Below are 56,514 nucleotides of genomic sequence, written 5' to 3'. Positions count from 1 at the left end.
TGCGGCCGATGTAGGGGATGTTGGTCGGCGTGCTGGGGCGCAGGCCGGCCCAGTAGTTCGGCTCGGACAGGTCGGCCACGCCGGGGAACAGCTCTTCATAGCGCTTGACCAGGGCCGCGCAGCGCACCTTGGCGGTGGCGCCGTCCAGGCCGGTGTCATAGCCCGCCATTTCGGCCGTGCCGGCGATGCGGATGTGGTCGCCCAGGCGCGAGATGGCGATCTTTCGCGTATCGTCCAGCAGGCTGACGACACTGGCCGCCTCGGGCTTCTTCAAGCGCAAGGTGGCCGAGTAGCCCTTGGCGGGGTAGATGTCGAGATCGACGCCGATCGGGCGCAGCAGCGGCGCCGTGAATGAGCCCATCGCGGCCACGAACTGGTGGCCGCGAACCGTGCTGCGGGCGCCGGTGCGCTGGCATCCGACGTGCACGCCGGCGATCTCGCCACCGGCCAGATCGAAGCCGAGGATGTCGTGCTCGTACATGAACTTCACGCCACGCTCGCGGCACTTCTCGGCCAGCTTCTGTGTGAAGACCTTCGCATCGCCCGATTCGTCGCTGGGCGTGTAGGTGCCGCCGTGGATGTTCGGGCCGAATGCCGACAGCGACGGTTCGACCTTCAGCACGTCTTCGCGGCTCAGCACGCGGCGGTCCACGCCGTGCTGTCGCATCAGCTCGGCACCGGCAGCGCCGGCTTCGAAGTCTTTCGCCGAGGAGAAGAAGTGCAGGATGCCGCGTTCGAGGCGGTTGTATTCGATGCCCGTCTTGTCGACCAGGCCCTTCAGCGACTCATGGCTGTAGGCGCCCAGCGCGACCAGCTGTTGCACGTTGCGCGCGAAGGCGGCGTCGCTGCACTGCAGCAGGAACTTCACACCCCAGCGCCACTGGTACGGGTCCAGCCGGGGGCGGAACAACAGCGGGGAATCATCGCGCAGCAGCCACTTCATCACCTTCAGCGGGGCGCCGGCGTTGGCCCAAGGCTCGCAGAAGCTGACAGAGATCTGTGCGCCGTTGGCAAAGCTGGTTTCCAGCGCCGCGTCGGGCTGACGGTCGATCACCGTGACGTCATGGCCCTCTTCGGTGAGGTACCAAGCGGTGGAAATGCCGACGATACCGGCGCCGAGAACGATGACCTTCATGTCGTGGGGACTGCGTGGATGCGGGATGGACGCGATTCTCGGCAGTCAGCCACTCAAAATGAAGCTGTACTCATGAAATTCACGCTTCATTAGTCTTGCTGATGAATATCGGGCCGGCTGCGAGCGTGCGTTTCGATGGCCTAACTATCAAAGTCAGTGGCTCGTCGGCGTCGTTCGTGAGGCCTTGCCATGAAGTAGTTCCACCCCTCGTGGCGCAGGCGAAACGGCCCGAAGAAGGCGCGTGCAAATGCCGCAACTGCACCCCTTTACCCCCTGAAATGGAGGTAACGAAATTCTTCAACGCGTCGAAACTGAGAGCAACAACACCGGAGGCCTCGATGTCCAAAGCCGCTCAACCCAGCCTGCTGCGCCGCCTGATCGGTCGTCGTACGGCGTCTGTGCCGGACGTGGACCCGGCCGACATGGGCACGGCGATGGGGCTCGATTTCTGCCTCGACGAACCGCCGGCCGATGTGGTGGCCGCCACCACCTTGGCCCAATCGGGCCGGGCCAGTCTGGCCCAGGTGGGCTGGTTGCGGCGCCTGGGCGCCAGCTGACAGCGCTTCAGCAACAGCGCCGCGTCAGCGCGGCGCGCGAGGTGGGCCTCAACGCACGAGCAGCACCGGCGTCTCGCAGTGCGCCATGACCTTGGTGGTCACCGAGCCCATCACCAGCTTGCCCAGCGAGCCGTGCCCGTGTGAGCCCATCACCAGCAGGTCGAACTTGCCCTTGTTGGCCACGGCGGCGATGTTGTCTGCTGCATGGCCGATCTTCGCCACGAAGTTGGCGTTCAGCTTTTGCTTCGCGAAGAACTGGCGGATCGGCTTGAATACCTTCTCGGCCTCGGCCTCGTAGTAGGCGGTCAGCACCGCCTTGTCAACCGCCGACGCAGCGCGCGGCGGCACGGCCATCACTGAGTGCACGACGGTGTAGTCGTGATGATCTCCCAGCCATTCGTCGTGCGCGGCCAGGTAGGCCAGCATGCGCTTGGTGTAGGGGCTGCCATCCACGGCGACCAGGATCTTCATGCCTTGCTCCTCATAGTCTGGCTCGCAGTGTCGCACTCGCCTGCGTGGCAGGCTTGCGTTGCATCAATCGGGCCGGGGCAGGTCGATCGCGAACAGGGGGTCGAATCCCTCTTGCTCACCCTTGCTGAAGTAGCCGCGCGGGTTGGCGAACACTTCGCAGCGCTGTTCGCGGCCGGCCAGGTATCGGCTGGGGCAGTGCAGGTGGCCGTGCAGCCACACATCGGCGTGGTCGAACAGTTCGTCCAGCGCGTTGCAGAAGCCGGCCGTGCCGGGCGTCAAGCCGTAGCGCGGGTCGGCGCTGGCGAGGCTGGGGGCGTAGTGGGTGACGACCACGGTGGTGCCATTGAAGGCTTGGGCCAACGCACCACGCAGCCATTGCTGGCATTCGAGCGCCACCTGCCGCCACTGCTCGGCCAGCATCGGCTCGCCGAATTGCGTGGCGGTGAAGTGCTTCAGGTAAAAGTTCGCGGCGCGGTAGGCCTTCTCTCGCGCTTGCAGTTGCTGGGTGACCGTGCCTTTGCTGGCCGCCAGTGCATCGAAGTCGCTCCACAGCGTCGTGCCGACGAAGCGGATGCCGTCGATCACACGCACCTCACGTTCCAGCCAGATGATGCCCAGCCGCTCGCAGGTCTCGCGCAGCCGCGCGTGCGCATCCGCGAAGTCCAGCCCGTCGTACTCATGGTTGCCCGGCAGGTAGATGACCTGCTTCCATGGGGCGTCGGGCTGGCCCGGCGCAAAGCGGCCGAGGCCAAAGTCGGTGTCGGTCAGGCGAGAGCTGGCCTGGTACGAGCCGATGTCGCCGGCCAGCACCAGGGTGTCGGCCCCGGGGGCGGCAGGCAGCATGAAATCGGGATACCGCTCGAGGTGCAGATCAGAGGCAAGTTGCAGACGCATAGCCCCTGATGATCCCAAATCACGCGGGCGGGGTGTGGTGGCGACGCGTCAGAGGCTGAGAGTTTTCGGCGGTGCCGAAAGGGGGTTGGGGGATTCAAGACGGGCATGGGCGAAAGACTCCCAGCCTCTCAGCCCGCCTCGCGCAGAAAGGGCAAGGCGAGCGACAACATGGCCTCGGGAGCCTCTTCGGGGATGTAGTGGCCGCTGTCGATCGCCTGGCCGCGCACGTCAGCGGCGACCTGCCGCCATTCGGCCAGCGGATCGAAGCAACGCTGGACGATGCCGCGCGCGCCCCACAGCACCATCATGGGCATCGGCAGGCGCAGACCGCGGTCTCGGTCGGCCTGGTCGTGTTCAAGGTCGATGGTGGCCGCAGCGCGGTAGTCTTCGCACAAGGCATGCGCCGCCCCGGGCTGCTGCAGGCAGCGGGTGTATTCGTCGAGGGCACGCGGGTCGAACGGGGTTGCGATCCCTGCGGAGGCCGGGGTGGCAGACGCCGCCTGCTGCTCACCCGCGCGGCGCGCACCCATCAGCTCGCGCACATAGGCGCCAGGGTCGGCCTCGATCAGGCGTTCGGGCATCGGTGCGCGCTGGATCAGGAAGAACCAGTGCCAGTAAGCGCGCGCGAAGGCCTCGGTGGTCTGGCGGTACATCGCCAGCGTCGGTGCAATGTCGAGCAGCACCAGCCGCCGAACCGCCTGGGGGTGGTCTGCCGCCAGCCGGTGCGTGACACGGGCGCCACGGTCATGGGCCAGAACCGAAAACCGGTCGAAGCCCAGCGCCTGCATCACCCGCAGCATGTCCAGCGCCATCGCGCGCTTGCTGTAGTTCGCATGGTCTGCATCGCCTGGTGGCTTGGACGAATCGCCGTAGCCGCGCAAGTCCGCCAGCACCACGGTGAAGTGCTCGGCGAGCCGCCCTGCCGCGCGGTGCCAGATCACCTGCGTTTGCGGGTGGCCGTGCAGCACCAGCAGCGGTGGTCCTTCGCCGCCGATCCGCGTGTGGATCTCGATGCCTTCGGCGGTGTGGATTCGCTGGGCGCGAAAGCCGGGGAAGAAGTCGCTGCTGCTCATCCGCGGTGCCTTTCATCGTGCGGTGGCGAAGTCGCCGATGCTACGACGGGCCGTGCGGAAAGGTCTTCCGCGGCGCACGGCAGACGTGCCGGCGGCGCAGGCCTACACTGCACGCTGGCGGCATTTCGGTGCCGCCAGCGTTCTCAGGGCGGGGTGGAATTCCCCACCGGCGGTGATGGCGGGGCAACCCGCACGAGCCCGCGAGCGCCTGGGCACCTCCCGGTGTCCAGGGTCAGCAGACCTCGGTGAGATCCCGGGGCCGACGGTCACAGTCCGGATGAAAGAGAACTGCTGCGGCCGACACCGCCTGCTGCCATGCAGGGCCACGGTGTCGGCCGCGCGTTCGTGCGCCCTGATTCTGGCCAACGTCTATGCAAGGACTCACCATGAATCAGCTCATTGCCTCTTCCAAGCTCCAAGCGCTGAGCCGCCCGATGCGGCCGGCGGCGCGCATTGCCACGATCAGTGCGTCGTGGCACCGCGACATCGTTCAACGTGCACGAGATGCCTTCACCGCCGAGCTGGCGCGCGAGGGTTGGCCGCCGGGCGGCGTCGAGACCTTCGATGTCCCCGGTGTGTTCGAGATACCGCTGCTGGCCCGGCGCCTGGCGCAGACCGGCCGCTACGAGGCCATCGCCGCATTTGGCTTTGTCGTCAACGGTGGCATCTACCGGCACGACTTCGTGTCGACGGCGGTGATCGATGGGCTCATGCGCGTGCAACTCGACACCGGCGTGCCGGTGCTTTCAGCGGTGCTGACGCCGCACCACTTCCATGAGCACGAAGAGCATCGGCGCTACTTCAGCGAGCACTTCGTCGTCAAAGGCACCGAAGCGGCCCAGGCGGCGTTGAAGATCGTCGCGCTGCATCGAGACCTGGACACGCTCGAACGCGTCGACGCGCTCGTCTGATCCAGCCTCGATCCCCGGGGCGCCTAGCCGCCTCGGGCCTGTCAGGCCGCGCGCAGGCAATCGACGATCTTCATCCGTGACGCGCGCCACGCCGGGATGAAGCCGCCGACAAATCCCATGAACAGCGAGAAGGCCAGCGTCTGCGCCACGATGCCGGGTGTGAGCTGGAACTGGAAGGCCAACTCGGCGAAGGTCTGAAAATTGGTGGTCGAGATGCGGAACACCTGCATCGCGCTCGCCGCCGCGAGGCCGAGCACGCCGCCCACCACGCTCAGTAGCAGACTTTCCGTGAGGAAGGCGATCAGCACGGCGCTGCGGCGAAAGCCCAACGCGCGCAAGGTGCCGATCTCGCCGGTCCGCTGCGCGACCGCCGCGAACATCGTGATCATCGCGCCCACGATCGCGCCGATCGAGAAGATCACCGACAGCACGGTGCCGAGGATGCGAATGAATTTCGCCAGGCCCTCGCTCTGTTCCTCATAGAAACGGATCTCCGGCTTCGCGTCCACCTGCAGCCGCGGATCGGCTGCGATGGCGGCCTGCGTGCGTTCGAAACTGCTGGCGTCGGCCAGCCTGAACACCACGGTGGAATAGGCGCTGCGGCGGAACGACTGCATCATCAGGTCGGCATCGCCCCAGATCTCGGAATCGAATGCGGTGCGGGCCGCATCGAAGCTGCCAACGATCAGCCAGTCGCGCCCTCCAAAGCGCAGCGTCTGGCCCACCTGGCAGCCCTCGAAGCCCGTGGCCACCGACCGGCCCACCACCACCTCGGCCGTACCGGGGCGAAACCAGCGCCCCTCGGCCAAGCGCACCTGAGGCCGCAGCGACGGCCCGGCGGTGCCCATGCCGCGCATCGTGATGTTGCTCGGCTTGCCGGTACCCGCCTTCGGCAGCGAGTTGAGCACCACGGTTTCTTTCGACAGCAGGCGTTCACCGCTGCGGCCGGTGGCGATGCCGGGCAGCGATTCGAGGATGCCCGCCTGCAGGCGATCGACCCCGCTGTTGATCTCTGCGCCAGCGCCCTTGCGCAGCACCAGCACGTTGTCGGGCTGGCCGGTGGCCACCAGCGTAGCGCGGATGCCTTCGCTCATCATCAGCACGGTGGCGAAGGTGTAGACGACCAGCGCCATGCCGGCGGCGGTGAGGAAGGTCGTCACCCGGCGCACCCAGAGGTTGCGGGCGATGTAGTGGAGCGGCACCACGGTCATCATCGCGGCCTCATCCGATGTGCCTCAGGCCCTGGACGATGTCGATGCGGCTCATGCGCCAGGCGGGCCACGCGGCCGCCACCAGCCCCACAAAGGCCGCTGCGCCGGCTTGCATGGCCACCGTCGACGCCTGCACCTGGAACACCGGCAGGAACGAGCCCAACGCACCGGCGATGGCCCCCACCGCGGGGAAGGTGGCGGCCAGGCCGAGGCCGCCGCCGATCAGTGCGATGAGCAGACTCTCGCCGAACAGCAGGCGCACCACGAAGCCGGGCGAGAAGCCCAGCGCCTTGAGCGTGGCGTACTCGGCCATGCGCTCGCGCGCCGTCATCGTCATCGTGTTGGCCATCACCACCATGATGATGACGATGATGATGTAGCTCACCGCCTCGATCGCCGCGAGGATGGCTTCGCTCATCGACACGAAGCTCAGCTGGAAGGCCGCCTCGGTTTCGGTCAAGGTCTCGGCCGAGGAGTTCTTGAACAGCGCATCCACCCGCTGCGAGATCAACGCGGCGTTGTGCGGCTCGTCGATGCCGAGCACATACACACCGACGAAGTCGGCCCGGGGGCCGAACCTCTTGCGCATCACCTCGTTGATGTACTGCCAGTGAAACAGCATCTGAGATTCATCGGTCTTGGCCTCGGCGCCATCCCAGATGCCGCGCAGCGTGAAGCTCCAGTCGCCTGAGTAGATGGTGCCGCGGATGGGGATCTGGTCGCCCACCTTCCAGCCATAGGTGCTGGCCAGCTTGCGGCCTACGATGGCACCGCGCCGGTCGCGCAGGAAGGCCTGCTTCTCGTCTTCAGACAGCCGGTACTCGGGGTACAGCTTCAGGTAGCTGGCGGGCTCGACCGCGAACTGCGGAAAGAAGTTGCGCTCGGTCTGGTACACGCCACCGAACCAGTTGGCCCAAGAGATGGTGGTGACGCCGTCGACCGCGCGCAGGCGCTGCGAGTAGCTCAGCGGCAGTGGGAAGGTGAGCGATACCGCGCTGCGTGTCACCAGCCGCGTGCTGGAGCTGGCCGCCACACCGGCGTACCAGGCATCGACCAGCGTGCGCAGCAGGCCGAAGGCGCACACGGCCACCACCAGCCCGACGATCGTCAGCCCGGTTCGCAGCCGGTGCCTGAAGGCGTTGCGCAGCAGCAGCTTGAGCAGGAACATGAGGCGGGGTCAGCGTTCGCCGGCCCAGTCGATCACGCGGCGGAAATGCTCGGCGACCTGCTCGTGGGTCCAGTCGTCCGAGGCGTCGCCGATCACCACCTCGACCATCGAATGGCCAGGCCAGATCGATTCGACGGCGCGCGATCCCATCCAGAAGCCATGCTCCCGGGCCACCCGCAGCATCGCCGCCCGAACGCGAGCCGGCTCGCCTTGCAGGTGCACCTGGAACGAGTTGGTCTCCGGCGGTGTCGGGGCAACGCGCAGGCCGTCCAGCGGTGCCAGCGCGACGGCCAGTTGCCGGGCACGCTGGTGGTAGCCCGCCATGCGGGGCCATTGGGTACGCAGCCCGATGGCCGCCGAGAGCGCATACGGAAAGGCGGTGTAGAGGTTGCTGGCCAGCCGGCTGGTCCACAACGACGCCTGCTCAATGAACGGCGCGGGGCCCGCCAGCATGCAGCCCGCAAGGCCGCCGAGGCCCTTGTAAAACGAGACATAGACCGAGTCCGCCAGCGCCGCGATGTCGCGCAGCTCGCGTCCGTAGCCGGCGGCGGATTCCCACAGCCTCGCGCCGTCGAAGTGCAATGGCACCCGCTCGCGCCGGCACCAGGCGCTGATCGCCTGCAGCTCGGCCCAGGGCGGCAACCGGAAGCCACCGCGACGCAATGGCAGCTCCACCATCACGAGTGCGGGCTTCTCGACCAGCGCCTCGAGCTCGGTCACCGTGAAGGGGCGGTCGTTGGCGCCCAGGCGCACACCCCGCAGGCCCAGCACCAGTTCGTAGGCCTGGCTCTCGTCCAGCTCGATGTGCGACTGGCGGTGCAGCGCCACGGCCGCGCCGGGCTGCCCGCCGGCCCACACCCGCATCGCGGCCAACTGGGCGGCCATGCCCTTGTGGACGAAGACGGCGGCCGGCAGGCCCAGCAGGTCAGCCACTTCGCGCTCCAGGCCCTGGACCAACTCGCCTTCGCCGTACAGATCGAGCCCGCCCTCGGCTTCGGGGGCCTGCGCCAGTTCCAGCAGCGCCTGCTTCATCGAACGGCGCGGTCGATGCCCGCTCAGCCAGGCGTTGCAGCGGTCGCGCAGGGCGAGATCGGCCAAGGTGGTGGAAGGCGTTGGGGGCAAGTCGGTCTCCGTGCGAGGGGTGTGCGGTTCGGGCCAGGTCAGGCGGGCAGTTCGTCGACCAGCACGCCTTTTTCAAGGTGCACCAGCCGGTGGGCGCGGGCCGCGGCCTTGGGGTCGTGCGTGACCATCACGATCGTCTTGCCCAACTCGCGCACCAGCCGGTCCATCAGGTGCAGCACCTCTTCGCCGGTGCTGCGGTCCAGGTCGCCGGTGGGTTCATCGGCCACGATCAGCCGCGGGTCGGTCACCAGCGCGCGGGCGATGGCGACACGCTGCTGCTGGCCACCCGAGAGCTCGTTCGGGCGGTGATCGGCACGGTCGGCCAGGCCCACGGTGGCGAGCAGGGCCTGCACCCGTTGGGCGCGCTCGCGCGGCGACAGATCTGTGAGCAGCAGCGGCAGTTCGACGTTCTCGAACGCCGTCAACACCGGCAGCAGGTTGTAGAACTGAAAAATGAAGCCGACATTGGCGGCGCGCCAGTCGGCCAACTGGCCTTCGCTCAGCGTGGCGATGTCGACCCCACCGATCTCGATGGTGCCACCGCTGGGCTGGTCGATGCCGGCGATCAAGTTCAGCAGCGTGCTCTTGCCCGAGCCCGAGGGGCCCATCAGCGCCACGAACTCACCGGGCCACACATCGAGCTGGATGTTCTCCAGCACGGGGATGTCCATGTCACCGCGTCGGTAGGCCTTGCGCAGCGAACGGATGCGGATCAGCGGGGCGGTGCCGGCGTGCCCAGGGCGGGCGGGGGCGTCGGCACTCATCTCGGGGGCCACGTCGGGCTTCACTTGGCCACCACGGTCACCGAGGCCCCGGCCTTCAGCGCCTCGGCCGGCGACAGCACGATGCGTTCGCCCCGCTGCAGCCCGCCGCTGGTGACTTCGAGGGCATCACCCAGCGTGCGGCCGGTGGCGACCTGGACGACCTCGAGCTTGTCGCCGGCCCCGATGCGAAACACCACCCGCTGACCATCGCGCTCCACCACCGACTTCGGGTTCACCGCCAGCACCGGCTTCTGCTCGGCATCGTTCGGCGCCTGGGACAGGAAGTTCACCTTGGCGCTCATCTCCGGCAGGATGCGCGGGTCGAGCTTTTCGAAGCGGATCTTGGTCATCACCGTGGCCTTGGCCCGGTCCACGGTGGGCACCACCCGGGCGACGCTGCCGCGAAAGCGTACCTCCGGCAGCGCATCCAGGCTGATCTCCACCGGCTGATCGGGCTTCACCTTGCCGACGCTCGATTCGGAGACGTCGGCCTCCACCTCCAGCGTGGACAGGTCGGCCATCGTCACCACGGCGCCCGAGGTGCCCGAGGCGTTGGAGAACAGCGTGATGAGGTCGCCCACGTTGGCGTTCTTGACCAGCACCACGCCATCGAAGGGCGCGCGGATGTCGGTGGAATCGCGGTTGACCTGCTGCACCTTCACCTGGGCCTGGGCCTGGCCGATGGCCGCCTTGGCGGTTTGCAATGCGGCCTGCGCCGCGGCGGTGTTGGCGGCGGTGGTGCGTGCCCGGGTCTGCGCCGCCTCCACCGCCTGCGTCGAAATGAAGCCCTGGGCCACGAGGCCCATGGCGCGCTTGAGCTCGTCGTCGGCGTTGAGTTGCTGCGCCTGGGCCAGCTTCAGATTGGCCTCGGCCTGCCTCATCGCGGCTTCGCTCTGGCGGACAGCGGCTTCGCTGACGCCGAGCGTGGCTTGAACATCGGCGGCATCAAGCCGGGCCAGCAGATCGCCCTTCTTGACCAGACTGCCTTCGCGCACATTCAACTCCACCAGGCGGCCGGTGGCCTTGGACGACACCGCAGCCCGCCGCTGGGCCACCACATAGCCCGAGGCTGCGAGCTGGCTGTACTGCTGCGAGGGGTAGGCCGTCTGCACGGTGGCGGCTTGCACCTCGACCTTGCGTGGCGCCCATACCGCGAAGCCGATGCCGGCCAGCACCACGGCCCCTACCACCCAGGGCCATCGGCGACGCCGGCGCCCGCCGGTCTGGCGATTGATTTTCGGCAATCCGAGCGGGATGGGCGGTGGGGTGTCTGCCATGGGTGTGAATGCGTGGGCGGTACTCGCGGGGTTCTGTCGCTAACGCCTGGAGTGGGCGTGGAGAGGGCGTGGAGTGTCAAGGCGGCCGGTGCGTTAGAGAGTGTCCGAGCCGAGCAATCGTTCGGCGTCTTGCACATGCGGACCTTGGCGGTCGGCAAGCTGCCTCGTGTTGACGCAGTGCCTGGTCGCCCAGCACGTCGCGGTCAGCCACCATCTCCTCCAGTTGGCGCGTCATCGATGCGTAGGCCGTGTACCAACACCAACGCAAGCTCAGCGGGATGATCTTCAGCAGACGGCGCAACTGCCGACACGACCCCTCGCGAGGGTGAGTTCTGGAGATGGACGGCCAGCGTCGGCATCCTGCCATTCTCCATGTTGGCGTTATCGCGACAAAGCCGGCTTCAGCGCAGCCAGCAGGCGCAGGATGCCCGCTCGATCCTCACCGTGGCGGCATAACGCGCCAATCGGGTCCATATCGAGGTTGTGTTCGAAGCGCAACTGAACGAGCTCTCCGGCCATGATCAACGGGCGGACTACGCTGGCCGGAACCAGCGCCAGCAGGGGCTGTGCACGCAGCATCGCCCAGAGGATGGTTGGGATTCGGCTGCTGACTTGACACATGGGCGGAGGCTCGCCATCCGCGAAGAGTGAATCGAGCCTGGCGCTTGCGGGCGAGCCGCCTGGCATCGCCAGCCAGACTTGGGCCCGAAGGTCTTCGATCTCCAGCCTGCGACGCTTCGCCAAGGCATGGCCTCGCCCGGCCACGATGATGAAGCGGTCCGGCAGCAAGGGTACGAAGTTCCAGCCCTGCGGGATCTGGGCGGGTGTGCGGCACAGCGCAACGTCGATCTCCTGCCGGGCCACCAGTTGGTCGAGCTGCGCAGGCTCTGCCTCTATCAGCTGGACCAGCAGCTCGGGGTGTTTGCGCGCGAGTGCCGGCAGTACCGGCGCCAGCAGCCCGCCCACCGCGCCGGCAATGGCCCCGACGCGCATCACGTGCTGTGCGTTCGCCTGCAGCGAGGCGGCCTGTTGCGCCGCATCGTCGATGGCGCCCAGCACGCGGCGCGCAGTGGGCAGCAGTTCGCGCCCCAGCGCGGTCAGGCGCATGCCTCGCGCGTGGCGCTCGAACAGTGGTGCGCCGATCAGTGACTCCAGGTCGGCCAGCAACCCCGTCAAGGCCGGTTGTGCGATGCCAATAGCGTCAGCCGCCTTGCGCACGCTGCCGAGCTCGGCGACGCGGGCGAAGCCCAGCCAGTGGCGCATGCGGGCACGAGTCAGCAATCGCTGTCGAAGGGTGTCAGCAGTCGGTTTCAATCGATTCGATTTTTCGATCGGTGAAGCTTCGAATGTATTGGAATCCGATCGCTGACGTGGCGACACTTTCTGCAAGACGTTCGGCCACGCTGTCGGCGGCGATGCACTGGAGACAATGACATGAAGACGCTCGATCGAGCCGGCGCTATGGGGCGCGGTGTGGTGGTGGACCTCGTGGGTACGCTGGCCCATGCCTGACCCGACCCACCGATCACCCTGGTCGCGCCGAATTCGGCCGTCAGCGCCGATGCCGACCTGGCGTGTGGCTTCGCGGAACCACTCCGGGCGGGTCAAGGTTTTCCACCTCGAGCGGCTGCGGGAACACCGGGCCGTCCTCGCTCATACCTGCGGTGTGCCGGCGCAGGGCTTCGACTGCGCCGCTGTCCATCACGAAGCTGTATGAACGCCCCACACCATGGGCATGTCGGGGCCGCTCGAAGCGCCAATTTTGCTCGGCGCCCGTTGTGGGCGCGGGAACCGGTTCATGACCATCTGGAAGGAACGCTGTATGCGTGGGGCCGGAATGAACACGGGCAGTGTGCAAAGAGTGATTCGCAATACTTGGTCGAGCCTTCTGTAATATCCGAAGTCCCCAATGTCCAACACGCATGTTCGAACGGTAGAACTGCCGGCGCACTGGATTGTTTCGGCCGCGTTTGGACTTGGGGTCGCGCCGACTCGGGGATATTGGGAAGGGACTCAGCCATTGGCATGAAAGTGCCTCTGTCGGGCGACGATGAAGCCGGAAGGCTCTTTGCGAATCTGGGCGCGGACCGCAACTTCAGGCCGGGGATGGTCTGGCCGATGCCGATCATTGTCGAGATTGCCATAGGCGCAGAGAACTTCTTTGCTCTCGATATAGCGGGTCGTGTATGGGTGTGGGGTGGTCCCGCATGCCGTGGAGGTGCGAGAAGCGGTCGCCAGTTTCATCCTGCGGCACCTCAATGTGTCGCGTCTTTGCCACGTATTCAAAGAATCGTGGCCAATCCGCTCAGCACCGTTGTGTATGCAATCGACATTGAAGGCGAGTTGTGGGGCTGGGGTATATCTCAGCACAGCGAGCTCGGAGATTCAAACGGCAGGTTTGTGGGCGAGCCAAAACTGCTGGGGGTCCATGATGTGGCGGGCCTGGCCGCGGGCGCGACCTTTGCGCTCGCAGTGACACAGGATGGACGTCTCATCTTTTTGGGTGAGCGCCTGGGCGAGGAAACGAGCCGAGCGGCCATTGACCTGGCGATTTCCGGACTGGCACGTGAGCCCTTTAGCCGTGTCTGGTGTGGCGCAGACTGCGCCATCGTGAGGACCGTGGGGGGCAAGACCTTTGCGTCGCCGGGTTTCTACTTATTTTCGTCCCGATACGGAGGAGCTGGCATATTCCGTCGACTTCCGGTATTGGATCGATATGAGGATTTTGTCTTGGGGGACAGCCATGGATTCGGAATTGACGAATCGGGCTCCATATCGGAGATCTTTGTTTCCGGATCTTGCAATGATTCGTTGTTCTCGACACGGAGTCATTCTCGAGTCACCGCCGACAATGTTCGCCCCATTGCGGCCGCCAACTGGCATACGTTTGGACTCAAGAGAGTCGATCATTCCTTCATTGGGCATGATCATGTTGGATTTCAGACGGCGCCGTAGCATGAGGGTGAAACTCAAAGGTTTCTGGCGGAGCAAGTTTTAGGGTGGTGTTCGGCGGCGGTTACAGGAAGTTGGGCGTTGGGTTGGGGCCGACGCACAGGGTGTTCATTGGTGCGCAGATTCAATAGGGAGGCGAGTTCGTAGGCATGAGATGTCGACGCATGAATTTCGAGACGTCACGTGGTTGATGGTGTGACTTCCGCGCTCTGAATTGCTACTCAACCCATATCAAGGGACAAGCCGAAATGAGAAATTCTTGTGCAACGGCGCATTGGATCGGACAAGCAGGTGCTTTTCTGCTTGCTCTGGCTTCCGCGCTACCTGTCGAAGCCGCCGACCGCACTGCCGGCGTCCAGCGCGAACAAGCCTTGTTCTTGGGCGTCCGTGCGCCGGTTGCCGGTCTTGATCCGGGGGCCGAACTCGGCGTCGTCGCGGAAGCATTGGAGGCGCTCGGCAGGGGAGGGTATGTCGTCGTGTTCAGACATGGTGCGTCGATGTCTGATGAGAAGGACGAAATCCCGCTGGTGTTGAGCGATTGCAGTAAGCAGCGCAACCTGAGCGACTGGGGGCGGGACACCATGCAGGGATTGGGTGGGTTCCTTGCGGAGCGCAACGTCAGGTTTTCGGTGGCCTATTCGAGTGCAATGTGCCGTGCGGTTGACACCGCGCGGCGGCTGACTTCGGCGGGGGTCGTGCCTGTGATGGGAATCACCATGGCAGGCGGTATGGCAGGGGGCATGTCCGGCGACACTCAAGCCGATGCCGAAGGTGCCCAGACCCTGCGATCGCTGGTCTCGACCGTGCCTGCAAAAGGCACAAACACACTGGTGGTCACACACGCTCCCAATCTGGTCGCGGCGTTTGGTGCTGACCTGTCTGGAGTGCCAGAAGGCGGCGCGGTGGTGTTCGAGCCTCACCCATCGGGCGATTCCACCTACTCGGTTCGTTGGCGTCTGCCCCTTTGGGCCGTGGCCAACTATGCCCGCCATTTGCGTGGCATGACGGCGCCGTGATGCGAGCCTGTTCACAGGGCTGAGGTCGTCCTCAGCGCGGTGTCCGGCCCTCCGGGGCCGCCTGCGGCGAAGTCGTACTGAGATGGTTTCGCCAGTGAGCGATCTGGGACGCGACATAGGCTTTGTATCCGTCTGGCGTCAGACGGGCACCGCTGGCCAGGGTCGCGCCATTGGCCTCCTGCTTGGCCACAAAGTTCCGGTCTGCCACCACGGTGCGAAGCATCTCGTTCAGTCGCTCGAGTTCTGTCTTGTCGATGCCACGAGGGGCCACCAGACCAAACCACACGGACATGTCGGTCCCCGACAGCCCCAGTTCGGCGAGGGTGGGCAGCGCATTGAGCGGGTGGGCCGTCAAACGCGACGGGCTCGTGATGCCGTAGACGGACAGCGATTGCCCGAGTTGGGATCTTGCGCTGTTGGTGGCATCGCATAGGAGATCGACGCGCCCTGCCAAGAGATCGACCATCGCAGGCGCGTTTCCGTCGTAACTGCGCTGTGTGAATCGTCTGCCAAGCGCCCGTTGCAGAAGCAGGCCACACAGATGCGAGGCCGAACCGTCCCCTGCGTGCGCCAAGGACAGGCCCGGCGCCGAACGCAGATGCTCGACATGGGCGGGCAAGCCCGGTCGGCCCAATACCGCCATCGGGATCGCCTCAATCATGCCGACGTACGCAAAGTCCTCAAGGGTGTCATACGGCAGGGGCGCGTGAACCGAGGGTGCGACGCTATGCGCAATGTTCTGAAGCAGCAGTACCGTCGCACCTGGCGGCGCCTTTGCCACGGTCAACGCGCCGAAAGAGCCCCCCTGGCCGGGCACGTTTTCCACCTGAAAGATCTTGTCCGGCGCATGGCTGGCTGCTGCCGCAACAAAGTCGCGAGCCAGCGTGTCGGCGGGGCCGCCGCGAGCAAACGGCACCACGAGTGTGACGACGGCGGCCTCAGCATGGCCAAAGCGAAGCGGCAGCGCCAAGCTTGTGGCCAGCAACAGTGAGAATCCGGCTCGAAGAATATTCACGCCACCCCCTTGGAAAACCCTGGCCCAGCAGAACTCGGCAAATTGTCGGCGGGTATCCCGCGGTACTCTGGTTAGCTGGCTTAGCGCTCAAATTTGCCGGTTTCTCCGATGATTGACAGATCCGCAAAGTCCAGGCCGCTGTGGTCGTTTGGGCCGTAGCTGAGCTCGATGCCGCCCAGGTCAAGCCTCTTTATTCCCTCCAGCGACGATCGCAATCCCGCACGATCTATATGGGGAGCCGCGCGCCTGAGCCCCTCGACCAAAACCTTGGCCGCAATCATTCCTTCCAGAAATGACGGTGATACGTCACCCGCACCGTTGGCTTTCGCCAACTCGCGCGCCTCCCGAACCACACCAGATGCGATCGACCGCTCATACGGATACACCTGGCTGACAATGGTCCCTCTTGAGTGAGCGCCCAACATCTTGATAAAGCCTGAGGAGGCATTATTCGAGAGCGTAACGATCTGCACCCGAGATCCTGCTTCCCGCAGCCTTTGGGCGGCGTCGGCAATGACAGCCCCGTTCGCCAAAAATAGCGCCGCTTGCGTATTGGCCGCAATAATCTTGTCCACTGCGCTTCTCATGTCGGGCTTGTTGCGATCAAACGTCACATGAACCGCGGGTCGTTTGCCGACCGCCTCAAAGCCAGCGAGAGCGCCACGAACTGCATCGGCGCCGAAGGAGTCATCAACTTGAACGATGGCGATGCGCGCGACACCCACCAGACTCAGGTGTCGAACAGCGCGTTCCGCCTCCTTTTGGTATGTCGCGCGCACATTGAATAGCCACGGATGGACTGGCTGATGAAAGGTCATGGCCCCTGTTGACGGCCCGACCAGCGGAGTCTTGTATTCCAACAGCAGCGGCAGAATGGCTTGTGTATGTGGTGTGCCGCGAGTCAAAAACAGCGACACTACGCCCTGGGAGATCAGCTCTTTGGCGTTTTGTGCCGCCAACTCCGGATTGAACTTGTCGTCCAGCGAGATCAGTTCAATCTCTCTGCCATCTATTCCCCCGCTGCGATTCACGCTGTCAAAGACAGCCTTGGCTCCTGCAGTGGCCTCGCGCACTCCAGGAGCGATCGGCCCCGAAAAATCGGCGGTCTGTCCAATCTTGATGGGTGCGGCCTTCAAGCCGGCTGCGGCCAAGAATATCAATGCGAACGAGACAATGAAGCGCTTGTCAAACAATGCCATATCGAGATTGGATAGATGTCAATGGAAGGGTCTCACGCTTCGGCTGACAAAGTTGCGGTGAATCGAGGGGAAAGGAATCAATGGCTGCGCACTCGGCGAACCAGCGAAAACCGCGAAGCGCTGGAAACCGTCAGCCTGCGGCCATTCAATCCTGACGCGGCCGAGCTTGCCAGTTGGCTATCGCGATGGAAATTTGACTCTGCACCTGGCGATGAACTCTTGAAGCCCGTCGTTGAGCTCTTTCGGATCCTCGAACTCCATGTATGTGACGTCGCATAGATCTTGCAGATCTTGCAGAAGTGTCGTTTTGATCGGTGCACGCTTGGAGACTAGAAAGAGAATCGGACTGCAGGTGCCCCTGAAGATGTGATAGCTCAATTCAAATGCGCTACTTTCACTCATGCCCGTGCGGATGTTGATGAATCCGTCTGCCTTTGATAACAGCGACAAGCGGTGATTGCGAAAGCCGCATGGTGAAAATTTCTGCCCAGTCTCGACTTCGAACGAAGATCTGAAAGTGGCCGCACTCTGGGCTTTGACACCCGTGAGGAGTTCCAATCGACGAGGGTGTCCGCTCAGCTCTACCAATTGATTGAGTACGTCTGCGACGACACTCTGGTCATGGTCTTTCGATTCGGTGAACGGCTGACGCACGAACAACCTGACCGGGCCGGTCTGAGCACTGATTTCGCTCATGGCAAAAGTTACCTCGCTTCGGAAAGGCGCAAGGCCTATTGGCGGCATCCCAGGCGGTCTTCACCGCGGGACGACAACCCGTGTTATCTCGACCGCCTATTTCCGGTGACACCGGTAGTCCGAATCGGAAGGCTCCTTCACCGTACCTTATGAAAAGCCGTCGTGACGCCAGACGACTGCGGCGATTGCTTGCCGTATGTCCTGAGTGCGTGAATGGAGGCCTCTGCCATCATTCGCTGGACCACTGCGGCCGAGCGCATTCTTGTAGTAATCCCAATCGACGCCCTGGTTATAGGCGGTGTTTGCGGCGAGGGTTTGTTTTCCCTTTTGCTCTTCGTTGCCCCAAACATGGTCACTGTCGACGAACAGTGTTTCGTCCTCCAGTCTTCCCCTCACGTCCACGACATATTTTTTGCCGCGGCTCAAGTTTTGCAGTTTGAATTGGGTTCCGTCGGCTTGGGCGCTCTGGATCAAGTCCGAAGCCGTGAACGTGTCGGCGGAGGACACCTGAGCGGTTGCGGCTTCACTCTTCAGGCGCGAGAGGGCGCGTTGAATCGCGGGGTGATCGGCGGCGGCGGCCTGGACGGTGATCGATGCGAGCGAAGCCACAACGGCCAGGGCGGCCTCATGAATTGATGTGAACTTGGTCATCGGTGTCTCTCAGCGGGAGTTGCCTTTGAATGCCCAAGGGTCGGCTATCGCCTGCGAGGTGCTTCGGAGTTCATGTGAACCAATAGCCTGTGCCTGAGCGTCACTCTCCCACTCGGCGGTATCCGGCGGCCATCCCCAAGCGAAGCTGCCAACGAACGTTCGAAAACCAAAGTTTCATGACGTAACAACTACTCGTCCGCCGCGGCGGCCTGACGGGTTGCCGCGGCTGGGCACCCAACCAATGCATTCATGCTTCGTGCTGCCCACCGGCGGTTGGGGCGTCAGTTCAGCCCCTATAAGTTCGCGGCTGGTGATCAACGGCGTTCGTCGATCGGTACGACAGTGGCAACCCACCCGGTATGGCTTTGCCTCGGCTTTTCGCGGTGCGGGCCATTCACTTGGGATGGGGAGTGGCTGTGTTGCATCGAAACAAGTGTGTATCGAGGTAACTTGGCGCTACGACCTGGGGATGGGCTGTCTCCGTTGGCGAATGGGAGAGTGGGGCCACTCCCGACGTGATCGCCGGCGAGTTGGCCATGAACGGCGGGCGTTCGCGCGCTGTGAGGCCGCCAGTAGAGTCGATCGCGGGTCGGGTGGACTGTCGACATGCCTGCTGGCGGCACTGCAATACCTCAGCCAAGTCCATGCGCTCGGCGACGAGGATGGGGTGCGCCACTTCCGGCCGCATCCGTGGGGTTGGTGTCGGAGCGTCGACAGACGGACATGCAGGTCCGCCAGAGAGCCAGTCAGGTTGCTCATCCAGTTCTGTCGCGATACGTGGAAGTGGGAGTGGAGTGTCAAGATGTCCGATCGGTCAGACATAGGTCAGGCTGTGGCAGTGGGCGGCGTTCGATGGCTCGGTGAGCTGCTTCGACGACGTTGTTGTTGAGGTTCCAGGAGACGAGGGATGGATCGACGATGGAATGCAGCGCAGGTGGTTCAAGCTGTGCGACGGGATGCGCGATGGAGTCGGCGATGAACGGTGAGCCGCTCACCCTGTATGGCGCCCCCGGGTCCGGGGCGGTCGCGGTCGAGGCTGCGATGCAGTTGCTGGGCATCGACTACGTGCTGATCGAAGGCGCCACCTGGGCCGATGCCGAGGCGCGGACACGGGTGGCCCCGGTCAACCCGATGCGGCAGATTCCCACGCTCATGCTGCCCGGTGGGCAGGCGATGACCGAGAGCGCCGCCATCCTGATCTACCTGGCCGATCTGCACCCCTCGTCGGGCCTGGCGCCTCGGCTGGATGACCCGCTGCGGCCCATTTTCCTGCGCTGGATGCTGTACGTGTCGTCGGCCATCTACGCCTTGCACTGGATCAAGCCGGATGTGCGCCGGGTCGGCGTGCCGCTGGCGCTGCGCGACACGGTGGTCGATGCGGTGCATGAGCGCATCGCTTTCTGCTGGTCGGTCATGGACCAGCAACTGGCACCGCAAGGCCCCTACCTGCTGGGCGAGCAGTTGACGGTGCTCGACCTGTACGTGAACGTGGTGTCACGCTTCGGCCCCTGGCGCGAGGCCTTTGTCGAGGCCGCCCCGCGCATGGCCCCGCGCGTGGCGCGCGTCGATGCCGACCCTCGCCTGGCGCCGCTGTGGCACCATCGTTTCAGTTTTGAGTGAGACGAGAGGCTGATCGTGGCGTGGCGTCGGGTGGAGTTGCCGGCAGAAGTGCCGGGTTCGCTGTGGTTGGGTTCGATGCCCGGCCGTTGGGAGCCGTGGCCGGAGTCGCTGGCCCAGGCGGAACGTGTGGGGCTGGTGCTCACCGTCTGCCTCACCGAGCCGGAAGAGGTGGCCGACCTGTCGCCTTCGTACCGCCAGGCAGTCGATGCGGCCCAGTGGCCCGGGCGCTGGCTGAACCTGCCGATCCGAAACCTGGATGTGCCCGACGATGTCGAGCGGCTGCGCGACACGGTCGAGGCCGTGGCAGCCACCTTGCGGCAAGGCGGTGCGGTGCTGCTGCATTGCGCCGCCGGCATCGGCCGCACCGGCACGGCGGCCGCTTGTTCGCTGAAGCACCTGGGGCTGGACGCCGCCGAAGCGTTGCGACGCGTCGAGGTGGCCGGCTCCAACCCTCAAACGGCGCTGCAGTCCGGCCTGGTGAACCGCTTTTGACTGGCCGGGCCCCGACCATCTGATTTGGCCCGGAAGTATCGCGAGCGCACGGTTGGCCTTCAACGGTTCACCACCTCGGTGACCGCAGAGCGTGGTATCGAAGAGGGCGGAATTCGGCTTCTCGCGCCTGGCAACGCGCGTCCGATGTTTCAAGGCTTATGAGGTGTCAACGCCAGCTTCTGGTGCAGAGCGGCAACCACGCCCGCCGCTCGGCGGGAACTGGCCGGATGGAACCACCACATCTCGTACAGCGGTAGCGTCTCACGCAGGCGCAACGGCGCCACCTGCTTGCGCAAGTCTCCGATCAGCAATGCGACGTGTGGCACCACCGCCAGCAAATCGGTGTGGGCCACGAGATTCAGCATGCTGGTGAAGTCAGGGCACTTTGCGGCCACTCGCGGTGCCATCATGCGGCGAACTGCGAATGCCTCAGACAGTACGTCGACCGGGCCGCGAACGCTCGGCCCTACGGCGGCCCATTCCGCAGCTTGCAGTGCGGCGAGCGTCTGCGCGCCGGCGAGAGGATGATTTCGGCGCGAGTAAACCAAGGGCTGAAGCTGGTACAGCGATTGGCACTCCAAGCCGCTTGGGTCGTACCGTCGCGGCCGCGGTGATATGACGAGGTCGAACTCCCGCTTCCGCAGGCCTGAAAGGAGTCGCCCTTCGTCCACACTCGAAAGCTCCAAGGTGCGACGTGGATGGCCCTGACACCAGACACCGTACAGCGCTGGCGCACAGACCACGGCAGCAGAAGGAGTCAGCCCGACGCGCAGCACCTCTGGGTTCGACCGGCGGGTGGTCGCTGCAGCCAGTGCCTCCACCCGATTGGCAAGCGATACGCCTTCCGATGCGACTTGCAGGGCCAGTTCAGTAGGAACGCATCGTCGACCGGATCGCATCAGCAAAGGAGCGTCGAAGTGCTCCTGGAGCTTCCTCATCCCGTGGCTGATGGCAGGCTGAGACACGCCGCTCGCCTGTGCCGCCGCGGCAAAGGAACCATGCTCGATGACCAGGGCGAGGTACTCCAGGTAGCGCAGATGCATAAGTGTCTCTTATGTATTTGACGCCATTCTGTCTTGCCGCCGTCGCATGAATCGTGGAAGCTGCGTCGGCCTAAGCATTCCGAGATGAAGCTCCATGACGCAGTTGCCCGTCCACACAGTTCAGGAATATTTGAACCATCTGCAAGCTGGCGATAGCACCAGCTTGATTGCTACGTTCGAGGACGACGGCGTCGTTCACTCGCCCTTCCTGGGCACGATGCCAGCGAGCGAGTTCTTCAATAAGCTCGCGCAGGTTTCCAGCAAGAGCGTCATCACGCTCATCGATTTGTTCGTCTCGGTGCAGCCTTCCCGAGTTGTGCGAGTAGCAGCGTACTTCCGCTACGACTGGACGTTGAATGACGGAAGGACCGTGGACTTCACTTGCGTGGACGTATTCAGCTTTCGGCCGGGAAGCTCTCGGATCCACGACATGCAGATCGTCTATGACACTCACCCGCTGCGTGAGGAGGTGGGCGACAAGTACGCGCCGGATCGCTGACAGAGCACAGCGAGGCGGGCTCGCCAGTCACTGCCGCTGATAGGCGGCTGTCGAGCACTTGTCCGGATGCAGGCTTCGGCCCTTTGCGGGGCGTGTCCACATCACAAGGCCGAAGCGGCTGATCACGACCGAACGAGGAGGCCGGTCGCGAGTGGTCGACAAGTTGCTCGCGGATCGCGAAGAGCGAGCCCGGTCACGGGCCCGCCCTTGTCGCCAGCTGGGCCCGGCGGGTGGGGCGGTGTTGTCAGGCCGACGCAGGAAACACCGGCCAGCTGTCGACGGGCTTGCCGTTGTCCACCACGACGATCGCGCCGAATTGCAGGAACACGGCTTCGCTCTGCTTCGGCCGCAGGAACAGCCAATCGCCCACCGCCAGCGGCACTGACGGGGAAGCCACCATCACCTGCTGGTTCGACGAAGGTCCGTACAAGCCGCTGGGCGAGACGCCCGGCGGTGACACCGGCTCGGCCAGCCAATGCCCGCCGTGGATCGCGAGCGCTTGGCGCTGGTTCACGTCCCACCACCGGGCGAGGCTCGACACCGCCTGGGCGCCAAAAGGCAGGCGGAACTCGTCCATCACCTTCAGCACCGGGGTCGCGATGAACGAGGCCGGCTGCAGGGCTGCCAGCGAGGGTTTGTCGAAGTCGAACGGCTTCACCGCGGCCGAGCCCACCGACAGCTCGTTGGGCGAGTGCTGGTCGTCATGCAGGTGGAAGGTGGGTGAGCCGGCGGCGTTCAGCGTCCAGCCGTCGCTGGCGCCCAGCCGCTGGCGCGCCAGGGCCAGCATCGTGTCGTAGCGGCGATGGGTTTCGGCCTGCGCGCTGGCTCGGTTGCTGCCCACGTCCGGCACCGCCGCCACGTGGGCGTCGTAGCCCATGAAGCCGGCGAACTGCAGCAATGGCTCGTTCCGGATCATGTCGAGCATCTGCGCCAGCACGGCTTCACTTTCGACACCGCCGCGGTGCAGGCCCACGTCGATCTCGATGTTCACCCGCAGCGCCTGGCCACGAGATTTGGCCAGCGTGCGGTAATCGGCCAGCCTTTGCGGCGTGTCGATCAGCCACTGGATCTGGCGCGGCGCGTCGAAGCCGTCGCCTCCTGGCTGCTCCAGGGCCCAGCGAGCGGCCGATGCGGGCAGGGGCTTGCCCAGCAGCACGTCGGTGCGCGGGCGCTCCTTGGCGATCAGCGCGAGTTGCGGCGCATTGAAGAGCATCGCGCGTGTCGTGTTCCAGGCGCTGCTTGCTTCGTCGATCAGGCCCAGGGCCGGCAGCGACTTCACCACCACCCGCAGGGGCAACTTGGCGTGCGCCGTCTGCCGGATTTGCGCCAGGTTGGCGCGCAGACGCTGGCGGTCGACCACCAGCATCGGCATCGCAGGCAGGCCGGCCAGACCCGCCGCCAGTTGGGTGAAGTAGCTGTCGTGTGCGCCGCCCTGGTCGGAGGGACGGGACAGGGCGGCGGCCACGGCGGCGACGGCGCCTCCGATCAGCAGTCGACGTCGTTTCACGCCCATGGTGTCAGGCCTCTGCGAAAAGCTGTTTCAGGTAGGGGTTCAGCATGCGGTCGGTCGGGTCGAGCTCACGGCGCAACTGCTGGAAGTCGTTCCAGCGCGGGTAGAGCGCACGCAGCTCGGCGGCGGTGCGATCGTGCAGCTTGCCCCAATGCGGGCGACCGGCATGTTTGCGGTAGACCGGGCCGATCTCCTTGACCAGATATTCCCATGGCTCATCGTGCGCGGCGTGCACCGCGATCGAGCAACTGTCGCGGCCATGGAAAGGCGATAGCCAGGCATCGTCGGCGGCGATGTAGCGGAACTCGATCGGGAAGAAGACGTCGTTGCGCTTTTCCAGCGTGGCGAGCACCTCGCGCAGGCAGGCCACGCCCTGGTCGCGCGGCACATGGCATTCGCTTTCGTTGAAGCGGGTGGGCCGCTGCGTCGACAGCAGCTTCCACGACCAATCGGTGGCCTCTTCGGTCATGGTCGGGTCGATGGCCTTCTGGGCCACCCAGCGGCGCAGCGAAGGCCATCGGCCCAGCCAGTCTCGCAAGCGCTTCAGGTCGCGCAGCACATCCTCGTCCGGCGCGGGGGGCCGGGCCTTGGGCGCGTCGCTCACCTCGTCGTGGGTGATGGCGGCGCCGTAGCCGGTGTGGGGCAGCAGGTAGCACTCGAACTGCCGGTGCTTGGCGGCGAGCGCGGGTGCCGCCTGCAACAGCTCTTCGGTGGGCATCAGCCAGACACGGCGGTGCAGCACATGGCGTGGCCGCACCCTTAGCGTGACTTCGCTGAGCACCCCCAGCGCGCCGAGCGACACCTGGGCGGCAGCGAACACGTCGGGCCGCTGCGTTCGGCTGCAGACCATGCGGTCGCCGCGCGGCGTGAGCAAGGTCAGTTGCACCGCTTCGGCGTGCACGGCGGGCAGCTTCGCGCCGGTGCCGTGGGTCGCGGTGGAGATCGCACCAGCGAGCGTCTGCACGTCGATGTCCGGCAGGTTGTGCAGGGCGAGCCCCACGCCATCCAGCGCGCGCGACACCGCCGCCAGCCGGGTGCCGGCACCGAACGTGGCCGTGCCCGCGGCCGCATCGTGCGCGCGCAGGCCCGACATGCGGTCGAGCGAGAGCAAGGTGCCATCGGTGGGCACGAGCCGGGTGAAAGAATGGCCGGCGCCCACGCAACGCAGGGGCGCTGCCGCCTGCCGGATGAGGGCGAGGCACTCTTCATCGTTGCCGGGCACCTGCCAACTCGCCGGCTGGCAACTCTGCAGGCCGGACCAGTTTCGCCACGCCGGGGTGGCTCGTGTCGGGGCGGCACCGCCAGGGGTCGAGGCGGCGTCGGCCGCCAGGCTGGGCAGCGGCTTCAGCGCTGCCGCCACGCTGGCGGCGCCGATGCCTTTGAGGACGGTGCGTCGGCTCATGGTGTCACCCCTCTCAGATGGGCCACCAGCGTGGCGAAGTCTTCATCGGTACATTCGGGGCACCAGCCCATGGGCGGCATGCTGCCCTTGCCCTGTTTCACGCTGGCCACCAAGGCCGCGATGCCCCCCGCCTCGCGTGGCGACCAGGCGGCCCGGTCACCGCGCGGCGGGGCCCCTGTGCCGGCTACGTCGTGGCAATTGGCGCAGGCGCGCTCGTAGACGGCGGCCAGGCGTGCGTCGGCCAAGTGGGCCAACCGGGCCCCTTGCACACCGGGGGCCCCTTGGGGCAGTGGCGCTGCCTGGGCGTCGGGGGCGTGCTGGGCCGCGGCCGAGCCCGGCATGGCCTGCGCCGAAGGGGATGAAGAAGGAGGCGAAGAAGGGCTGGGGTCGCCGGATGGGCTGCAGGCGGTCAGCAGCGCGAAGGGGGCCACCGCCGCGAAAAGCGCGGTGCGCAGGCGTCGACAGAAAAACATAGTTATAACTATCGTATGGCCGTGCCTAGAATTCCACCCGGGGACAACCCTGAATCACCCATGCCCCGACCACCCTCGCCCCACGCCCCACGCCCCGCGGCCAAGCCCGTGGCGGCCGCCAAGAAGACCCCCGCCGAAGCGGCAGCCCCGGATCTGCGCCCCAAGGCGGTTCCGCGCCAGGGGCGGGCGCTCGAAACGTATGAGCGCATCCTGGGCGTGGCGGCAGACCTGCTGGGCGAGGTGGGGGTGGAGCGGTGGTCCACCAACCTGGTCTGTGAGCGCGCCGGCATCACCCCCCCGGCGCTGTACCGCTACTTCCCCAACAAGTACGCTCTGCTGCACGAGCTGGGCGAGCGCCTGATGGCCGTGCAGAACCAGCTGCTGGAGGCCTGGGCCACGCCACGGAACCTGGCTTTGCCGCGCGCCGATCTGGAAGCGAGCGTGCTGGAGCTGTTTGCGCAGACGGTGGAAGTGACCACCGCGGCGCCCGCTGGCGTGTGGATCACCCGGGCATTGCGCGCGGTGCCTGCGCTGCAGGAGGTGCGCATCGCCTCGCACCGCCATGTCACCGGGCTGATCGAGCGCGCCTTCATGGCGGCCCACCCGCAGGCCGAGCGTGCCGATGTGCAGGTCTTCGCGCGTCTGGCGATCGAGGCGGCCTATGCGACGCAGGAGATGCTGTTCGACGACCCTGATCTCGAGCCGATGGTCGTCGGCCGGATGCTGGCGTCGATGATCGCCGGCGAGGCGATCCGCCTGCGCCGGGCCTGAGCGTTCCGCCGATGCGGGGCTGGCCGTTGTGGCCCCTGACGCATCAGACCGCGGCGCTGCGAAACCCCCAGAACCCGTCGTTTCGATCCGCCGGCATGGCCCGATCGGCGGGCACCGTGCGCCGGCGTGCTGCCGTGGCGAAAGACGCGCCGATCAACTGCGGCATCGCCGCGGTGGGCGACAGGGTTGGAGCGTCCGCTTCGTCGGTGTTCGCTGCGGTGCTGGCCGCGTCGGAGTGCGCTGCGTCGCCACGCACCCATTCCCACACCTCGCCCCAGATGAAGCCGCTGGCCCCTTGCTGGGCCGCTTGCCACTCGCTGGCCGTGGGCAGACGCCGGCCGGCCCAACGGCACCAGGCTTGCGCTTCGTGAGCGCTCAGGTGCACGGCGGGCATGGCCAGATCCAGCCGCACCCACTGGCCGAATCGGGCCCGGCGCAGTGGCTCCCCGTCTTGCGGCTCGGCCAGATGGCGTGGCCGAACCAGGCCCGTGCGCTTGCGCCAGTCCCATCCCTCTGCCGTCCAGAACTCGCGCTCGGCATAACCGCCCGCCTCGACAAACGGCAGGTAGCGGGCCCAGGTCACCGGTGTGGCGTCGATCGATGCGAGGGGATCCGGCGTGGGTTCGGCCGGCGTGGGGTTCGGGTCGTCGGCTGCTTGGCCGGGGTCGATGCCCAAGGTCTGGGCGATCGCCAGCCAGTCTTCATGCAGCTTCTCTTCAGCCGCCAGCACCCGCTCGAACAGCGCCAGCGCGGCGGGCCGGCGGCTGGCCGCCGGGAGCAGGGCGAGCGTCTGCTCGCGGGTTCGGCGCGCCCAATCGAGCAACACCGCCGTGGACGGCAGCGGTTGGTTCCACCGCGCCGGGTGGTTAATGCGCCGATCGTCGAACCACGCATCGGCCTTGGGGAGCAAGGCCACGCCGGCCCTCGGCCCCTCTGCGTCGAACGAGCCGGCCATGAGACCAGGGTGCCGGCTGGTCCACCAGCCTTCGAACCAGGCCAGGTGGCCCAGGTCCCACAGCGGCGGGCTCAGCTCGGGCAGGTAGCGCGGCAAGGCGTTCGCGCCGATCGCGGCCTGCAGCTGGCGAAACAGGGCCAGGGTGTGCTCGCGGCGGGCGCGCAGCGCGGCGGCCAGCGTGGCGGCCGTCCAGGGGGTGGCGGTGTCGTGGGTCATCGTCGACTCGGGCGGGGCGCGAATTATCGCGGGCCGCTGCGGTGGGCTGCCGTAAGCTCGCAGCATGGAAGCCACGAAGAACATCCCCCGCCTCACCTCGCTGTCTCACGGCGGCGGCTGCGGCTGCAAGATCGCGCCGGGCGTGCTGTCAGACATTCTGCGCGGCACGGCGGGCATGCCCGTGCCGCCCGAATTGCTGGTCGGCATCGAAACCTCGGACGACGCGGCCGTCTGGAAGCTCAACGATGAGCAGGCCCTGATCGCCACCACCGATTTCTTCATGCCGATCGTCGACGACCCGTTCGACTTCGGACGCATCGCGGCCACCAACGCCATCTCGGATGTCTACGCGATGGGCGGCTCGCCCATCATGGCGCTGGCCATCGTCGGCATGCCGGTCAACGTGCTGGGCACCGAGGTGATCGGCCGCATTCTGGCGGGCGGCCAGGCGGTCTGCCGCGCGGCGGGCATTCCGATCGCCGGCGGGCACACCATCGATTCCGTCGAGCCGATCTATGGGCTGGTCGCTCTGGGGTTGGTGCACCCGAGCCGCGTCCAGCGCAATGCCGGGGCGCAACTGGGCGATGTGCTGGTGCTGGGCAAGCCGCTGGGCGTGGGCGTGCTCTCGGCCGCCCTGAAGAAAGAGAAGCTCGATGCCGCGGGCTACCAACAGATGCTGGCCACCACCACCCAGCTGAACACGCCGGGGCCGCGCCTGGCCGCGCTGCCGGGTGTGCACGCGATCACCGATGTCACCGGTTTCGGGTTGGCCGGGCATGCGTTGGAAATGGCGCGTGGCGCGGGCCGCAGGGTCGAGCTGTCGTGGGCGCAGGTTCCCTTGTTGCCGGGCGTGCGCGAGCTGGCGGCCCAAGGCCTGATCACCGGGGCCAGTGGCCGCAACTGGGCGGCCTATGGCCACGAGGTGGGCTTGGGTGATTCGTTGGACTTGACCGACCGGGCGCTGCTGACCGACCCGCAGACCAGCGGCGGCCTGTTGGTGGCTTGCGCACCCGACGTGGTGGACGCCGTGCTCGCCGTCTTCAGCGAGCAGGGGTTTGCCCACGCGGCGCCGGTCGGCCGGGTGGTGGACGGCGCGGCGGGGCTCAGCGTGATCTGAGAGTAAGCGGGCAGCGAGGTGCCCTTGCGCCGTCTGGCCCGAATTGGGAGTGGGGCGGGGCGGTAATCGGGCGATCGGTCGCTAGAGGCTGGGCCAGACTGCGAGGGGCAGGAGGTCACCATGTCCGATCACGCCCACCCCTATCGCCAATTGCCGTCGAAGGCCTACTGGAAATCGGCGGTCGCCGACCGGGCGCCGGAGCAGCCCTTTGAAGGCCTCTGGGCGCCGCGATTCCCCATCTCGGCGACCACGCGGTTCTCGACCTCCGGCTCCTGCTTCGCACAGCGCATCAGCCGATGGTTGCGTGCCAACGGCTACTCGTGGGTGGACACCGAGCCCGCCCCGCCGGGCCTGACGCCTGAACAGGTCGAGGCCGGCGGTTGGGGCGTCTTTTCGTTCCGCACGGCCAACATCTACACCGTGGCTCAGCTTGAGCAGTGGATCAGCTGGGCCCTCGGTGACGCGGTGCCGCCCGATGAGGTGTGGGAGAACGATGGCCGATTCTTCGACCCGTTCAGGCCGACCATTCCCGAGCAGGGCTATGCGACCGCACAAGAGGTGCTGGAGGCGCGGCGCCACACCCTGGATTGCATTCGATCCGCTCTGCCGCAGATCGATGTCTTTGTGTTCACCCTCGGGCTCACGGAAGGGTGGGAGCACGCAGACGGCTACGCCTACCCGATGTGCCCGGGTACGGTCCAGGGCCGTTTTGATCCGCTGCGGCACCGGTTCGTCAACTACAGCAGCAACGAGATTGCCAGACGCCTGTCGGCCACGATGGATCGCTTGCGCCAGGTGCGCGCCGACATGCGGTTCCTGCTGACAGTCTCCCCCGTTCCGCTGACGGCCACGGCCTCGGGCGAGCATGTGCTGACGGCCACCACCTACTCCAAGTCGGTGCTCCGCGCCGTCGCCGGAGAGCTGGTGGCGCAGCGAGACGACACCGACTACTTTCCTTCGTACGAGTTGATTGCGGGCTTTCAGAGCGGCGGGCGTTACTACGAGTCCAACCTGCGTTCGGTGCGCACGACGGGGGTGGAGTTCGTCATGCGGCACTTCGCGGCCGGCCTCGGCCTGCAGGTTACTCCGGCCGCGACACGGTCGAACGCTGCAGCGCCCGGCGCCGCTGTCGCGGCGGCTGCGGTCGATGCGACCGACCCCGACGATGCCGGCGAAGTCAGTTGCGAAGAAGCAAAGCTGGAGGCCTTCGCGCTGGCGCCGTCCACCGGAACCCAGAACATGGTCGACCATGTCCACCTGTGCCTGCTGGGCGACAGCCACATGACGTTTCTTGCCCGCGCTTTGCGCAGGCGGGGGGTGCCGCACATTGGCAACATGATCATGCGAGGGTCAGCCTGGTACAAGAACCTCTTCCATCTTGACAAGGATGACCTCTTCGTTCCTCTTGAAGACGCCAGATCCAGGCGAATCTGGAGCGGCATGTTGCCGTTCTTCCAGCCCGGCCACCCTGTGGCGGCAACCGAGCGCGTCGTCATCTCGAACATCGGGCTTCACACCCATATGGCAGCTCGCCCCTTTGCGGAATGGGTGGAAGGTACGTTCACGGATGGCAACGTCGACACCGAGAAGGCCTTGGCGTACTACCGACGGCTCAATCGGGAGCGGCTACGAATTGTTGGCGAGGTCAAGGCGAGGGGATTCCGTGTCATTGTTCTGACCGATCCGCCGATGCAGTCGCGCAATGCCCAGATGCGGCCCTTTCTGGCGAGCATTGAGGCTTACGAGGCTCTGGCCTGCCACGTGCTTAATTCGCTGGGCTGTGAGACCTACTCGGTGCGCGAATTGATGAACGTCAACGGCTTCGATGGTTCCGAAGCACGCTTCTATCGCCCCGAGCCAGACGGTCGAGGCGGCGTTGACTGGATCCACGGCAGCGAGGCGTGGTACGACGGTGTCGTTGCTGCCTTGCTGCCCGCGATCGGCTGGACGCTACCTGACGCCCTCGCGGCCTGATCGTTCGGGGTCTTCGCGCACGACAGAAGGGATCCTTCCCGTGGTGCGAGCAAGCTTCAGCCGGCCTGTTTGACGGGCACGGGCTCGGGCACGGGCGCGGCGGCGGCCAGGCCGTTGACGAAGTGCTCGCGCATCAGCTGCGCGGCTTGGGCCGGGTCACGTGCCTCCAGCGCCTGCATCACCGCGCGGTGCTCGGCCAGTGATTCGGCGATGCGCCCCTGCTTGAACAGCGAGTGGTGGCGGTTGAGCTTCATCACCTTGCGCAGGTCGCCCACGATCTGGTTGCGCCAACGGTTGCCGGCAATGGCGAGCAGCCGAAGGTGGAACTGTTCGTTGGCAGCGAAGAAGGCATCGCGTTGACGCGTTTGCTTCTCGAGCTTGTCGTGCAGGGCACGCAACTCGGCGATCTCGGCCTCGGTGGCACGCTCGGCCACTTCGGCCGCGGCGTCGGATTCGAGCAGCCCGAGCAAACGGTAGACCTGGTGCACGTCGGCCGTCGACATCTCGGTGACATAGGCGCCACGGCGCACCTTCATCGTCACCAACCCCTCGACGGCCAGCACCTTCAAGGCTTCGCGCAGCGGCGTGCGGCTGATGCCGTAATCCTGCGCGAGCTTCAGTTCGTCGATCCAGCTGCCGGGCTCGAGCTCGCGGTTGAAGATCTGCTCGCGCAGCCGCTCGGCCACCTGTTGGTACAGGGCGCGTGGAGCGAGCAAGGTGTCGGCGGTGGGCACGGCGGGCGAGGCGAACGGTGGCGGTGTGAAGGGCTCGGGCCGGGCTGGCCGCCAACCCTGATCGACACGCCACGGCGAGGGCGTGGGCGTGAAGAGGGGAGGGCGCTGGGTGGAGAGTCAGCTCGGCGTCAAACTTGAATTCATAATTATGCATAACGTATCATGCAAGGCAAGCACGCGCTCGCGCCGCCCGGCGAGCCGGGCCGGCAGACCGGATCCAGGGTGGCTCGCCGCTCCACCGGTCGAAGGTCACGGATGGTCGATGGCCAGTAGTCGCCGCCGCCAATGCGTGCAGCCCAGGAGAACCCATGAGTGATTCGAACGAGTTCAGCCCCGCCACGCTGGCACAGTGGGCCAAGGCCGCGGCCAAGTCGGCGCCCCAAGGGGATGTGCAGGCGCTGAACTGGGTGACCCCCGAGGCCATCACCGTCAAGCCGCTGTACACCGCCGAGGACACCGCAGGCCTGCCCTACGCCAACACCCTGCCGGGCTTCGAGCCGTTCATCCGTGGGCCGCAGGCCACCATGTACGCGGTGCGCCCGTGGACGATCCGTCAGTACGCCGGTTTCTCCACCGCCGAAGAATCCAACGCCTTCTACCGCAAGGCGCTCGCCGCCGGCGCCCAGGGTGTGAGCGTGGCCTTCGACCTGGCCACCCACCGTGGTTACGACTCCGATCACCCGCGCGTCACGGGTGACGTGGGCAAGGCCGGCGTGGCGATCGATTCGGTCGAAGACATGAAGACCTTGTTCGACGGCATCCCGCTGGACAAGGTCAGCGTGTCGATGACGATGAACGGCGCCGTGCTGCCCGTGCTGGCCGGCTACGTGGTGGCGGCGGAAGAGCAGGGGGTGTCGCAGGACAAGCTCTCGGGGACGATCCAGAACGACATCCTCAAGGAGTTCATGGTCCGCAACACCTACATCTTCCCGCCCGAGCCGAGCATGCGGATCATCGGCGACATCATCGAGTACACGGCCAAGAACATGCCGAAGTTCAACTCGATCTCGATCTCCGGCTATCACATGCAGGAGGCGGGGGCCAATCAGGCGCTCGAGTTGGCGTTCACGCTGGCCGATGGCAAGGAGTATGTGAAGACCGCGCTCGCCAAGGGCCTGGATGTCGATGAATTCGCCGGGCGCCTGAGCTTCTTCTGGGCCATCGGGATGAACTTCTATCTCGAGATCGCCAAGATGCGCGCCGCGCGCCTGCTGTGGTGCCGCATCATGAAAGGCTTCGGCGCCAAGAACCCCAAGAGCCTGATGCTGCGCACCCACTGCCAGACCTCGGGTTGGTCGCTGACCGAGCAAGACCCGTACAACAACGTCGTCCGCACCACCATCGAGGCGATGGCGGCTGTGTTCGGCGGCACGCAGTCGCTGCACACCAATTCGTTCGACGAGGCGATCGCTCTGCCCACCGAGTTCTCGGCCCGCATCGCCCGCAACACCCAGCTGATCATCCAGGAAGAGACCCACATCACCAACGTGGTCGACCCGTGGGCGGGCAGCTACATGATGGAGACGCTCACCCAGGAGATGGCCGACAAGGCGTGGGCCATCATCGAAGAGGTCGAAGCGATGGGGGGCATGACCAAGGCGGTGGACTCGGGCTGGGCCAAGCTCAAGATCGAGGCGAGTGCGGCCGAGAAGCAGGCACGCATCGATTCGGGCAAGGACGTCATCGTCGGCGTCAACAAGTACAAGCTGGCCAAGGAAGACCCGGTCGACATCCTTGAAGTCGACAACGTGCGGGTGCGTGAACAGCAGGTGGCGCGTTTGCATCAGATCAAGGCGACACGCGATACGCCCAAGGTGCAAGGCGCTCTTGCGGCGCTCACGCGGGCGGCCCAATCGGGGCAGGGCAATCTGCTGGATCTGAGCATCCAGGCCATCCGCCTGCGCGCCACCGTGGGCGAGGTGAGTGATGCGCTGGAAGTGGTTTTCGGCCGTCATCGGGCCGACATTCAAAAGGTGACCGGTGTGTACGCTGCCGCCTATGACTCCGCCGAAGGTTGGGAAAAACTGCAGGGTGAGATCGCAGCGTTCGCCGATGCCGCGGGCCGCCGCCCTCGGGTGATGATCGCCAAGCTGGGGCAGGACGGCCACGACCGCGGTGCCAAGGTGGTGGCCACCGCTTTCGCCGACCTGGGCTTCGATGTCGACATGGGCCCGCTCTTCCAGACGCCGGAAGAGTGCGCGCGCCAGGCGATCGAAAACGATGTGCATGCGGTGGGCATCTCCACACTCGCCGCGGGCCACAAGACCCTGGTGCCGGCCATCATTGCCGAGCTGAAGAAGCAGGGCGCCGAAGACATCATCGTGTTCGTCGGTGGCGTGATTCCGCAGCAGGACTACGGCTTCCTCTACGACGCCGGGGTCAAGGGCATCTATGGCCCGGGCACGCCCATCCCGGTGAGCGCGAAGGATGTGCTCGAACAGATCCGTGCCGCGCAGGGCGCGGCCTGATACCGGGCTTATCGACGTAAGCTGTCCCGATGCCCGTTTCCCACCTGAACAGCCGGCCCGATCTGGCGCTGGCCCCTGCACGCGACGATGATTTCGAGGCGCTGCTGGCGCTTCGCTTGGCGGCGATGCGCGAAAGCCTCGAACGCGTCGGTCGGTTCGACCCGCAGCGCGCGCGCGAGCGCCTGTCGCGGGGCTACCAGCCCGCTCACACCCGCCACATCCTGCGCGACGGCGAGCTGATCGGCTTCGTGGTCGTCGTTCCCCGAGACGAAGGCTGGCTGCTGGACCACCTGTACGTGCACCCGAGTGCGCAAGGCGAAGGTGTGGGCTCGTGGGTGCTGGCCCAGGTGCTGGCCGAGGCCGACGCAGCGCACAAGTCCGTCTCGGTGACGGCCCTGAAGCACAGCGACGCCAACCGCTTCTACCAGCGCCATGGCTTCGAGCTGCAGGCCGAAGGCGAGTGGGATTGGTACTACCTGCGAGCGGCGAAAGAATGACCTCCCCCCGCAGCGCCTTCGGCGCTCCCCCCCAGGGGGGCGCCCCGAGCAGCCCGGCTGAGCCGGCTTCGCCGCGGCCGCTGGGAGGCGGCGGGGCGTTGCCCGCCGCGGATGCGGCGCTGCTGGCGCAAGTCACCTGTGGTGACGCCGTGCCGCGCCGCCGCGCCATCGCCAAGACCATCACGCTGCTCGAATCCACCCGGGCCGATCATCGGGCGCGTGCTGATGACCTGCTGAACGCCCTGTTGCCCCACACCGGCCGCTCGTTCAGGCTCGGCATTTCGGGCGTGCCTGGGGTGGGCAAGTCGACCTTCATCGAGGCGCTGGGCCTGCACCTGATCGGCCTCGGCCACCGCGTGGCGGTGCTGGCGATCGACCCGTCGTCCAGCGTGTCAGGCGGCTCGATCCTGGGCGACAAGACGCGCATGGAGCGGCTGTCGGTGCACGAATCGGCCTATATCCGTCCCAGCCCTTCCAGCGGCACGCTCGGCGGTGTGGCCGAGCGCACCCGGGAAAGCCTGCTGGTCTGCGAAGCGGCCGGCTACGACATCGTGATCGTCGAAACCGTGGGGGTCGGCCAGAGCGAAACCGCGGTAGCAGGCATGACCGACATGTTCGTGCTGATGCAGTTGCCCAATGCCGGCGACGACCTGCAGGCGATCAAGAAGGGCGTGATGGAGCTGGCCGATCTGGTGGTGATCAACAAGGCCGACATCGACGAAGCCGCTGCCACGCGGGCGCGGGCCCAGATCACGTCGGCGCTGAGGCTGTTCGGCCTGCATGGCCACCAGCCCCACGATGACACCGTGTGGCACCCGAAGGTGCTGCAGCTCAGTGCCTTGAAATCGCACGGGGTCGATGCCTTCTGGCAGACCGTCAGTGAGTACCGCGACCTTCAGACACGCACCGGCCGCCTCGCGCAACGGCGGCGAGGCCAGGACGAAGCGTGGATGTGGGAGCGCGTCGACGCCGGCTTGAAGGCGCGATTCCGGTCACACCCGGCGGTGCGCGAGCACCTGCCGGCCTTGCGCGACGACGTGAGGCAGGGCACGGTCGCGGCCTCGGTGGCCGCACGCCGCCTGCTCGATCTGTTTCATTGAATCTCGATTCCGTACCGAGGAGAACAACACATGCACGACATCCAGCAGATGCTCGAGGAAAAGCGCGCCAAGGCGCGTCTGGGCGGCGGCGAGAAGCGCATCGCGGCGCAGCATGCGAAGGGCAAGCTCACCGCGCGTGAACGGCTCGAGCTGCTGCTGGACGAAGGCAGCTTCGAGGAATGGGACATGTTCGTCGAACACCGCTGCGCCGACTTTGGCATGGCCGACAACAAGATCCCCGGCGATGGTGTGGTGACGGGCTACGGCATGATCAACGGCCGGCTGGTGTTCGTCTTCAGCCAGGACTTCACCGTGTTCGGTGGTGCGCTCTCCGAAGCCCACGCCGAGAAGATCTGCAAGGTGATGGACCAGGCGATGAAGGTCGGCGCGCCGGTGATCGGCCTGAACGATTCGGGCGGCGCGCGCATCCAGGAAGGGGTGGCCTCACTTGGTGGCTACGCCGACGTCTTCCAGAAGAACGTGCTTGCCTCGGGCGTGATCCCGCAGATCTCGATGATCATGGGCCCGTGTGCCGGCGGGGCGGTGTATTCGCCGGCCATGACCGACTTCATCTTCATGGTGAAGGATTCGTCGTACATGTTCGTCACCGGGCCCGAGGTGGTGAAGACGGTGACCCACGAGGAGGTGACCGCCGAGGAGCTGGGCGGCGCGCTCACCCACACCGGCAAGAGCGGCGTGGCCGACCTGGCGCTCGAGAACGATGTCGAAGCCTTGTTGATGCTGCGGCGCTTCTTCAACTACCTGCCGCTGAACAACAAGGAAAAGCCGCCGGTGCGTCCGAGCGGCGACCCAGCCCACCGCGTGGATCTTTCGCTCGACACGCTGGTGCCCGACAACCCGAACAAGCCCTACGACATGAAGGAGCTGATCCTGAAGGTGGTCGACGACGGCGACTTCTTCGAGATTCAGCCCGACTACGCGCAGAACATCGTCATCGGTTTCGCCCGGATGGAAGGCGGCACGGTGGGCATCGTGGCCAACAACCCACTCGTGCTGGCCGGCTGCCTGGACATCAAGAGCAGCATCAAGGCCGCGCGTTTCGTGCGCTTCTGCGACGCCTTCAACATCCCCATCGTCACTTTCGTCGACGTGCCTGGCTTCATGCCCGGCACCTCGCAAGAGTACGGCGGCATCATCAAGCATGGCGCGAAGCTGCTGTACGCCTACGCCGAGTGCACGGTGCCAAAGATCACGGTGATCACCCGCAAAGCCTACGGCGGCGCCTACGACGTGATGGCCTCGAAGCACCTGCGTGGCGACGTCAACTTCGCCTGGCCAAACGCCGAGATCGCGGTGATGGGGGCCAAGGGCGCGGTGGAGATCATCTTCCGTGAAGACAAGGGTGATCCGGCCAAGCTCGCGGCCCGCGAGGCCGAGTACAAGGCCCGATTTGCCAATCCCTTCGTCGCCGGCAGCCGTGGCTTCATCGACGATGTGATCCAGCCGCACGAGACGCGCAAGCGCCTCTGCCGCAGCCTGGTGATGCTGAAGGACAAGAAGCTGGACAACCCGTGGCGCAAGCACGGCAACATCCCCCTCTGATGCCGTGAAGCAGCCTGTGTCGCTGGGGCGTTGGGTGGGTGGCGTGCTGGGCGCGCTGCTGGTCGCCGACGCCCTGATGCTGATGGCCGACGGCCTGATGAGCCTGGGCGTGACGCTGCCGCTGGTGCTGGGCGTGGCCTTGTTGCTGCTCAGCCTGATGTGGCCGCGCTGGCAGCGCTGGCTCAGCGAGCGGCCGGTCCGTCTGCGCGTGTGGCGGTGGGGCCGTTGGGCCATGGCTGCCTGGCTCGTCAGCCTGGTCGCCTTCTGGGCCGCTTTGGCGCGCGCCTCGGTCGACGTGGTCAGCGCCGAGCCCCCCGCGGCCATCGTGGTGCTGGGCGCCGGTGCACCGAACGGCCGGCCATCGCCGACCCTGCTGGCGCGGCTGGACGTGGCACTGGCGCAGGCCGCCCGTTACCCCGCGGCGGCGGTGGTCGTCAGCGGCGGCCAGAGTTTCAGCGGCGACAGCAGCGAGGCGCAGGTGATGGGCGACTACCTGCGGGCGCAGGGCCTGGCGGCCGAGCGCATCGTTCAGGAAGAGCGCAGCACCAGCACCGAAGAGAACCTGCGCTTCAGCCAGCCCTTGCTGGTGGCTCGCGGTGTGCCGATGGATGCGACGGTGCGCCTGGTGACGAGTGACTTCCACACGATCCGGGCGCGCTGGATCGCCCGGCGTGCCGGCTATTCGCGGGTGCAGGCGGTGGGTGCGCCGACGCCGCTGTACGTTCGCTACAACGCCTGGCTGCGTGAGTACTTTGCCTTCGTCAGCGGCTTTGTGCTGCGAGAGTTCTGACGGCCGATGGGTCCGTCGAGAAGACAACAGGAGCATGTGATGTTCAAGAAGATCCTCATCGCCAATCGGGGCGAAAACGACTGCGGAGCGGGCGTTTCGGCGAAGCCAGATGGCATGGCACGCAAAGCGTGCGCAGGCGATTTCGTCTCGATGGAGAAGACCGATGTTTAACAAGATCCTCATCGCCAATCGGGGCGAAATCGCCTGCCGTGTCATCAAGACGGCCAGGAAGATGGGCATCGCCACGGTGGCGGTCTACTCCGAGGCCGACAAGGACGCGCGCCACGTCGAGCTGGCGGACGAGGCGGTGCTGCTGGGCCCGGCGCCCAGCCGCGAGAGCTACCTGGTGGCCGACAAGATCATCGCCGCGGCCAAGCAGACCGGCGCCGAGGCCATCCACCCCGGCTATGGCTTTCTCTCGGAGAACGAGGCATTCGCCAAGCGTGTCGAGGAAGAGGGCATGGTCTTCATCGGCCCGAAGCACTACTCGATCGCGGCCATGGGCGACAAGATCGCCTCGAAGAAGCTGGCGAATGAAGCGAAAGTCAACACCATTCCCGGCTACAACGACGCGATCGCCACGCCCGAGCAGGCGGTGGAGATCGCCAGGGGCATCGGCTATCCGGTGATGATCAAGGCGTCGGCCGGTGGCGGCGGCAAGGGCCTGCGGGTGGCCTTCAACGACAAGGAAGCCTTCGAGGGCTTCTCGTCCTGCCGCAATGAAGCCCGGAACAGCTTCGGTGACGACCGGGTGTTCATCGAGAAGTTCGTCGAAGAGCCGCGCCACATCGAGATCCAGGTGCTGGGCGACGCCCACGGCAACGTGGTCTACCTGCACGAGCGTGAGTGCTCGATCCAGCGCCGCCACCAGAAGGTGATCGAGGAAGCGCCGTCACCCTTCATCAGCGAGGCCACGCGCAAGGCCATGGGCGAGCAGGCCGTGGCGTTGGCCAAGGCAGTGAAGTACCAGAGCGCAGGCACGGTCGAGTTCGTCGTCGGCAAGGACCAGAGCTTCTACTTCCTCGAGATGAACACCCGCCTGCAGGTGGAGCACCCGGTCACCGAGTGCATCACCGGGTTGGACCTGGTCGAGCAGATGATCCGCGTGGCCGCCGGAGAGAAGCTGGCCTTTGGGCAGGGCGACATCCGGCGCGAGGGCTGGGCGATCGAGTGCCGCATCAATGCGGAAGACCCGTTCCGCAACTTCCTGCCGTCCACCGGCCGGCTGGTGCGGTACCAGCCGCCAGAGCAGACGCTGGAAGCCTCGGTGCGCACGCTGCAAGGCGACTTGCCTCCCGGGGGCGTGCGGGTCGACACCGGCGTGTACGAGGGCGGCGAGATCCCGATGTACTACGACTCGATGATCGCCAAGCTGATCGTCCACGGCAAAGACCGGGGTGACGCGATCGCCCGCATGCGGCAGGCGCTCAACGGCTTCGTCATCCGGGGCATCTCCAGCAACATTCCCTTCCAGGCCGCGCTGCTGGCACACCCGAAGTTCGTCTCGGGCGACTTCAACACCGGCTTCATCGCCGAGCACTACGGACACGGCTTCCGCGCCGAAGACGTGCCGCACGACGACCCGCTGTTCCTGGTGGCCTTGGCCGGATTCGTGCGCCGCAAGGCCCGTGAGCGGGCGGCCGGCATCAGCGGCCAATTGCCGGGTCACGGCGTGGCGCATGCGCCCGAGTTCGTCGTGGTGGTGCTGGGCGCCGAAGGCCAGCATCGGCACCATGCGGTGCGGGTGCTGAACTACGACGCCGCCGCGGGTTCGGCCGATGTGCATGTGGGCGAACGCCACTACGCCATCCAAAGCGGCACCAAGCTGGGTGACATCCTCATGACGGGCCGCTGCAACGGGCAGCCCTTCTCGGCCCAGGTGGAGCGCAGTTCGGCCAAGCAGCCGCTGGCCATGCGTATCGCCCACAACGGCACCCAGATCGACACGCTGGTGCTGGCCCCGCGCGCCGCCGAGCTGCTCAAGCTCATGCCTTACAAAGCGCCGCCAGATCTGTCGAAGTTCCTGCTGTCCCCGATGCCCGGCCTGCTGGTCGACGTGGCGGTGCAGCCGGGCCAGAAAGTACTGGCCGGCGAAAAGCTGGCAGTCATCGAGGCGATGAAGATGGAGAACATCCTCGTCGCCACACAAGACGGTGTCGTTGGCGACGTGCTGGCGAAAAAGGGCGAGAGCCTGTCGGTCGACCAGCCCATCCTCTCATTCGCCTGAGCCCACGCCATGAGCACGAAACCGTTTCGAATCCTCGGCATTCAGCAGATCGCCATCGGCGGCCCGAGCAAGGAAAAGCTCAGATCGCTGTGGGTGGACATGCTGGGGCTCACGGTGAAGAGCACCTTCGTCAGCGAGCGTGAAAACGTTGACGAAGACATCTGTGCGCTTGGGTCGGGCGCCCATGCCGTCGAGGTTGACCTGATGCAGCCGCTGGACCCGGACAAGAAGCCGGCCGTGCACGCGACGCCGTTGAACCACGTCGGCCTGTGGGTCGACGACCTTCCGAAGGCGGTGGAATGGATGACGGCGAACGGGGTTCGATTCGCGCCGGGCGGCATCCGCAAGGGGGCGGCCGGCCACGATATCTGCTTCATCCACCCCAAGGGAAACGACGAGTTCCCCGTGGGGGGAGAAGGGGTGTTGATCGAGCTGGTCCAGGCGCCCCCAGAGGTGGTGACGGCGCTGGGCTGATCCACCGGCGCATCCCGCGCCGGCATTCGGCACTCAGGCGTCGGCCTTGGCCTTCGACTTCGGCTTGGCGTTTGGCGGCGCTTCCTTGACTTGGGGCTTGGCCGCGACGTAGTTCACCTTGCGGACGACCTTGGCATCGGCGCCTTCGCCCTTGGTGACTTCGGTGACCTTGAAGCGGCCGAGCATCGGCACGGTCAGGTCACCCTTCTCGACCGCGACCACGCCTTCGCGGATGACGGTCAGTGCGGCCTTCACGATCTGCTCGGCCTTCTTGTCGGCCAGGTCGCCGATGACTTTGGCGTCTTTGGCGCGGATGGCCGCAACGATTTCAGAGGGCTTCAATTCAGGGACTCCTTGGAGGTGATGACTGGATGGCTGGCGATGGTTGTCACTCAGGCGCCGCCATACGCAAGAGCTGTTCCGGCTCGGCGCCCCTCCGGGCGGCTCAATCGGCCGGCGCCGCATTGTCCTCGTGTTGCCACCCCATTGCGGCGACGCAATTCGTAACTGAGCGCAATCGAGGCGCCGCGCTTCATTTCAGGGCGCTGCGGTCAGGTGCTTGGCCAGGAAGGCCTCCACCCGCCGGTAGTAGTCGGCCTTGTCGGCCGGGATCACCCAGCCATGGCCCTCCAGGTCGTAGATCTTGTAGTCCACGTTCACCCCTGCCGCCTTGGCTGCCTTGGCGAATTTGTCGGCGTGTTCAATCGGCACCCGACGGTCCTTGGCGCCTTGCACCAACAGGACGGGAACCTTGATCTCTCCGGCGCGCAACAGGGGCGAGACGCTGCGGATCTTGTCGCGATCGGCCTCGGGGTCGCCCATCAGCATGGGCAGCGTGTAGCGCCGAACTTGATCGCCCAGGTCGCTTCCCCAGGCGTTGTAGCGAAGTTCGATGTCGGTCACTCCCGCAAAGCTGATGGCGCAGCGGTAGGTCTTGGGATGCCGAATCGGGCCCATCAAGGCGGCGTAGCCACCATAGCTTGCGCCCATGATGCACACACGTTGCTCGTCGATCAGACCCTGCTTGGCTGCCCATTGCACAGCGTCCGCAAGGTCGTCCTGCATGGATTGACCCCACTGCTTGATGCCGGCGCTGAAGAGCTTGTCGCCATAACCCGTGCTGCCGCGGAATTCGGGCTCAATGACCCGGTAGCCGCGCGATGCCAGGAACTGCGCCTCTTCGTCCCATCCGCGGTCGCTACCGCGCACCCACGGGCCGCCGTGGACGAGGAGAACAGCGGGAAGCTTGTCTGTTCGCTGGGTACCGGAGGGATGAGTCACGTAGACCGGAAGCTCCAGTCCGTCCCGAGCAGCGATGCGATGGAAGCTTCGCTGGCCTTGCGATGCCTCGGCTATCCAGGGCCGAGAGGCTCCAATAGGCTCCAGCCTTTTCTCCTGCCGATCGAACAGGTAGTACTCACCCGGTACGGTGTCGGACCTTGACTGGATGACGAAGAACCGCGACGCAGAACATCGTCCGCAGATGATCTTGTTGCTCCGTCCCGCCGGGAGCGACGCGTCGATCGTCCGCTGGATGCTGTCCATGCCGTCATCGAACCAATAGCTCTGCGCCGAATCGGTCAAGAACTGGACACCCAGAACTTGGTGTGTTCGAGAGTCGCGCCGCAATGTCGCGTTGAGGTCGAAGCCTTTGACGGCCACGAGAGGATCCGGATCGAGTCGACGCGTCTTCAGATTGAAGGCGAACAGCGCTGATTCGTTTTTAGGGCTGGCACGCACCACCAACTGCTCATGGCCGTCCATGTAGAGCGGTGTCCAGACATCCTCGCGGTACGAGGCCGAGTCTTGCAGCAGGGTCCACGGCTTGTCTGAAGCTTCGCGCCAGTAGAGTTTCGAGCGACCCTCCCAGTGGGTTTGCACCACCTCTGGCTCGCCGTTCTTGCCGATGAGCCAACGGTGGACGTGGTCGAGGTCGGGGATCTGCACGGTGCGCAACAGGCCCGTTCGGGTGTTCAGGCTGGCCAGCGAGCGGCCGATGAACTCGCCGCGCCCGTCACGCATGTTCTTGTGCACCCAGACGTCGTCGCTCCCGTTGTCCATGGTGCCGTCCCAATCCCAGTGGTAGTCCAGGACGCGGGAGACGATGTGCGTGGCCTCCTTGATCTCAAAGCCACGCCAGGCGATCAGGTGCCGAGAGTTCTTTCCGTCGTGATCGACCGCAAAGGTACCTGCGCCGTACTGTCGCACCGTGGGGCCATCGCTGAAATCCACGGCTTCGTAGATCAGCCGGTCATCGTTGACCCAGCCAAAGTTGCCGATGTCGGCATCACGAAACGACGCCACCACCCTGGGTGACGTCGACGGCGGCAAATCCATCACCGCCAGGCGCTTCCGGCCTTCCGGTGAGGGCACCAGCAATGCCAGGCGTTGCCCGGAAGGTGAGAGCTGCACGCCGCTGATGGCGGGCGGACGCGAAAAGTCTTCCGCGGACGGCGGGGCCCCTTCGGCTGAGGTGGCCAGGCAGGCCGGAACGGCCAAGGCCGCCCAGACCGCCCACTGCCTGGAGCAGCGGTGGATAGTGGCAGCAGTCGGATGTTGGGTGCCCATGTGGTGTGATCTCCCTCGGCGAGCCAAGATTTTGGCTTTCCTTCGCCGCGCCACCGCGGCTTTGTTGACATTTGACAGAAGCCTGTCAGCCAAGCGAGATGAAATCCCCGTGGATTCGAAGCAAGGAGACACGGATGACAAGCTACGCCGACTTCTACCGCCGCTCGATCGACGATCGCGAAGGCTTCTGGCGAGAGCAGGCCGATCTGATTGACTGGCAGCAGCCCTTCGAGCAGGTGTGCGATCACAGCCATCCGCCGTTCGCACGGTGGTTTGTCGGCGGGGCGACGAACTTGTGTCACAACGCGGTGGATCGGCATGTGAAGGAGCGCGGACAGCAGAACGCGCTGATCTTCGTTTCCACCGAGACCCACCAGGAGCGCATCTACAGCTTTGCCGAGCTGCACACCGAGGTGCAGCGCATGTCGGCCAGCTTGTTGGCGCTGGGCGTGAAGAAGGGCGATCGGGTGCTCGTCTACATGCCGATGATCCCCGAGGCCGCCTTTGCGATGCTGGCATGCGCCCGCATCGGCGCCATCCACTCGGTGGTGTTCGGCGGGTTCGCCAGCGTCAGCTTGGCCAGCCGCATTGACGATGCAGAGCCGACGGTGATCGTGAGTGCCGATGCCGGATCGCGTGGTGGCAAGGTGGTGGCCTACAAGCCGCTTCTGGACGAGGCCATCACGCTGGCGGCGCACAAGCCGAAGAAGGTGCTGATGGTCGACCGAGGGTTGGCGCCGTTCGACCGGGTGGAAGGCCGCGACGAGGACTACGCGGCGCTGCGCGAGCAGCACCGCCACGCCGAGGTGCCGTGCGAGTGGGTGGAATCGTCCCACCCGAGCTACACGCTCTACACCTCGGGCACCACCGGCAAGCCCAAAGGGGTGCAGCGTGACACTGGGGGCTATGCGGTGGCACTGGCCGCCAGCATGAAGCACATCTTCTGTGGCCGGGCCGGCGAAACCTACTTCTCCACCAGCGACATCGGCTGGGTGGTCGGGCACAGCTACATCATCTACGGCCCACTGATCGCCGGCATGGCGACCATCATGTACGAGGGCCTGCCGATCCGCCCGGATGCCGCGATCTGGTGGAGCCTGGTCGAAAAATACAAGGTGACGGTGATGTTCAGCGCGCCGACGGCGGTGCGGGTGCTGAAGAAGCAAGACCCGGCAGCATTGAGCAAGCACGATCTGTCGAGCCTGCGTGCGCTGTTCCTGGCGGGCGAACCGCTGGACGAACCCACGGCCAAGTGGATTGCGCAGAGCCTGGGCAAGCCCATCATCGACAACTACTGGCAGACCGAGACCGGCTGGCCCATCCTCACCATCTGCAACGGCATCGAACAGGCGCCGAGCAAATTCGGCTCGCCGGGCAAGGCGGTGTACGGCTACGACGTGAAGCTGCTGGACGAAGCCACCGGCGAGGAGCTGACAGGGGCCAACCAGAAGGGCGTGGTGGCCATCGCCGGCCCGCTGCCGCCCGGATGCATGCAGACGGTGTGGCGCGACGACGCGCGCTTCGTGAAGACCTACTGGTCGAGCATCCCTGGCAAGCAGTTGTATTCCACCTTCGACTGGGGCATCCGCGACGAGGACGGCTACTTCTTCATCCTGGGGCGGACGGACGACGTGATCAACGTTGCCGGACACCGCCTGGGCACGCGCGAGATCGAAGAGAGCATCGCCAGTCACCCGGCGGTGGCCGAAGTGGCGGTGGTCGGGGTGGCCGACCAGCTCAAGGGCCAGGTGGCGATGGCTTTTGCGGTGTTGAGAGACCCCGCCCGAGCCGCTGACGACGCCTCGGCGATGAAGCTCGAAGGCGAAATCATGAAGACGGTCGACGAGCAGCTCGGCGCCGTGGCGCGGCCGGCGCGGGTGCGCTTCGTGTCGGTGCTGCCCAAGACCCGCTCGGGCAAGCTGCTGCGGCGCGCGATCCAGGCGGTGTGCGAGGGCCGCGACCCGGGAGATTTGACGACCATGGAAGACCCGGCGGCGCTGCAGCAGGTGAAAGACCTCGTCGCGCACTGATCGGCGCTTGCCGATGGGCGCCCGATGGGTGCTCGGTGAGCGCCCAGTGATCGCCCGGATTTGATCGTCGTGTTGCGGTGATGGGCTGACTTGGCGCCGACGGGGTCTGCTGCGCTATCCTTCGCCAGCCGCGAAGGCTCGCTTGGCCACATCCGTGTGCGCAATGGCGAGCCTTCGTTCACCATTGACACCGCGATGGGCTGCTGGCGCCGGGCTTACCGGTCGGGCGACAGCCCCGGCCGCACGCCCGACCAGGGCGCTCGCGGTGCGGGTGAAGGCGGCTGTCGCACCCGATTCCTGTCCGTTGTCATGCGCTTCGATCTTGTCACCCTGAACCTCGTGCTCGCGATCGCCGAGACCCGCAGCATCACGCGGGCCGCCGATCGAGAGCACCTGGCCCTGGCGGCGGCGAGCAAGCGGCTGAAAGACCTCGAGACCCGCCTGGGCGTGCAGCTGTTCGAGCGGCGCGCCCGGGGTGTCGAGCCGACCGAGGCGGGGCGCGCGCTGGTGCGGCACATCCGCAGCCTGAATGCGTCGCTGCATGCCCTGGAAAGCGAGGTGGTCGAGTTCAGCCGGGGCATCAAGGGCCATTTGCGGATCGCGGCGAATGCCGCGGCCATCGCCGAGGCGCTGCCTGCCGATCTGGCGACGTTTTCGCGCGAACACCCGCAGATCCGGATCAGCCTTGAAGACATGACCAGCGCCAACGTGCAATCTGCCGTGGCCGAAGGGCGTGCCGATGTGGGGGTGTTTGCGCCCCCACTGGTCGACCAGCGGCTGGCGACCTGGCCTTACCGGGCCGGCGAGCTGGCGGTGGTGCTGCCCCAAGGGCATGCCCTGGCGCGGGCCCGCGGCGGCTTGCGTTTCGATGCGCTGCTGGACTGCGACATGGTCGGCTTGCATATCGGCGCCTCGGTGCACGAGCTGATGCTGCAGCGGGCACTGGAGCGGGGCCGAACCCTCAATGCCCGGCTGCAGGTGAGAGGCTTCGATGCCATCGCCCAATTGGTGGGTGAGGGCCTCGGGGTGGCGGTGCTGCCGGCCGTGGTGGCCGAGCGCTTCGCCAAGCTGTTTGCCATCCAGGTGCGGCCTCTGGACGAGCCGTGGGCCCGGCGCCGCTACTTGCTGGCCGCGCAGGCGCAGGAGGTGCTGCCCGCGGTGGTGCAACGCTTCATCGATCTGCTCGCCGGCCTGGCCGCGGCCAGCGAGTCGACCGCTCCCTTGACGGGCGCGAATCCCTGACAATCGTTCATCCGGGCCGCTTGATGCTGCGGCCATTGCCTAGAAGACCCGCCATGACCGCACGCACCCTGTACGACAAGCTGTGGGACGACCATGTCGTCCACACCGAAGAGGACGGCACCGCCGTGCTCTACATCGACCGTCACCTCGTGCACGAAGTGACCAGCCCGCAGGCGTTCGAAGGCCTGGAGATGGCCCAGCGCAAGGTCTGGCGCCTGTCGGCGAATCTCGCGGTCAGCGACCACAATGTGCCGACCACCGACCGGTCCAGCGGTATCGCCGATCCGGTCTCGCGCCTGCAGGTCGACACGCTGGATGCCAACTGCGACCGGCACGGCATCACCCAGTTCAAGATGAACGACAAGCGCCAGGGCATCGTTCATGTCATCGGGCCGGAGCAGGGCGCCACGTTGCCCGGCATGACGGTGGTCTGTGGTGACAGCCACACCAGCACCCACGGGGCCTTTGGCGCGTTGGCACACGGCATTGGCACCAGCGAGGTCGAGCACGTGCTCGCCACGCAGACGCTTCTGGCCAAGAAGGCCAAGAACATGCTGGTGAAGGTCGAGGGCCGACTGCCAGCCGGTTGCAGCGCGAAGGACGTGGTGCTCGCCATCATCGGCAAGATCGGCACGGCGGGTGGCACCGGCTACACCATCGAATTCGGCGGCTCCACCATCCGGGCCTTGACGATGGAAGGTCGGATGACCGTATGCAACATGGCGATCGAGGCGGGAGCGCGTGCCGGTTTGGTGGGCGTGGACGACACCACGATCGAATACGTCAAGGGCCGCCCCTTCTCGCCGAAGGGGGTGGAGCTGGAGCATGCCATCGCGTATTGGCGTGGCCTGCACACCGACGAGGGAGCCCATTTCGACAAGGTCGTCGAGATCGATGCGACGCAACTTCGCCCGCAGGTCACCTGGGGCACCTCGCCCGAGATGGTGCTGTCGATCGAAGACCGCGTGCCGGATCCGGACAAGGAGAAGGACAGCGTCAAGCGCGGTGCCATCGAGCGTGCCCTACAGTACATGGCGCTCGAACCAAACAAGCCGATCAGCGACATCCGCATCGACAAGGTGTTCATCGGCTCGTGCACCAACAGCCGCATCGAAGACATGCGTGAAGCGGCCGCGGTGGTTCAGCGCGTGGGTGGGCGCATCGCCGGCAACGTCAAGCTGGCCCTGGTGGTGCCGGGCTCGGGGCTGGTCAAGGCGCAGGCCGAGGCCGAAGGGCTGGATAAGGTCTTCAAGGCGGCTGGCTTCGAATGGCGCGAGCCCGGCTGCAGCATGTGCCTGGCCATGAACGCAGACCGCCTGGAGCCGGGTGAACGCTGCGCATCGACCAGCAACCGCAACTTTGAAGGGCGCCAGGGCGCCGGCGGCCGCACGCACCTCGTCAGCCCGGCGATGGCCGCTGCGGCTGCGATGGTCGGCCACTTCGTCGACGTGCGCCGCGTGGCCTAGAACCCTATCGCGACGCGACACCGCCCCGACGAAACAAGGACAACCGATGCAAGCCTTTACCCTGCACAAGGGCCTGGTGGCCCCCATGGATCGCGCCAACGTCGACACCGACGCGATCATTCCCAAGCAGTTCCTGAAGTCGATCAAGCGCACGGGCTTCGGCCCGAACCTGTTTGACGAATGGCGTTACCTCGACCATGGCGAGCCAGGGCAAGACCCGGCCACGCGCCAGCCGAACCCGGACTTCGTGCTGAACCAGCCACGCTACGCCGGTGCATCGGTGCTGCTGGCGCGGGACAACTTTGGCTGCGGTTCCAGCCGCGAGCACGCGCCGTGGGCGCTGGAGCAGTACGGCTTTCGCGCGCTGATCGCGCCCAGCTTTGCCGACATCTTCTTCAACAACTGCTTCAAGAACGGCGTGCTGCCGATCGTGCTGCCCGAATCGCAGGTGGCGCGGCTGTTTGATGAGGTGGCGGCTTTCCCGGGCTACCAACTCACCGTGGACCTGCCGCGCCAGGTGGTGGTGAAGCCTGATGGCGCCGAGCTGCCATTCGAAGTGCAGGCGTTTCGCAAGTACTGCCTCGTCAATGGCTTCGACGACATCGGCCTGACACTGCGGCATGCCGACAAGATCCGCGCATTCGAGGCCGAGCGGCTGGCCCGCATGCCTTGGCTGAACCAGCGGGTTCTTTGACTTGAGTGCCCATCCAGCGCCCAAGGTGCCGCGCTGGTTCCAGCGCGTGGTGCTCCGTCGCGTCTGGCTGAGCTTCGTGGTGTTGGGGCTCAGCTTCTTCGCGTTCGGCGCCGGCTCACTGAACCTGTTCTTCCTGCTGCGTGCCAACACCGTGCTGGTGGTGGACCATGGCTGGATGGCCCTGATGGACGGCGGTGCCCGCCAACTGGCGGAGCTGCTGATCACCGGCTATCTCTCCATGGCCGCCTACTTGGTGTTCAAGGCCTGCGAGTACCGCCTCGCCCATTGGCTGGCCGATCCTCACGACGCCGCCTCTGAAACTGATGCGAATTGATCTGCACCTGGGCGTCCACAAGACGGCGACGACCCACTTGCAACGCTACTGGCTCACCTGCGGCCAGGTGGCTGGCGCCACCGCGGTGGCGCCGTCGTTGACCGAGGTGCGCATGCACCTCACACCCGTGTGCAACCCCCCGTCGGTGAAGAGCGCGGGCGGCGATGAAGCCGAGCGCCGACGCCAGGCCGCCACCCACTGGCTGCAGGACTGGTGCTCGCGCGCGCCGGCGCTGGTACTGTCCGACGAGAACATCATCGGTTCGTCGGCGCGCCTGTTTGCCCAACGTGCGCTGTATGCCAACGTGTCAGGGCGGCTTCAGCGGCTGGCCGAGATGCTGGATGGGCACGAGGTTCGCATCTGGATCGCCGTGCGCGAGTACGGCGCATTCCTGCGATCGGCCTATTGCGAGATGCTTCGCCATGGCCCGTACCGCCCGTTTCGGCAGGTCTACGGGCCCATGGACCTGGAGCGGCGTGGCTGGGAGCACGTCGTGCAGGAGATCCAGCAGGTGTTTCCGGCCGCGCGGCTGGTGTGCTGGCGTTATGAATCTCTGAACGACCTGCGGCCGTCGATCACCGCAGCCCTGTTCGGGCTCAAACGCGCTGCGATGCCGCCGTTGGACGACCGGCGTGATCGCCAGTCGCTGTCGCAATTGGCCGTCGAGCTGCTCGACGACATCCACCGACGTGTGGGCGCCGAAGAAGCCACGCGCGTGCATGCCAGTGTCGAGCGGGTTGTTTCCGGCCACGGCCTGGCGCATTTCGACCCGTGGACCGATGCTGAACGCAGCGAATTCAAAGAGCGCTACGAACGATCGCTGTCTGCCTTGCAAGGCTTGCCCGGCCTGAGTTGGCTGGGGTGACGCCCCCCATTTGAAATCAAAGGAGTGACCTGCTCATGAAAATCGCCATCCTGCCCGGTGACGGCATCGGGACCGAAATCGTCGCCGAGGCCGTTCGTGTCCTGCAGGTGCTGGACTTGCGTTTCGAGATGGAGGAGGCCAAGGTCGGTGGCGCGGCCTATGAAGCTCATGGCCACCCCTTGCCGGACGCCACGCTGAAACTCGCTCAGGCGGCCGATGCAGTGCTCTTCGGCGCGGTGGGCGACTGGAAGTACGACACGCTGGAGCGTTCGCTGCGCCCGGAGCAGGCCATCCTCGGCCTGCGCAAGCATCTGGGGCTGTTCGCGAATTTCCGTCCCGCGATCTGCTACGAGCAGCTCACCCACGCTTCGAGCCTGAAGCCTGAGTTGGTGGCCGGGCTCGACATCCTCATCATCCGCGAACTGACGGGTGACATCTACTTCGGCCAGCCGCGTGGCCGGCGCACAGCGGTCGACGGCCATTTTCCGGGCGCCTTGGAGGCTTTCGACACGATGCGCTACTCGAAGCCCGAGATCGAGCGCATCGCCCATGTGGCCTTTCAGGCGGCCCGCAAGCGAAACAAGCGGGTGACGAGCGTCGACAAGGCCAACGTGCTCGAAACCTTCCAGCTTTGGAAGGACGTGGTCACCGAGGTGTCGGCTCAATACCCCGATGTGGCGCTGGATCACATGTATGTGGACAACGCCGCGATGCAACTGGTGAAGGCGCCGAAGAAGTTCGACGTGGTGGTCACCGGCAACATGTTCGGCGACATCCTCTCCGACGAGGCCGCGATGCTCACCGGATCGATCGGCATGCTGCCCTCGGCTTCGCTGAATGCGAACAACCAAGGCCTGTACGAACCCAGCCACGGCAGCGCGCCGGACATCGCCGGCAAGGGGGTGGCCAACCCTCTGGCTACAATCTTGTCTGCCGCCATGATGCTCCGTTTCTCACTCCAACAGCCGGAAGCGGCCGACCGTATCGAGTCGGCCGTTCGCGCCGTGCTGGCCTCGGGCTACCGTACGCCCGACATCTGGAGCGAGGGCACCCAGAAGGTGGGCACGCGCGAGATGGGCGATGCGGTCGTGGCCGCCATCACTGGCAAAACCATTACCAAGAGCTAGCAAGCTCCGGTTCGTTTCGCCCCTGTGACCCAGACCCCGGCGAACCGAGCCGGGGGAATCTGGAACCCAAACTTCACTCCACAGGCAAAGGCGAATTGAAATGGCTCAGGCACTCGTAGGTCTCGTCGGCTGGCGCGGCATGGTCGGCTCCGTGCTGATGGACCGCATGCAGGCAGAAGGCGACTTCGACCTCATCGAACCCCTGTTTTTCTCCACCTCGAACAAGGGCGGTGCCGCCCCCTCGATGGCGAAGAACGAGACCACGCTGCAGGACGCGTTCGACATCGAGGCGCTCAAGCGCTGCGACATCGTGATCACGGCGCAGGGCGGCGACTACACCAGCGAAGTGTTCCCGAAGCTGCGTGCGGCGGGCTGGAACGGCCACTGGATCGACGCCGCCTCTTCGCTGCGCATGGCCGACGACGCGGTCATCGTGCTCGACCCGGTGAACATGCCGGTGATCAAGAACGCGCTCGCCAAGGGCGGCAAGAACTGGATCGGCGGCAACTGCACCGTCAGCTGCATGCTGATGGGCGTCGGGGCCCTCTACAAGGCCGGTCTGGTCGAGTGGATGAGTACCCAGACCTACCAGGCGGCCTCGGGCGGCGGTGCGCAGCACATGCGCGAACTGCTCACCCAGTACGGAACGCTGAATGCGGAAGTGAAGGCGCTGCTCGACGATCCCAAGAGCGCCATCCTGGAGATCGATCGCAAGATCGTGGCCCGTCAGCGCTCGATGTCCGCCGAGGAAACGGCCAACTTCGGGGTGCCGCTGGGCGGCTCGCTGATTCCGTGGATCGACCGCGATCTGGGCAACGGCCAGTCGAAGGAAGAGTGGAAGGGCATGGCCGAAACCAACAAGATCCTCGGGCAGGGGGATGGTTTCGGAACGCCCGCGATTCCGGTCGACGGCTTCTGCGTGCGTATTGGCGCCATGCGTTGCCACAGCCAGGCTCTGACCTTCAAGCTGAAGAAGGATGTGCCGGTGGCGGACCTTGAGGCCATGATGGCCGCCGACAACGAATGGGTGAAGGTGGTGCCTAACGACCGCCAATCCACCATCCACCAACTGACGCCGGTGGCGGTCACGGGCACGTTGACGATTCCCGTCGGACGCGTTCGCAAATTGGCGATGGGCCCCGAATATGTCGGCGCATTCACAATTGGTGACCAATTGTTGTGGGGTGCGGCAGAACCGCTGCGCCGGATGCTCCGAATCCTTCTGGACGCTTGATTTCGAGGGTTTCCGGGCCGATTCTTAAGGGTTCCCCCTTTGGCCATCGTTGCCCTTGGGCAACAGCCAGAAAACGGTCGGCTCGGTGAAAACGCGAAAACTTCCGGATGTTAGGTTTTGGATGAGCTTGTAAGCCTATATGCTTGATGCTATGGTGTTTTCTCGTTTTCGGGCCGGTTGACGCCGGAATCTGCTTTGGAGAGAACGGTCGTTGACGGCGGGCCTGTGCGCAGGCTCGCCGATCGCGTTTGCATGACGGCGTTTCGGGAGACGCTTTGAAGAACTCTTCATCCTTGGCCAAAGGCGCTTCGCTGACCTCTGTGGCTACCGCGGCGCTGCTGCTGTTGCACACCGGAGGCGCGTCGGCGTTGTCGCTCGGCCGCTTGACCGTTCAGTCTGCTCTCGGGGAAGCGCTACGCGCCGAGATCGACATCACCAGCATGACGCCGGACGAGGCTGCCTCGTTGCGGACGACGCTGGCCTCGCCAGAGGCGTTCCGCGCCGCGGGGGTCGATTTCAACCCGGTGCTCACGGGGGCCCAGTTGCAACTGGCGCGGCGTCCGGACGGAAGGGCCTACATCAAGGTGACTGGCGACCGCGCCGTCTCCGAACCGTTCGTCGATGTCATCATCGATTTCAACTGGGCCAGCGGCCGTCTTCAGCGCGCTTACACGCTGCTGATCGACCCCCCGGTGAGGGCCACGGCGCCTGCCCCGGCCACGCCCACCACCTCGGCCACGATGTCGCCGGCGCCGGTCCAGACGACGCCGATCGCGCCGTCGCCCTCGGCCCAGCAGCGCCCCACGCGGCCGGCGCCTGCGCCGAAGCCGATGGCTCCGCCGCCGCCATCGCCCCCGCCGTCTGCCACCTCTGAAGGTGGCGACAGCTACAGGGTCCGCGCTGGCGACACGTTGTCGTCGATCGCCTCGGCTCACCCGCGCAGCGGCGTTTCGCTCGACCAGATGCTGGTGTCGCTGTATCGCGGCAACCCGCAAGCCTTCGTCGACAACAACATGAACCGACTCAAGTCGGGCGTGGTGTTGAACGTCCCCGACTCGGCGGGCGCGCAGGCCGTGACGCCGGACGAGGCCAAGAAGGTGATCCAGGCCCACAGCGCCGATTTCGCCACTTTCCGCCAGCGTTTGGCGGGTGCTGCTCCGACCATCAAGGGCAGTGAGCCCGAGCGTCAGGCAACCGGCCAGGTGCAGGCGGCGGTCAAAGACCGCAAGACCGACACCTCGGCCGCTCCGCCCGATCGGCTGACCCTGTCGCAGGGTTCTGCCAAGGCGGGTACCGAGGCCAAGGTGTCGAAGGAGACCGAGCGCAAGGCGGCCGAGACACGCGTGGCCGAGTTGTCACGCAACGTTCAAGACCTGAACAAGGTTGCCTCGGACATCAAAGCGGCGTCGAAGCCCGCGGCCACCGCACCTGCGGCTGCCCCGGCCCCGGCCGCCACCAAGCCCGGTGTGACGGTGCCGGTGGCCCCGCCGCCGCCAGCGCCTGCTCCGGCGAAGACCGTGGCGCCTCCACCACCCGCCCCGACGCCCGCGCCGCCGCCGGTGGTCGCGCCGCCTCCGCCTCCGCCTCCGCCAGCCCCGGTGCCGGCGCCTGTGGTAGCGCCGACGCCGGCTTCGGTGCCCACCGTTGCCGCTTCGGCGCCTGCCATCGAGTCGTCTGCTTCGGCGCCCGACGCAGCGGCGTCGGTGGCGCCGCCGGTTCGCGCCTCGGCCCCGGCACCGCGCAAGCGCGTGGCGCCGCCGCCCCCGGCACCCGAGCCGAGCTTCTTCGAATCGCTCACCAGCAATCCGTGGGTCCTGCCCGGTGCCGCCGGCTTGGTGGCCCTGCTGGCGGGCCTTGGCGTGATGCGCCTGCGCCGTCGTCAGCAAGATGGAGCCGCAGAAACCTCGTTCATCGAGAGCAAGCTGCAGCCTGATTCCTTCTTCGGCGTGAGCGGTGGCCAGCGTGTGGACACCCGCGATGGCGCCAACAGCAGCTCGTCGCTGAGCTACTCGCTGAGCCAGCTGGATGCGATTGGCGATGTGGACCCGGTGGCCGAGGCCGATGTGTACTTGGCTTACGGCCGCGATCTCCAAGCCGAAGAAATCCTGAAGGAGGCTCTGCGCAGCGATCCGGGCCGCGTGGCCATCCGCAGCAAGCTGCTGGAGGTCTATGCGAAGCGCGCCGATACCAAGGCGTTCGATGCGCAGGCGCGCCAGCTGCTGGAGCAGACGGGTGGCGTTGGCGAAGAGTGGGACAAGGCCGCCGAACTCGGCCGAGGCATCGACCCTGCCAACCCGTTGTATGGCGGCGCTGGTGCGGTGGTGCAGGTCGACATCGACACCTCCACCGAACCGCCGCCCGACCTGCGCGAAGACTTCGGCCAGCCGAAGCAGCCGGAGTCGCCCGTCGAGAAGACCCAGCCGTTTGGTGAGGTGCTGCTCGACACGGCCCCTGGCAACCTGGACATCGACCTGGGCGCGCCGTCGTCGTTGGCCGGCGTGGAAGCCACCCGTCCGCTGGAAACCGCCTCGGGCGGTCTGGACAGCGGCACCGGCGATCTGCGCGACATCCGCGCCATGCCGCCCAAGGCAGCTCCGGCACCCGCCCCGAAGGCTCCCCTCGAGCCCGAAGACAGCATCCTCGATCTGCCGATGATCGACCTGCCCGAGGTCGAGACCGACGGCGACAGCGTCCAGCCGACAGCGCCCTCGTCGTTCGACTTCGGCGAGCTGTCGCTCGATCTGGGGGACGGCAAGGAGCCCGAGAGCACTGTTCGCGGCAACCTGCAGACCGAGGACATCGACGAATCGGACCCGCTGGCCCGCAAGCTCGAACTGGCGGATGAGTTCCGCCGGATCGGCGACATGGAAGGCGCCCGCGATCTGCTCGAGGAAGTGGTGAGCAAGGGCCAAGGTGCCTTGCAGGCGCGTGCGCAGGCGATGCTCGAAGAGCTGGAGTGAGCGACAACCCGCCGGCGGCTTTGTCCGCCTTGCTTGAGGGGCCCGAAGGGGGCCCCTCTTCATTTGGGCCCGCGCTGCAGCGCCGGCTGGCCATGGGCCTGGCCTACCGCGGCGATCACTATCACGGCTGGCAGAGCCAACCCAGTGGCCGCACGGTGCAAGACAAGCTGGAAGCTGCGCTGGGCGAGTTTGCCGCGATGCCCGTGAGCACGATGTGCGCTGGGCGCACCGACACCGGCGTGCATGGGCTGAACCAGGTCGTCCACTTCGACACGCCGCTCGATCGCCCCGAGTTTTCATGGATTCGCGGGACGAACCGCTATCTGCCCAAGGACATCGCGGTTCAGTGGTGCCGGCCGGTTCCGCCCCATTTCCACGCGCGCAACAGCGCGCGTGGTCGACGCTACCGGTATCTGCTGCTGGAGTCTGCGGTGCGGCCCGCCATCGAGATCGGTGGTTGCGGCTGGGTCTTCCGGCCGTTGGATGGGGACGCGATGCGCACCGGCGCCGCCACGCTGATTGGCGAGCACGACTTCAGCTCATTCCGATCGTCCGAGTGCCAAGCCCTGTCACCCGTCAAGCAGATGCGTCGCGTGAGCATCCAACGCCACGGCGCTTATTGGCGATTCGATTTCGAAGCCAGTGCATTCCTGCACCACATGGTGCGCAACATCATGGGGTGCCTGGTGGCGATCGGGCAGGGCAGCCGTCCGGCCACCTGGATGTCCGAGGTCCTCGCAGCACGCAGCCGTGACGCCGCCGCCCCCACCTTTGCACCGGAGGGGCTGTATTTCGTCGGGCCGGTCTACGATGCCGACTTTGGGCTGCCCGATAAGACGGCCGCCATGGACTGGCTTCCCTAGTTCAGTGCTCGTCGGTGTCTGCTGAGCTTGCAGTCAGGTGCGCCTCGGCGGCCTGGAGGTGCGCCCCAGGGCCGGGGGCGCCCCGTTTGAGGCGCTGCTGGCGGGCAGCCACGCTTCTTCCGACATCCCCCTTTCGCTGGACTGGTCACGATGAAACACCGGACACGTATCAAGATCTGCGGCCTCACACGTGAAGCCGATGTCGACGCCGCCGTGGCAGCGGGCGCCGACGCCATCGGATTCGTGCTCTACCCGAAAAGCCCTCGCCACGTCGATCCGGCGCGGGCCGGTGAATTGGCCAGGCGCCTTCCGCCGTTTGTGACGCCCGTGCTGCTGTTCGTCAATGCCGCCCCCGACGAGGTGGCGGCCGGCGTGCAGGCCGTGCCGCATGCGCTGCTGCAGTTCCATGGTGACGAGACGACGGAGCAATGCCTGGCGGCTGCACGGCCTTACCTCCGGGCGGCTCGCATGGCGCCAGGGTTCGATTTGCTAGACTTCGCTGCCCGCCATCCCGAGGCTGTCGGCTTGTTGCTCGACGCGCACATCGAAGGCTATGGCGGCGGTGGAAAGGCATTCGATTGGTCTCTCATTCCCGCCAACGTGCCCTGTCCGGTCGTTTTGTCTGGTGGGTTGAATCCTGCAAGCGTGACCGATGGGGTGCTTCGCGTCCGGCCTTGGGCCGTTGACGTGAGCTCCGGCGTGGAGAGCGCCAAAGGCATCAAGGATGCCGCGCTGATGCGCCGGTTCTGCGAGGCGGTTCGCGAAGCCGACAGTCGTTTGCTGGATTGACAGCCCGCTGTCGCGGCGCGGCCCGCCCGAGGCACCTGAACTGCGAGATTTCCACATGCTCAGCTACCAGCAGCCCGATGCGTCGGGCCACTTTGGTCCCTATGGGGGCAGCTTTGTCTCTGAAACCCTAGTCCATGCGTTGGACGAGCTGAAGGCGGCTTACGCCCATTACCGCAACGATCCTGAGTTCATCGCCGAATTCAAGCGCGAACTCAAGCACTTCGTGGGCCGCCCGAGCCCCGTCTACCACGCGGCGCGGCTGTCGCGCGAGATCGGCGGCGCGCAGATCTACCTGAAGCGCGAGG

Annotated in this window: 52 protein-coding genes and 1 riboswitch (2 of these 53 cut by a window edge); of the genes, 30 read left to right on the top strand and 22 right to left on the bottom strand. The window is 65.9% G+C overall.

Going from position 1 to position 56,514, the window contains the following annotated elements:
* Nucleotides 1-1,135: the 5' portion of a D-amino acid dehydrogenase gene (locus tag AACH06_RS20495; protein ID WP_341427623.1), read on the bottom strand. It extends 185 nt beyond the left edge of the window; only the first 1,135 of its 1,320 coding nucleotides appear in the window; it begins with the start codon at nt 1,133-1,135; its stop codon lies beyond the left edge, outside the window.
* A gap of 338 nt (nt 1,136-1,473) precedes the next feature.
* On the opposite strand from AACH06_RS20495, the gene AACH06_RS20490 reads away from it, so the two are divergent.
* On the top strand, nt 1,474-1,692 hold the full coding sequence (locus tag AACH06_RS20490; protein ID WP_341427622.1) for a hypothetical protein: 219 nt from the start codon (nt 1,474-1,476) through the stop codon (nt 1,690-1,692).
* 48 nt (nt 1,693-1,740) lie between these two features.
* On the opposite strand, the gene AACH06_RS20485 is transcribed toward AACH06_RS20490, so the two are convergent.
* From AACH06_RS20485 to AACH06_RS20475, 3 genes are all read right to left on the bottom strand, one after another.
* Complete coding sequence (locus tag AACH06_RS20485; protein WP_341427621.1) at nt 1,741-2,163, bottom strand: universal stress protein; 423 nt, start codon at nt 2,161-2,163, stop codon at nt 1,741-1,743.
* 63 nt (nt 2,164-2,226) lie between these two features.
* On the bottom strand, nt 2,227-3,057 hold the full coding sequence (locus AACH06_RS20480) for a metallophosphoesterase (protein ID WP_341427620.1): 831 nt from the start codon (nt 3,055-3,057) through the stop codon (nt 2,227-2,229).
* Nucleotides 3,058-3,185: 128 nt separating this feature from the next.
* Nucleotides 3,186-4,130, bottom strand: a complete 945-nt coding sequence (locus AACH06_RS20475) for an alpha/beta fold hydrolase (protein ID WP_341427619.1) — start codon at nt 4,128-4,130, stop codon at nt 3,186-3,188.
* A 135-nt stretch (nt 4,131-4,265) separates the two neighbouring features.
* Nucleotides 4,266-4,423, top strand: a riboswitch (FMN riboswitch).
* 93 nt (nt 4,424-4,516) lie between these two features.
* On the opposite strand from AACH06_RS20475, the gene AACH06_RS20470 reads away from it, so the two are divergent.
* Nucleotides 4,517-5,041, top strand: a complete 525-nt coding sequence (locus AACH06_RS20470) for a 6,7-dimethyl-8-ribityllumazine synthase (RefSeq protein ID WP_341427618.1) — start codon at nt 4,517-4,519, stop codon at nt 5,039-5,041.
* Nucleotides 5,042-5,082: 41 nt separating this feature from the next.
* Here the strand turns inward: AACH06_RS20470 and AACH06_RS20465 are convergent, their stop codons facing one another.
* The 6 genes from AACH06_RS20465 to AACH06_RS20440 all read right to left on the bottom strand — a co-directional run bounded on the left by AACH06_RS20465 (nt 5,083) and on the right by AACH06_RS20440 (nt 11,846).
* Complete coding sequence (locus AACH06_RS20465) at nt 5,083-6,255, bottom strand: ABC transporter permease (protein WP_341427617.1); 1,173 nt, start codon at nt 6,253-6,255, stop codon at nt 5,083-5,085.
* Nucleotides 6,256-6,262: 7 nt separating this feature from the next.
* Entirely contained in the window at nt 6,263-7,420 is a 1,158-nt protein-coding gene (locus AACH06_RS20460; protein ID WP_341427616.1) for an ABC transporter permease, read from the bottom strand.
* Between the two features lie 9 nt (nt 7,421-7,429).
* Entirely contained in the window at nt 7,430-8,542 is a 1,113-nt protein-coding gene (locus AACH06_RS20455; protein ID WP_341427615.1) for a threonine aldolase family protein, read from the bottom strand.
* 38 nt (nt 8,543-8,580) lie between these two features.
* Nucleotides 8,581-9,306 carry an ABC transporter ATP-binding protein gene (locus tag AACH06_RS20450; protein WP_341427614.1) on the bottom strand — a complete coding sequence of 242 codons (726 nt, stop codon included), beginning with the start codon at nt 9,304-9,306 and terminating at the stop codon, nt 8,581-8,583.
* A gap of 20 nt (nt 9,307-9,326) precedes the next feature.
* The gene (locus AACH06_RS20445) at nt 9,327-10,583 is read right to left on the bottom strand and encodes an efflux RND transporter periplasmic adaptor subunit (RefSeq protein WP_341427613.1); all 1,257 of its coding nucleotides are present in this window, start codon (nt 10,581-10,583) and stop codon (nt 9,327-9,329) included.
* A 381-nt stretch (nt 10,584-10,964) separates the two neighbouring features.
* Nucleotides 10,965-11,846 (bottom strand): LysR family transcriptional regulator, encoded by an 882-nt coding sequence (locus AACH06_RS20440; protein ID WP_341427612.1) that lies wholly within the window; start codon nt 11,844-11,846, stop codon nt 10,965-10,967.
* Nucleotides 11,847-12,608: 762 nt separating this feature from the next.
* On the opposite strand from AACH06_RS20440, the gene AACH06_RS20435 reads away from it, so the two are divergent.
* Both AACH06_RS20435 and AACH06_RS20430 read left to right on the top strand, forming a co-directional pair.
* Nucleotides 12,609-13,538 carry an RCC1 domain-containing protein gene (locus AACH06_RS20435; RefSeq protein WP_341427611.1) on the top strand — a complete coding sequence of 310 codons (930 nt, stop codon included), beginning with the start codon at nt 12,609-12,611 and terminating at the stop codon, nt 13,536-13,538.
* A 245-nt stretch (nt 13,539-13,783) separates the two neighbouring features.
* The gene (locus AACH06_RS20430; protein WP_341427610.1) at nt 13,784-14,551 is read left to right on the top strand and encodes a histidine phosphatase family protein; all 768 of its coding nucleotides are present in this window, start codon (nt 13,784-13,786) and stop codon (nt 14,549-14,551) included.
* 31 nt (nt 14,552-14,582) lie between these two features.
* Here the strand turns inward: AACH06_RS20430 and AACH06_RS20425 are convergent, their stop codons facing one another.
* The 4 genes from AACH06_RS20425 to AACH06_RS20410 all read right to left on the bottom strand — a co-directional run bounded on the left by AACH06_RS20425 (nt 14,583) and on the right by AACH06_RS20410 (nt 18,112).
* Nucleotides 14,583-15,566 carry a Bug family tripartite tricarboxylate transporter substrate binding protein gene (locus tag AACH06_RS20425; RefSeq protein WP_341427609.1) on the bottom strand — a complete coding sequence of 328 codons (984 nt, stop codon included), beginning with the start codon at nt 15,564-15,566 and terminating at the stop codon, nt 14,583-14,585.
* 80 nt (nt 15,567-15,646) lie between these two features.
* Nucleotides 15,647-16,765, bottom strand: a complete 1,119-nt coding sequence (locus AACH06_RS20420; RefSeq protein ID WP_341427608.1) for an ABC transporter substrate-binding protein — start codon at nt 16,763-16,765, stop codon at nt 15,647-15,649.
* A gap of 177 nt (nt 16,766-16,942) precedes the next feature.
* Nucleotides 16,943-17,461, bottom strand: a complete 519-nt coding sequence (locus AACH06_RS20415) for a hypothetical protein (protein WP_341427607.1) — start codon at nt 17,459-17,461, stop codon at nt 16,943-16,945.
* A 147-nt stretch (nt 17,462-17,608) separates the two neighbouring features.
* A complete protein-coding gene (locus AACH06_RS20410) occupies nt 17,609-18,112 on the bottom strand; it encodes a hypothetical protein (protein ID WP_341427606.1) in 504 nt (167 codons plus the stop codon).
* 975 nt (nt 18,113-19,087) lie between these two features.
* On the opposite strand from AACH06_RS20410, the gene AACH06_RS20405 reads away from it, so the two are divergent.
* Entirely contained in the window at nt 19,088-19,732 is a 645-nt protein-coding gene (locus tag AACH06_RS20405) for a glutathione S-transferase family protein (RefSeq protein WP_341427605.1), read from the top strand.
* A 15-nt stretch (nt 19,733-19,747) separates the two neighbouring features.
* Nucleotides 19,748-20,224: a protein-tyrosine phosphatase family protein gene (locus tag AACH06_RS20400; RefSeq protein ID WP_341427604.1), complete on the top strand. Its 477-nt coding sequence runs from the start codon at nt 19,748-19,750 to the stop codon at nt 20,222-20,224.
* 149 nt (nt 20,225-20,373) lie between these two features.
* Here the strand turns inward: AACH06_RS20400 and AACH06_RS20395 are convergent, their stop codons facing one another.
* Complete coding sequence (locus AACH06_RS20395; RefSeq protein WP_341427603.1) at nt 20,374-21,267, bottom strand: LysR family transcriptional regulator; 894 nt, start codon at nt 21,265-21,267, stop codon at nt 20,374-20,376.
* Nucleotides 21,268-21,361: 94 nt separating this feature from the next.
* Here AACH06_RS20395 and AACH06_RS20390 point away from each other — a divergent pair, with 94 nt between their 5' ends.
* The gene (locus AACH06_RS20390) at nt 21,362-21,766 is read left to right on the top strand and encodes a nuclear transport factor 2 family protein (RefSeq protein WP_341427602.1); all 405 of its coding nucleotides are present in this window, start codon (nt 21,362-21,364) and stop codon (nt 21,764-21,766) included.
* A gap of 244 nt (nt 21,767-22,010) precedes the next feature.
* On the opposite strand, the gene AACH06_RS20385 is transcribed toward AACH06_RS20390, so the two are convergent.
* Genes AACH06_RS20385 through AACH06_RS20375 form a run of 3 tightly spaced genes read right to left on the bottom strand, consistent with a single transcriptional unit; the run spans nt 22,011 to nt 25,151 of the window.
* A complete protein-coding gene (locus AACH06_RS20385) occupies nt 22,011-23,279 on the bottom strand; it encodes an alanine racemase (RefSeq protein WP_341427600.1) in 1,269 nt (422 codons plus the stop codon).
* Between the two features lie 4 nt (nt 23,280-23,283).
* Complete coding sequence (locus AACH06_RS20380; RefSeq protein ID WP_341427599.1) at nt 23,284-24,678, bottom strand: D-arabinono-1,4-lactone oxidase; 1,395 nt, start codon at nt 24,676-24,678, stop codon at nt 23,284-23,286.
* Nucleotides 24,675-25,151, bottom strand: a complete 477-nt coding sequence (locus tag AACH06_RS20375; protein ID WP_341427598.1) for a c-type cytochrome — start codon at nt 25,149-25,151, stop codon at nt 24,675-24,677. The genes AACH06_RS20380 and AACH06_RS20375 overlap by 4 nt, the downstream gene beginning before the upstream one ends.
* 60 nt (nt 25,152-25,211) lie before the next feature.
* Between AACH06_RS20375 and AACH06_RS20370 the strand changes: the two genes are divergently transcribed.
* Nucleotides 25,212-25,922: a TetR/AcrR family transcriptional regulator gene (locus tag AACH06_RS20370; protein WP_341427597.1), complete on the top strand. Its 711-nt coding sequence runs from the start codon at nt 25,212-25,214 to the stop codon at nt 25,920-25,922.
* A 43-nt stretch (nt 25,923-25,965) separates the two neighbouring features.
* Here AACH06_RS20370 and AACH06_RS20365 read toward each other — a convergent pair whose 3' ends face one another.
* Complete coding sequence (locus tag AACH06_RS20365; protein WP_341427596.1) at nt 25,966-27,093, bottom strand: SUMF1/EgtB/PvdO family nonheme iron enzyme; 1,128 nt, start codon at nt 27,091-27,093, stop codon at nt 25,966-25,968.
* 64 nt (nt 27,094-27,157) lie between these two features.
* Here AACH06_RS20365 and selD point away from each other — a divergent pair, with 64 nt between their 5' ends.
* Both selD and AACH06_RS20355 read left to right on the top strand, forming a co-directional pair.
* A complete protein-coding gene (selD, locus tag AACH06_RS20360; protein ID WP_341427595.1) occupies nt 27,158-28,210 on the top strand; it encodes a selenide, water dikinase SelD in 1,053 nt (350 codons plus the stop codon).
* A gap of 120 nt (nt 28,211-28,330) precedes the next feature.
* A complete protein-coding gene (locus tag AACH06_RS20355) occupies nt 28,331-30,184 on the top strand; it encodes a GSCFA domain-containing protein (protein WP_341427594.1) in 1,854 nt (617 codons plus the stop codon).
* A gap of 56 nt (nt 30,185-30,240) precedes the next feature.
* Here AACH06_RS20355 and AACH06_RS20350 read toward each other — a convergent pair whose 3' ends face one another.
* Nucleotides 30,241-30,918, bottom strand: coding sequence for a GntR family transcriptional regulator (locus AACH06_RS20350; protein WP_341427593.1), 678 nt, complete (start codon nt 30,916-30,918; stop codon nt 30,241-30,243).
* A gap of 308 nt (nt 30,919-31,226) precedes the next feature.
* Here AACH06_RS20350 and scpA point away from each other — a divergent pair, with 308 nt between their 5' ends.
* From scpA to AACH06_RS20310, 8 genes are all read left to right on the top strand, one after another.
* The gene (gene scpA / locus AACH06_RS20345; protein ID WP_341427591.1) at nt 31,227-33,386 is read left to right on the top strand and encodes a methylmalonyl-CoA mutase; all 2,160 of its coding nucleotides are present in this window, start codon (nt 31,227-31,229) and stop codon (nt 33,384-33,386) included.
* A 29-nt stretch (nt 33,387-33,415) separates the two neighbouring features.
* A complete protein-coding gene (locus AACH06_RS20340) occupies nt 33,416-33,883 on the top strand; it encodes a GNAT family N-acetyltransferase (RefSeq protein WP_341427590.1) in 468 nt (155 codons plus the stop codon).
* Between the two features lie 98 nt (nt 33,884-33,981).
* Nucleotides 33,982-34,983 carry a methylmalonyl Co-A mutase-associated GTPase MeaB gene (gene meaB, locus AACH06_RS20335; protein WP_341427632.1) on the top strand — a complete coding sequence of 334 codons (1,002 nt, stop codon included), beginning with the start codon at nt 33,982-33,984 and terminating at the stop codon, nt 34,981-34,983.
* A 30-nt stretch (nt 34,984-35,013) separates the two neighbouring features.
* The gene (locus AACH06_RS20330) at nt 35,014-36,546 is read left to right on the top strand and encodes an acyl-CoA carboxylase subunit beta (RefSeq protein WP_341427589.1); all 1,533 of its coding nucleotides are present in this window, start codon (nt 35,014-35,016) and stop codon (nt 36,544-36,546) included.
* Between the two features lie 4 nt (nt 36,547-36,550).
* Complete coding sequence (locus tag AACH06_RS20325) at nt 36,551-37,336, top strand: YdcF family protein (RefSeq protein ID WP_341427588.1); 786 nt, start codon at nt 36,551-36,553, stop codon at nt 37,334-37,336.
* 39 nt (nt 37,337-37,375) lie between these two features.
* Nucleotides 37,376-37,507 carry a hypothetical protein gene (locus AACH06_RS20320; protein ID WP_341427587.1) on the top strand — a complete coding sequence of 44 codons (132 nt, stop codon included), beginning with the start codon at nt 37,376-37,378 and terminating at the stop codon, nt 37,505-37,507.
* Entirely contained in the window at nt 37,500-39,563 is a 2,064-nt protein-coding gene (locus AACH06_RS20315) for an acetyl-CoA carboxylase biotin carboxylase subunit (RefSeq protein WP_341427586.1), read from the top strand. Before AACH06_RS20320 ends, AACH06_RS20315 begins: the two co-directional genes overlap by 8 nt.
* Before the next feature lie 9 nt (nt 39,564-39,572).
* Complete coding sequence (locus AACH06_RS20310) at nt 39,573-40,037, top strand: VOC family protein (RefSeq protein WP_341427585.1); 465 nt, start codon at nt 39,573-39,575, stop codon at nt 40,035-40,037.
* Between the two features lie 33 nt (nt 40,038-40,070).
* On the opposite strand, the gene AACH06_RS20305 is transcribed toward AACH06_RS20310, so the two are convergent.
* On the bottom strand, nt 40,071-40,379 hold the full coding sequence (locus tag AACH06_RS20305; protein WP_341427584.1) for a hypothetical protein: 309 nt from the start codon (nt 40,377-40,379) through the stop codon (nt 40,071-40,073).
* A gap of 195 nt (nt 40,380-40,574) precedes the next feature.
* Entirely contained in the window at nt 40,575-42,605 is a 2,031-nt protein-coding gene (locus tag AACH06_RS20300; protein ID WP_341427583.1) for an alpha/beta hydrolase family protein, read from the bottom strand.
* Nucleotides 42,606-42,703: 98 nt separating this feature from the next.
* On the opposite strand from AACH06_RS20300, the gene AACH06_RS20295 reads away from it, so the two are divergent.
* The 12 genes from AACH06_RS20295 to trpB all read left to right on the top strand — a co-directional run.
* Nucleotides 42,704-44,635 carry a propionate--CoA ligase gene (locus tag AACH06_RS20295; RefSeq protein WP_341427582.1) on the top strand — a complete coding sequence of 644 codons (1,932 nt, stop codon included), beginning with the start codon at nt 42,704-42,706 and terminating at the stop codon, nt 44,633-44,635.
* 309 nt (nt 44,636-44,944) lie between these two features.
* Nucleotides 44,945-45,877 carry a LysR family transcriptional regulator gene (locus AACH06_RS20290; RefSeq protein WP_341427581.1) on the top strand — a complete coding sequence of 311 codons (933 nt, stop codon included), beginning with the start codon at nt 44,945-44,947 and terminating at the stop codon, nt 45,875-45,877.
* A gap of 53 nt (nt 45,878-45,930) precedes the next feature.
* A complete protein-coding gene (gene leuC / locus AACH06_RS20285) occupies nt 45,931-47,343 on the top strand; it encodes a 3-isopropylmalate dehydratase large subunit (RefSeq protein ID WP_341427580.1) in 1,413 nt (470 codons plus the stop codon).
* A 46-nt stretch (nt 47,344-47,389) separates the two neighbouring features.
* Entirely contained in the window at nt 47,390-48,037 is a 648-nt protein-coding gene (leuD, locus tag AACH06_RS20280; protein ID WP_341427579.1) for a 3-isopropylmalate dehydratase small subunit, read from the top strand.
* 1 nt (nt 48,038) lies between these two features.
* Complete coding sequence (locus tag AACH06_RS20275; RefSeq protein WP_341427578.1) at nt 48,039-48,371, top strand: hypothetical protein; 333 nt, start codon at nt 48,039-48,041, stop codon at nt 48,369-48,371.
* Nucleotides 48,361-49,236 carry a hypothetical protein gene (locus tag AACH06_RS20270; protein ID WP_341427577.1) on the top strand — a complete coding sequence of 292 codons (876 nt, stop codon included), beginning with the start codon at nt 48,361-48,363 and terminating at the stop codon, nt 49,234-49,236. Before AACH06_RS20275 ends, AACH06_RS20270 begins: the two co-directional genes overlap by 11 nt.
* Before the next feature lie 35 nt (nt 49,237-49,271).
* Nucleotides 49,272-50,363: a 3-isopropylmalate dehydrogenase gene (leuB, locus tag AACH06_RS20265; RefSeq protein ID WP_341427576.1), complete on the top strand. Its 1,092-nt coding sequence runs from the start codon at nt 49,272-49,274 to the stop codon at nt 50,361-50,363.
* A gap of 100 nt (nt 50,364-50,463) precedes the next feature.
* Entirely contained in the window at nt 50,464-51,597 is a 1,134-nt protein-coding gene (gene asd, locus AACH06_RS20260) for an aspartate-semialdehyde dehydrogenase (RefSeq protein WP_341427575.1), read from the top strand.
* 275 nt (nt 51,598-51,872) lie between these two features.
* Nucleotides 51,873-54,557, top strand: coding sequence for a motility hub landmark protein FimV (locus AACH06_RS20255; RefSeq protein ID WP_341427574.1), 2,685 nt, complete (start codon nt 51,873-51,875; stop codon nt 54,555-54,557).
* A 92-nt stretch (nt 54,558-54,649) separates the two neighbouring features.
* On the top strand, nt 54,650-55,420 hold the full coding sequence (gene truA, locus AACH06_RS20250) for a tRNA pseudouridine(38-40) synthase TruA (protein ID WP_341427631.1): 771 nt from the start codon (nt 54,650-54,652) through the stop codon (nt 55,418-55,420).
* A 150-nt stretch (nt 55,421-55,570) separates the two neighbouring features.
* Complete coding sequence (locus tag AACH06_RS20245) at nt 55,571-56,209, top strand: phosphoribosylanthranilate isomerase (RefSeq protein ID WP_341427573.1); 639 nt, start codon at nt 55,571-55,573, stop codon at nt 56,207-56,209.
* 55 nt (nt 56,210-56,264) lie between these two features.
* Nucleotides 56,265-56,514 carry the start of a tryptophan synthase subunit beta gene (trpB, locus tag AACH06_RS20240; RefSeq protein ID WP_341427572.1) on the top strand. The gene runs 998 nt beyond the window's last position, so 250 of the gene's 1,248 nt are visible here — the first part of the coding sequence; the start codon lies at nt 56,265-56,267; its stop codon lies beyond the right edge, outside the window.

The sequence above is a fragment of the Ideonella lacteola genome (assembly GCF_038066555.1).
GTDB classification, from domain to species: domain Bacteria; phylum Pseudomonadota; class Gammaproteobacteria; order Burkholderiales; family Burkholderiaceae_C; genus Ideonella; species Ideonella lacteola.
This window is presented reverse-complemented; position numbering and strand designations above follow the sequence as displayed.

Excerpts from the sequence above, each read along its gene's own strand:
- AACH06_RS20490 (WP_341427622.1), top strand. The coding sequence starts at position 1,474 with ATGTCCAAAGCCGCTCAACCCAGCCTGCTGCGCCGCCTGATCGGTCGT.
- AACH06_RS20485 (WP_341427621.1), bottom strand. The coding sequence starts at position 2,163 with ATGAAGATCCTGGTCGCCGTGGATGGCAGCCCCTACACCAAGCGCATG.
- AACH06_RS20480 (WP_341427620.1), bottom strand. The coding sequence starts at position 3,057 with ATGCGTCTGCAACTTGCCTCTGATCTGCACCTCGAGCGGTATCCCGAT.
- AACH06_RS20475 (WP_341427619.1), bottom strand. The coding sequence starts at position 4,130 with ATGAGCAGCAGCGACTTCTTCCCCGGCTTTCGCGCCCAGCGAATCCAC.
- AACH06_RS20470 (WP_341427618.1), top strand. The coding sequence starts at position 4,517 with ATGAATCAGCTCATTGCCTCTTCCAAGCTCCAAGCGCTGAGCCGCCCG.
- AACH06_RS20465 (WP_341427617.1), bottom strand. The coding sequence starts at position 6,255 with ATGATGACCGTGGTGCCGCTCCACTACATCGCCCGCAACCTCTGGGTG.
- AACH06_RS20460 (WP_341427616.1), bottom strand. The coding sequence starts at position 7,420 with ATGTTCCTGCTCAAGCTGCTGCTGCGCAACGCCTTCAGGCACCGGCTG.
- AACH06_RS20450 (WP_341427614.1), bottom strand. The coding sequence starts at position 9,306 with ATGAGTGCCGACGCCCCCGCCCGCCCTGGGCACGCCGGCACCGCCCCG.
- AACH06_RS20445 (WP_341427613.1), bottom strand. The coding sequence starts at position 10,583 with ATGGCAGACACCCCACCGCCCATCCCGCTCGGATTGCCGAAAATCAAT.
- AACH06_RS20440 (WP_341427612.1), bottom strand. The coding sequence starts at position 11,846 with ATGCGCCACTGGCTGGGCTTCGCCCGCGTCGCCGAGCTCGGCAGCGTG.
- AACH06_RS20435 (WP_341427611.1), top strand. The coding sequence starts at position 12,609 with ATGAAAGTGCCTCTGTCGGGCGACGATGAAGCCGGAAGGCTCTTTGCG.
- AACH06_RS20430 (WP_341427610.1), top strand. The coding sequence starts at position 13,784 with ATGAGAAATTCTTGTGCAACGGCGCATTGGATCGGACAAGCAGGTGCT.
- AACH06_RS20420 (WP_341427608.1), bottom strand. The coding sequence starts at position 16,765 with ATGGCATTGTTTGACAAGCGCTTCATTGTCTCGTTCGCATTGATATTC.
- AACH06_RS20415 (WP_341427607.1), bottom strand. The coding sequence starts at position 17,461 with ATGAGCGAAATCAGTGCTCAGACCGGCCCGGTCAGGTTGTTCGTGCGT.
- AACH06_RS20410 (WP_341427606.1), bottom strand. The coding sequence starts at position 18,112 with ATGACCAAGTTCACATCAATTCATGAGGCCGCCCTGGCCGTTGTGGCT.
- AACH06_RS20405 (WP_341427605.1), top strand. The coding sequence starts at position 19,088 with ATGAACGGTGAGCCGCTCACCCTGTATGGCGCCCCCGGGTCCGGGGCG.
- AACH06_RS20395 (WP_341427603.1), bottom strand. The coding sequence starts at position 21,267 with ATGCATCTGCGCTACCTGGAGTACCTCGCCCTGGTCATCGAGCATGGT.
- AACH06_RS20390 (WP_341427602.1), top strand. The coding sequence starts at position 21,362 with ATGACGCAGTTGCCCGTCCACACAGTTCAGGAATATTTGAACCATCTG.
- AACH06_RS20385 (WP_341427600.1), bottom strand. The coding sequence starts at position 23,279 with ATGGGCGTGAAACGACGTCGACTGCTGATCGGAGGCGCCGTCGCCGCC.
- AACH06_RS20380 (WP_341427599.1), bottom strand. The coding sequence starts at position 24,678 with ATGAGCCGACGCACCGTCCTCAAAGGCATCGGCGCCGCCAGCGTGGCG.
- AACH06_RS20375 (WP_341427598.1), bottom strand. The coding sequence starts at position 25,151 with ATGTTTTTCTGTCGACGCCTGCGCACCGCGCTTTTCGCGGCGGTGGCC.
- AACH06_RS20370 (WP_341427597.1), top strand. The coding sequence starts at position 25,212 with ATGCCCCGACCACCCTCGCCCCACGCCCCACGCCCCGCGGCCAAGCCC.
- AACH06_RS20365 (WP_341427596.1), bottom strand. The coding sequence starts at position 27,093 with ATGACCCACGACACCGCCACCCCCTGGACGGCCGCCACGCTGGCCGCC.
- selD (WP_341427595.1), top strand. The coding sequence starts at position 27,158 with ATGGAAGCCACGAAGAACATCCCCCGCCTCACCTCGCTGTCTCACGGC.
- AACH06_RS20355 (WP_341427594.1), top strand. The coding sequence starts at position 28,331 with ATGTCCGATCACGCCCACCCCTATCGCCAATTGCCGTCGAAGGCCTAC.
- scpA (WP_341427591.1), top strand. The coding sequence starts at position 31,227 with ATGAGTGATTCGAACGAGTTCAGCCCCGCCACGCTGGCACAGTGGGCC.
- AACH06_RS20340 (WP_341427590.1), top strand. The coding sequence starts at position 33,416 with ATGCCCGTTTCCCACCTGAACAGCCGGCCCGATCTGGCGCTGGCCCCT.
- AACH06_RS20330 (WP_341427589.1), top strand. The coding sequence starts at position 35,014 with ATGCACGACATCCAGCAGATGCTCGAGGAAAAGCGCGCCAAGGCGCGT.
- AACH06_RS20320 (WP_341427587.1), top strand. The coding sequence starts at position 37,376 with ATGTTCAAGAAGATCCTCATCGCCAATCGGGGCGAAAACGACTGCGGA.
- AACH06_RS20315 (WP_341427586.1), top strand. The coding sequence starts at position 37,500 with ATGTTTAACAAGATCCTCATCGCCAATCGGGGCGAAATCGCCTGCCGT.
- AACH06_RS20310 (WP_341427585.1), top strand. The coding sequence starts at position 39,573 with ATGAGCACGAAACCGTTTCGAATCCTCGGCATTCAGCAGATCGCCATC.
- AACH06_RS20300 (WP_341427583.1), bottom strand. The coding sequence starts at position 42,605 with ATGGGCACCCAACATCCGACTGCTGCCACTATCCACCGCTGCTCCAGG.
- AACH06_RS20295 (WP_341427582.1), top strand. The coding sequence starts at position 42,704 with ATGAAATCCCCGTGGATTCGAAGCAAGGAGACACGGATGACAAGCTAC.
- AACH06_RS20290 (WP_341427581.1), top strand. The coding sequence starts at position 44,945 with ATGCGCTTCGATCTTGTCACCCTGAACCTCGTGCTCGCGATCGCCGAG.
- leuC (WP_341427580.1), top strand. The coding sequence starts at position 45,931 with ATGACCGCACGCACCCTGTACGACAAGCTGTGGGACGACCATGTCGTC.
- leuD (WP_341427579.1), top strand. The coding sequence starts at position 47,390 with ATGCAAGCCTTTACCCTGCACAAGGGCCTGGTGGCCCCCATGGATCGC.
- AACH06_RS20270 (WP_341427577.1), top strand. The coding sequence starts at position 48,361 with ATGCGAATTGATCTGCACCTGGGCGTCCACAAGACGGCGACGACCCAC.
- leuB (WP_341427576.1), top strand. The coding sequence starts at position 49,272 with ATGAAAATCGCCATCCTGCCCGGTGACGGCATCGGGACCGAAATCGTC.
- asd (WP_341427575.1), top strand. The coding sequence starts at position 50,464 with ATGGCTCAGGCACTCGTAGGTCTCGTCGGCTGGCGCGGCATGGTCGGC.
- truA (WP_341427631.1), top strand. The coding sequence starts at position 54,650 with ATGGGCCTGGCCTACCGCGGCGATCACTATCACGGCTGGCAGAGCCAA.
- AACH06_RS20245 (WP_341427573.1), top strand. The coding sequence starts at position 55,571 with ATGAAACACCGGACACGTATCAAGATCTGCGGCCTCACACGTGAAGCC.